This window comes from Achromobacter sp. K91 (genome assembly GCF_003576205.1).
GTDB lineage: Bacteria > Pseudomonadota > Gammaproteobacteria > Burkholderiales > Burkholderiaceae_B > Achromobacter > Achromobacter aegrifaciens.
The window spans coordinates 450,666-491,461 of sequence record NZ_QWFB01000026.1 but is presented as its reverse complement, the minus strand read 5'-3'; the positions used below and the strand labels follow the sequence as shown (position 1 = coordinate 491,461).

General features: G+C 67.3%; 43 protein-coding genes (1 of these 43 only partly in view). 13 read left to right on the top strand and 30 right to left on the bottom strand.

The window, feature by feature from the left end:
* Window positions 1-66 (top strand): IS3 family transposase (locus tag DXK93_RS32610; protein ID WP_370126299.1); only part of this gene is annotated, 66 nt, incomplete at its 5' end.
* Window positions 67-144: 78 nt separating this feature from the next.
* Here the strand turns inward: DXK93_RS32610 and DXK93_RS09505 are convergent.
* The 9 genes from DXK93_RS09505 to ssuE all read right to left on the bottom strand — a co-directional run bounded on the left by DXK93_RS09505 (window position 145) and on the right by ssuE (window position 7,781).
* Window positions 145-1,152, bottom strand: a complete 1,008-nt coding sequence (locus DXK93_RS09505; RefSeq protein ID WP_054455301.1) for a sterol desaturase family protein — start codon at window positions 1,150-1,152, stop codon at window positions 145-147.
* Window positions 1,153-1,154: 2 nt separating this feature from the next.
* Window positions 1,155-1,949, bottom strand: coding sequence for a polysaccharide deacetylase family protein (locus DXK93_RS09500; RefSeq protein WP_166738279.1), 795 nt, complete (start codon window positions 1,947-1,949; stop codon window positions 1,155-1,157).
* Window positions 1,933-2,913 (bottom strand): beta-propeller fold lactonase family protein, encoded by a 981-nt coding sequence (locus tag DXK93_RS09495; RefSeq protein WP_054455303.1) that lies wholly within the window; start codon window positions 2,911-2,913, stop codon window positions 1,933-1,935. The genes DXK93_RS09500 and DXK93_RS09495 overlap by 17 nt, the downstream gene beginning before the upstream one ends.
* 173 nt (window positions 2,914-3,086) lie before the next feature.
* On the bottom strand, window positions 3,087-3,935 hold the full coding sequence (locus DXK93_RS09490) for a DUF2950 family protein (protein ID WP_233564522.1): 849 nt from the start codon (window positions 3,933-3,935) through the stop codon (window positions 3,087-3,089).
* A 23-nt stretch (window positions 3,936-3,958) separates the two neighbouring features.
* On the bottom strand, window positions 3,959-5,371 hold the full coding sequence (locus DXK93_RS09485; protein ID WP_119449916.1) for a DUF3300 domain-containing protein: 1,413 nt from the start codon (window positions 5,369-5,371) through the stop codon (window positions 3,959-3,961).
* A 122-nt stretch (window positions 5,372-5,493) separates the two neighbouring features.
* Window positions 5,494-5,709, bottom strand: a complete 216-nt coding sequence (locus DXK93_RS09480) for a molybdopterin-binding protein (RefSeq protein WP_054455309.1) — start codon at window positions 5,707-5,709, stop codon at window positions 5,494-5,496.
* Window positions 5,710-5,772: 63 nt separating this feature from the next.
* On the bottom strand, window positions 5,773-6,669 hold the full coding sequence (locus DXK93_RS09475) for an ATP-binding cassette domain-containing protein (protein ID WP_119449915.1): 897 nt from the start codon (window positions 6,667-6,669) through the stop codon (window positions 5,773-5,775).
* Window positions 6,666-7,157 (bottom strand): ABC transporter permease subunit, encoded by a 492-nt coding sequence (locus tag DXK93_RS09470; RefSeq protein WP_119449914.1) that lies wholly within the window; start codon window positions 7,155-7,157, stop codon window positions 6,666-6,668. The genes DXK93_RS09475 and DXK93_RS09470 overlap by 4 nt, the downstream gene beginning before the upstream one ends.
* 3 nt (window positions 7,158-7,160) lie before the next feature.
* The gene (gene ssuE, locus DXK93_RS09465; RefSeq protein WP_054455313.1) at window positions 7,161-7,781 is read right to left on the bottom strand and encodes an NADPH-dependent FMN reductase; all 621 of its coding nucleotides are present in this window, start codon (window positions 7,779-7,781) and stop codon (window positions 7,161-7,163) included.
* Between the two features lie 241 nt (window positions 7,782-8,022).
* On the opposite strand from ssuE, the gene DXK93_RS09460 reads away from it, so the two are divergent.
* Window positions 8,023-8,460: a universal stress protein gene (locus DXK93_RS09460; RefSeq protein WP_054455315.1), complete on the top strand. Its 438-nt coding sequence runs from the start codon at window positions 8,023-8,025 to the stop codon at window positions 8,458-8,460.
* A 16-nt stretch (window positions 8,461-8,476) separates the two neighbouring features.
* Here the strand turns inward: DXK93_RS09460 and DXK93_RS09455 are convergent, their stop codons facing one another.
* The 4 genes from DXK93_RS09455 to DXK93_RS09440 form a co-directional block, all read right to left on the bottom strand.
* Window positions 8,477-9,484 (bottom strand): 2Fe-2S iron-sulfur cluster-binding protein, encoded by a 1,008-nt coding sequence (locus DXK93_RS09455; RefSeq protein WP_119449913.1) that lies wholly within the window; start codon window positions 9,482-9,484, stop codon window positions 8,477-8,479.
* Between the two features lie 12 nt (window positions 9,485-9,496).
* On the bottom strand, window positions 9,497-9,976 hold the full coding sequence (locus DXK93_RS09450) for a heme-binding protein (protein WP_119449912.1): 480 nt from the start codon (window positions 9,974-9,976) through the stop codon (window positions 9,497-9,499).
* A 39-nt stretch (window positions 9,977-10,015) separates the two neighbouring features.
* On the bottom strand, window positions 10,016-11,476 hold the full coding sequence (locus DXK93_RS09445; protein ID WP_119449911.1) for an aldehyde dehydrogenase family protein: 1,461 nt from the start codon (window positions 11,474-11,476) through the stop codon (window positions 10,016-10,018).
* 176 nt (window positions 11,477-11,652) lie between these two features.
* Entirely contained in the window at window positions 11,653-13,185 is a 1,533-nt protein-coding gene (locus DXK93_RS09440; protein ID WP_119449910.1) for a hypothetical protein, read from the bottom strand.
* A 229-nt stretch (window positions 13,186-13,414) separates the two neighbouring features.
* Here DXK93_RS09440 and DXK93_RS09435 point away from each other — a divergent pair, with 229 nt between their 5' ends.
* Window positions 13,415-14,158, top strand: a complete 744-nt coding sequence (locus tag DXK93_RS09435; RefSeq protein ID WP_054455320.1) for a sulfite exporter TauE/SafE family protein — start codon at window positions 13,415-13,417, stop codon at window positions 14,156-14,158.
* A gap of 79 nt (window positions 14,159-14,237) precedes the next feature.
* Window positions 14,238-14,957 (top strand): GntR family transcriptional regulator, encoded by a 720-nt coding sequence (locus DXK93_RS09430; protein WP_054455322.1) that lies wholly within the window; start codon window positions 14,238-14,240, stop codon window positions 14,955-14,957.
* An 85-nt stretch (window positions 14,958-15,042) separates the two neighbouring features.
* Here DXK93_RS09430 and DXK93_RS09425 read toward each other — a convergent pair whose 3' ends face one another.
* The 4 genes from DXK93_RS09425 to DXK93_RS09410 all read right to left on the bottom strand — a co-directional run bounded on the left by DXK93_RS09425 (window position 15,043) and on the right by DXK93_RS09410 (window position 16,828).
* Window positions 15,043-15,393 (bottom strand): 2Fe-2S iron-sulfur cluster-binding protein, encoded by a 351-nt coding sequence (locus DXK93_RS09425; protein WP_054455325.1) that lies wholly within the window; start codon window positions 15,391-15,393, stop codon window positions 15,043-15,045.
* Window positions 15,390-15,719, bottom strand: coding sequence for a hypothetical protein (locus DXK93_RS09420; protein WP_054455326.1), 330 nt, complete (start codon window positions 15,717-15,719; stop codon window positions 15,390-15,392). The genes DXK93_RS09425 and DXK93_RS09420 overlap by 4 nt, the downstream gene beginning before the upstream one ends.
* Window positions 15,720-15,724: 5 nt before the next feature.
* Window positions 15,725-16,024, bottom strand: coding sequence for a 2Fe-2S iron-sulfur cluster-binding protein (locus DXK93_RS09415; RefSeq protein ID WP_054455328.1), 300 nt, complete (start codon window positions 16,022-16,024; stop codon window positions 15,725-15,727).
* A 72-nt stretch (window positions 16,025-16,096) separates the two neighbouring features.
* Window positions 16,097-16,828, bottom strand: a complete 732-nt coding sequence (locus tag DXK93_RS09410; RefSeq protein ID WP_054455904.1) for a TenA family transcriptional regulator — start codon at window positions 16,826-16,828, stop codon at window positions 16,097-16,099.
* A gap of 237 nt (window positions 16,829-17,065) precedes the next feature.
* Here DXK93_RS09410 and DXK93_RS09405 point away from each other — a divergent pair, with 237 nt between their 5' ends.
* Window positions 17,066-17,281 carry a hypothetical protein gene (locus DXK93_RS09405; protein ID WP_054455330.1) on the top strand — a complete coding sequence of 72 codons (216 nt, stop codon included), beginning with the start codon at window positions 17,066-17,068 and terminating at the stop codon, window positions 17,279-17,281.
* Between the two features lie 51 nt (window positions 17,282-17,332).
* Here DXK93_RS09405 and DXK93_RS09400 read toward each other — a convergent pair whose 3' ends face one another.
* Window positions 17,333-17,728: a DUF2809 domain-containing protein gene (locus tag DXK93_RS09400; RefSeq protein ID WP_119449909.1), complete on the bottom strand. Its 396-nt coding sequence runs from the start codon at window positions 17,726-17,728 to the stop codon at window positions 17,333-17,335.
* A 124-nt stretch (window positions 17,729-17,852) separates the two neighbouring features.
* On the opposite strand from DXK93_RS09400, the gene DXK93_RS09395 reads away from it, so the two are divergent.
* The 3 genes from DXK93_RS09395 to DXK93_RS09385 all read left to right on the top strand — a co-directional run bounded on the left by DXK93_RS09395 (window position 17,853) and on the right by DXK93_RS09385 (window position 21,281).
* Window positions 17,853-19,088 (top strand): molybdopterin-dependent oxidoreductase, encoded by a 1,236-nt coding sequence (locus tag DXK93_RS09395; RefSeq protein WP_119449908.1) that lies wholly within the window; start codon window positions 17,853-17,855, stop codon window positions 19,086-19,088.
* Window positions 19,089-19,098: 10 nt separating this feature from the next.
* A complete protein-coding gene (locus DXK93_RS09390; protein ID WP_054455334.1) occupies window positions 19,099-19,443 on the top strand; it encodes a hypothetical protein in 345 nt (114 codons plus the stop codon).
* A 146-nt stretch (window positions 19,444-19,589) separates the two neighbouring features.
* The gene (locus tag DXK93_RS09385; RefSeq protein WP_119449907.1) at window positions 19,590-21,281 is read left to right on the top strand and encodes an MFS transporter; all 1,692 of its coding nucleotides are present in this window, start codon (window positions 19,590-19,592) and stop codon (window positions 21,279-21,281) included.
* Between the two features lie 27 nt (window positions 21,282-21,308).
* Here DXK93_RS09385 and DXK93_RS09380 read toward each other — a convergent pair whose 3' ends face one another.
* The 3 genes from DXK93_RS09380 to DXK93_RS09370 are packed head-to-tail and all read right to left on the bottom strand — an operon-like array spanning window position 21,309 to window position 24,266.
* The gene (locus DXK93_RS09380; protein ID WP_119449906.1) at window positions 21,309-22,046 is read right to left on the bottom strand and encodes a phosphoribosyltransferase; all 738 of its coding nucleotides are present in this window, start codon (window positions 22,044-22,046) and stop codon (window positions 21,309-21,311) included.
* A 27-nt stretch (window positions 22,047-22,073) separates the two neighbouring features.
* Window positions 22,074-23,258: a M20 aminoacylase family protein gene (locus DXK93_RS09375; RefSeq protein WP_119449905.1), complete on the bottom strand. Its 1,185-nt coding sequence runs from the start codon at window positions 23,256-23,258 to the stop codon at window positions 22,074-22,076.
* Between the two features lie 27 nt (window positions 23,259-23,285).
* Window positions 23,286-24,266: a tripartite tricarboxylate transporter substrate binding protein gene (locus DXK93_RS09370; RefSeq protein WP_119449904.1), complete on the bottom strand. Its 981-nt coding sequence runs from the start codon at window positions 24,264-24,266 to the stop codon at window positions 23,286-23,288.
* A gap of 129 nt (window positions 24,267-24,395) precedes the next feature.
* On the opposite strand from DXK93_RS09370, the gene DXK93_RS09365 reads away from it, so the two are divergent.
* Window positions 24,396-25,346: a LysR family transcriptional regulator gene (locus tag DXK93_RS09365; RefSeq protein WP_119449903.1), complete on the top strand. Its 951-nt coding sequence runs from the start codon at window positions 24,396-24,398 to the stop codon at window positions 25,344-25,346.
* Between the two features lie 18 nt (window positions 25,347-25,364).
* On the opposite strand, the gene DXK93_RS09360 is transcribed toward DXK93_RS09365, so the two are convergent.
* Window positions 25,365-26,342, bottom strand: a complete 978-nt coding sequence (locus DXK93_RS09360) for a tripartite tricarboxylate transporter substrate-binding protein (RefSeq protein ID WP_119449902.1) — start codon at window positions 26,340-26,342, stop codon at window positions 25,365-25,367.
* A gap of 182 nt (window positions 26,343-26,524) precedes the next feature.
* On the opposite strand from DXK93_RS09360, the gene DXK93_RS09355 reads away from it, so the two are divergent.
* Entirely contained in the window at window positions 26,525-27,934 is a 1,410-nt protein-coding gene (locus DXK93_RS09355; RefSeq protein WP_054455906.1) for an MFS transporter, read from the top strand.
* A 7-nt stretch (window positions 27,935-27,941) separates the two neighbouring features.
* Here the strand turns inward: DXK93_RS09355 and DXK93_RS09350 are convergent, their stop codons facing one another.
* The 7 genes from DXK93_RS09350 to hutC all read right to left on the bottom strand — a co-directional run bounded on the left by DXK93_RS09350 (window position 27,942) and on the right by hutC (window position 36,345).
* On the bottom strand, window positions 27,942-28,694 hold the full coding sequence (locus DXK93_RS09350; RefSeq protein WP_233564521.1) for a carbon-nitrogen hydrolase family protein: 753 nt from the start codon (window positions 28,692-28,694) through the stop codon (window positions 27,942-27,944).
* Between the two features lie 146 nt (window positions 28,695-28,840).
* Complete coding sequence (gene hutI, locus DXK93_RS09345) at window positions 28,841-30,058, bottom strand: imidazolonepropionase (protein WP_119449900.1); 1,218 nt, start codon at window positions 30,056-30,058, stop codon at window positions 28,841-28,843.
* 26 nt (window positions 30,059-30,084) lie between these two features.
* Window positions 30,085-31,614 carry a histidine ammonia-lyase gene (gene hutH, locus DXK93_RS09340; protein WP_119449899.1) on the bottom strand — a complete coding sequence of 510 codons (1,530 nt, stop codon included), beginning with the start codon at window positions 31,612-31,614 and terminating at the stop codon, window positions 30,085-30,087.
* A gap of 27 nt (window positions 31,615-31,641) precedes the next feature.
* The gene (locus tag DXK93_RS09335) at window positions 31,642-33,060 is read right to left on the bottom strand and encodes a cytosine permease (RefSeq protein ID WP_119449898.1); all 1,419 of its coding nucleotides are present in this window, start codon (window positions 33,058-33,060) and stop codon (window positions 31,642-31,644) included.
* 66 nt (window positions 33,061-33,126) lie between these two features.
* Window positions 33,127-34,806 (bottom strand): urocanate hydratase, encoded by a 1,680-nt coding sequence (gene hutU, locus DXK93_RS09330; RefSeq protein ID WP_054455354.1) that lies wholly within the window; start codon window positions 34,804-34,806, stop codon window positions 33,127-33,129.
* Between the two features lie 196 nt (window positions 34,807-35,002).
* Entirely contained in the window at window positions 35,003-35,605 is a 603-nt protein-coding gene (locus tag DXK93_RS09325; RefSeq protein WP_119449897.1) for a HutD family protein, read from the bottom strand.
* Window positions 35,602-36,345 carry a histidine utilization repressor gene (hutC, locus tag DXK93_RS09320; protein ID WP_054455358.1) on the bottom strand — a complete coding sequence of 248 codons (744 nt, stop codon included), beginning with the start codon at window positions 36,343-36,345 and terminating at the stop codon, window positions 35,602-35,604. Before hutC ends, DXK93_RS09325 begins: the two co-directional genes overlap by 4 nt.
* Window positions 36,346-36,554: 209 nt before the next feature.
* Between hutC and DXK93_RS09315 the strand changes: the two genes are divergently transcribed.
* From DXK93_RS09315 to DXK93_RS09305, 3 genes are all read left to right on the top strand, one after another.
* Window positions 36,555-36,845 (top strand): metal-sensing transcriptional repressor, encoded by a 291-nt coding sequence (locus tag DXK93_RS09315; protein ID WP_054455908.1) that lies wholly within the window; start codon window positions 36,555-36,557, stop codon window positions 36,843-36,845.
* Window positions 36,846-36,874: 29 nt separating this feature from the next.
* Window positions 36,875-37,984 carry an S-(hydroxymethyl)glutathione dehydrogenase/class III alcohol dehydrogenase gene (locus DXK93_RS09310; RefSeq protein WP_054455360.1) on the top strand — a complete coding sequence of 370 codons (1,110 nt, stop codon included), beginning with the start codon at window positions 36,875-36,877 and terminating at the stop codon, window positions 37,982-37,984.
* 169 nt (window positions 37,985-38,153) lie between these two features.
* Window positions 38,154-40,073, top strand: a complete 1,920-nt coding sequence (locus DXK93_RS09305) for a bifunctional UDP-sugar hydrolase/5'-nucleotidase (protein ID WP_119449896.1) — start codon at window positions 38,154-38,156, stop codon at window positions 40,071-40,073.
* 21 nt (window positions 40,074-40,094) lie between these two features.
* Here the strand turns inward: DXK93_RS09305 and DXK93_RS09300 are convergent, their stop codons facing one another.
* Window positions 40,095-40,796, bottom strand: partial view of a glycosyltransferase family 4 protein gene (locus DXK93_RS09300; protein ID WP_054455364.1) — the 3' portion only. Its footprint extends 423 nt past the window's final position; only the last 702 of its 1,125 coding nucleotides appear in the window; its start codon lies off the right edge, out of view; the stop codon is at window positions 40,095-40,097.

The following is a 40,796-nucleotide window of genomic DNA, read 5'->3' as shown; positions in this document are numbered from 1 at the left end:
CGCATCAAGCTCAAGCTAAAAGGCCTGAGCCCGGTGCAGTACCGAGCTCAGGCCTTCGGCCTTTAGCTTCTGACCATCCAACTTCTGGGGGTCAGTTCAAGCGGGCTCGTTTTTTCATGCGCGGCCTTTGAGGCCAGGCCGCTTTCAGGCGCGTTCAACCGAGGCCGGCGGCGACGGCGGCGCGGCGGCGGGTTCGCGGTCGCGGCCCACCATGCGTTTCAAGCCCAGCCACTGCTGCGACCAGAAGCCGCGGCCGTAATCGCGCCCGCCCAGTTCCGCCTGCTGGTCATGAATGCCCGTGGGGCCGTAGCCCACGCCGAAGCGGGCGGTGCGGAACAGTACGTCCCAGATGGGAAACAGCGCCGCAAAGTTGTAGCCGCCCACCGGACCCGGCGTGGAGGCGTCGTAGGCGATGGAATGGTGGTGGCGGTGAAAGCGCGGACTGACCAGCAGGCGCTCGCCGATGGCGCCGAAATGCATGCGCAGATTGGCGTGCGAGAAACTCTGCGCCAGCTGAGTGATGGCCACCACCATGACGAACTGCGCCGGCGGCACGCCCACCAGTTGCGACACGAACACCACCAGCACGTCGCGCAGCATATCGTCCAGCAGGTGGTTGCGGTCGTCGCTCCAGATGGTCATCTGGCGCTGGCTGTGATGCACGGCGTGCAAAGCCCAAAGCCAGCCGAAACGGTGCTGGGCACGGTGGTAGATGTAGTCCACCGCGTCGAACAGCAACAGGTAGATGATCAGGCTGACCCAGGCCTTGTCCGTCACGCCGGGCCAGTACTGGTCCAGCTGGAAAGGCGCGAAACCCCAGACGTGCAGCTGACCAAACACGCTGTCCCACAACGGGTCGATGGTGAAGAACAGCAGCAGGCGGAAAGCGCCCAGTCGGTGGATCAGCGTGTACAGCACGTCGATGCCGATCTGGCGACGGTCGGTAACCGCCTCCACGGGGCGCAGGCGCTGCAGGGGACCGAACACCAAAACCAGCACGACAATCTGCAGCAGGCCGACCAGCAGCCACATGGTGGCGTCGTAGCCGTCCTCGATGAAGTTGCTCATGCCCAGGTGGAACAGCGCGGGCTGAATCGCCGTTTCGAAGAGCCATTGCTGGCACTCTCCGAACAATTGACTAAGCGTATCCATGATCAGTGATGATTAGCGATCCAATCGCGATAGGACGGGTGCGTGTCCAAGGTAGCAAAACAATAGCCCTTGCGCTGCAAACCTTCAATCAGCGGCTCCAGCACGGCTGGCGCCCACGGATCCTGGCGCGACCAGATGCCCAGGTGGGCCAGCAGGATGTCGCCGGGCTTGATGGTGCGCAGCGCCTGGTCCAGCAGGCGGGCGTTGGGGTATTTGTCACTGGGCAGTTCATCGCCCAGGAAACCGGCGGGCGCCCAGCCCACGTGCTCGAAGCCGCAGGCCTTGGCCGCCTTCAGCAGCGCAGGCGAGGTCTTGCCGCCCGGCGCGCGGTAGATCGGCAGCATGTTCTTGCCCGTCATCTGATGGAAACGGGTGACGGACCGCTTGATCTCGGCGCAATACTGCTCGGGCGTCCATTCGGCGCGCTTGCCCGCGTCCGGGCCGGCGCTGGGCTTGACGCGGAACTTGCCGCCAGGAAGATCCGCCTGCCAATAGACGTGGTCATAGGTGTGCGAGCCGAAGACATGGCCTTCCGCCGCGCGCGCCTTCCACCAGGGCGCCCACACGTCATCCAGGCTGGAGCCGTCGGTCAGCGTGCGCTCGTTGGCCAGGAAAAAAGTGACCTTGACGTTGTGGCGGGCCAATACGTCCGCGATCAGCGGGGCCACGCCCATGTGGCCGGTATCGAACGTCAGGTAGACAGGCTTGTCGCAGGTCGCTGGCGCTGCCATTCCCATGCTGGGAAAGGCCAGCGCAAGCATCACCGCGGCGTGGACGCGCTTATCTCGTAGGAGCATGGTTCAGCGTCCAGACGCCGTGAGGCGACTTGCCCACCGGCACCTGATTGACCACCTTCTTCTGCTCCAGGTCCACCACGGTGAGCTTGCGGGCCCAGCGCGAGGTGACCAGCAGGGTCTTGCCATCGGCCAGCACGTCCATGCAGTCGGGACCGCCGGGCACCGGGAAGGTGTCGGTGACGGCCAGCGTCTGCAGGTCGATGCGGCTGATGGAGTTGGCGGTGCGGTTGCTGACGAACAGGTGGCGGTGGTCGCCCTGCGCGCGGAAGGCGTGGGCGCCCGCGGCGGTCTTGATGCGCGTCACCAGCTTGGCCGGGCCGTTGCTGACGTCGTAGGCCTCGACGTAGGAGTCGCCGGTCAGCGCCACCAGCAGGGTTTTCTGGTCGGGCGTCAGGAATACGTCCGCAGGCGTCTTGCCCACCGACACCGTCCATTTCGGCGTCTGCGTGGCCAGGTCGATGGCGATGAGCTGATCGCTGTCCTGCAGCGTCACGTAGGCCGTGGTGCTGGCCTTGTCGATCATGATGTGGCTGGGCGTCTTGCCGGCCTGGATGCGCTTGACCAGTTTGAGGTCGAAGCCTTTTTCCAGCGGATGCCAGGAATAGATGTCGATGTGGTCCAGGCGGTTGGCCGCGGTCACGAACCACTTCATGTCCGGCGAGAACTGCAACTGGTAGGGATCGACGATGCCGGTCAGCGTGCGCTGCACTTCACCGGTCTTGGGATCCATCAGCGTGATCGAATCGCTGGTGGCGTTGGCCACCATGAGCGACTTTTCGTCGGGAGTCAGGTACAGGTGATGCGGCTCCTTGCCCGTGGGCACGCGCCGCAATTCCTTGTAGGTGGCCGGATCGACGATGCTGACGTTGGCGTCCAGGGAGTTCAGGACGAAGATCGGGGCCGAGGCCGCCGCGGCGCTAAGCGCCATCCCTACGCCGAAGAGGGCGTAGCGGACAAAATGCATGGGGTTCAATTTCTAGGTCCGGCAAAGGGGTATCGGGCAGGGTCCCGGTGCTCGCCATTTTAGGCACAGCGGGCTGACAAAAGGGCGTCGCGCTACCCGATGCGGACAAACGGACACGCCTGTTGCGACCCAGCAACAGGCGTGTCCCGATTACTCATCGGAAGCCGGAAAAATCATTTGCTGCCAACGGGTTGCGCGTCGGCGTCGGTCCAGGTTCCGGCACTGATATCGCGTTCCCGCAAGGCCGCGGCGCGTGCCGCGGACGCGGGTCCCAGGTCGGCTTCCAACACGCGCCCGTCGGGACCGACGACGAAGGAGTCGATGCCCGTCTGCCCGTAGCGCGCCGGCCAGGCCACGATTCGGTACGAGCCTGCGTCCGCGCCCGGTATCACCTTGTACCGGTAGCCGTAGTAAGCGTCGTCCAGCGGCACCTCCGGCCCCATGCTGAGCGCGTCCAACCCGTAGGCCTGCTGCGGTGCGCCCGGCACCTCGGGCCAGTACAGCCCGTCGCGTTGTCCCGGACGGCTGACCAGGCGGCTCGCGTAGCGTCCCTGGCCCACGCTGTCCTTGTATCGCCCCTGCGCGGCCTGCAGCTCGCGCAGCGTTTCGATGGCGGTCAGTTCGTTGCGGCCGATGGCGCGGCGGCGGATTTCCGCCGTGCCCGCCGCCGGGTCGAAACGCCAGCCCTGCCCGGCGCGCACGATGGGTACGGGCAGCGTCCAGCCCGAATCCCCGACCGCCAGCCAGGAACGGCCGCCATCGGCCACGATCTCGTGCTTGCGCGACCAGGCCGCCAGGAAACGGTAGATGTCGTCCTGCGCCACGCCGCCCGGCACGATCTTGCGATGATTCGGCCCCAACACCTTGGCCAGTTTGTCGAGGTCACTGGTGGCCATGGCGTCGACGAAGGCGTCGGCGGCGGCCTGCGGACTCGGATAAAGGCTTTGCGCCGCGGCGGGAGCCGCGAGGCCCAGCGCCAGCAGCGACGCGGCGCCCAGCGCGCGCAAACGAGCAATGGTCATGAGAGTTCCCTTGTCCATGATGCTTATCTCCGGCCGCCGAAATGTCCGCCGCCGCCACCGCCGCGTCCGCCGCCCCCATGTCCGCCGCCGCGCGGGCCGCCACCGCCGCCGCGGCTCATCTCGCTGCGCGTGTGCTGCTGCCGCATCTGGTCGCCGTTGCCGGCGCCGCTCAGCGCGTTGGCGCTATTGGAAGCGCGGCCGCGGTCGCGTGCGGCCGCTTCGTCGGCGCGCTGGCGCTGGGCCGCGGCCTGGCGGTCCTGCGTGGACACGCTGGAGGCAGGCCGGCTGTGCTGCGCCTGCCCGCCGCCCTGCGCCCGGTCGCGGGCGCCTTGTCCGCCCTGCCCGCCTTGTCCGGCCCGCTGCCCTTGTCCCTGCCCGCGATTGGCCGCGGCGTCTCCCCTGCCCGCCCCCTGGCCGCGCCCCGCGCCCGGTTCGGAATGGCCGGGTATGGACTGCCCGGTACGGCCTTCGAACGACTGCGCCGCGCGCTGGCGCGCGGCATCGCGGGAGTTCGGCGCTGCCGCTGCGCCCGGCGCGCGGCCCCCCTGCGCCCGGTTCTGCACGCCGGCCTGACGCTGGCTGTCGAAGCGCTGGCGGCTGGCCTGGTCGGCATACGGCGTATTGCCGCGGTTGGCCGGGTTGTGCTGCCAGGTCGTTCTATTGTTGTTGATGTTGTTGCGGTCGATGCGCTGGTTGACGTTGATGTTGTTGTAGCGGTTGACGTCGATGTCGACGTCGTTATGCCCCCAGTCGAACCCGCCCCACATGGAGTTGACCGCAGCCACGCCCAGGCCGAAGCCGATGCCGGCCACCAGCGAGGTGGCGAACACCGAGCCCGGAGGCGGCGGATAGTAGTAAGGCGGATAGGAGGGATAGGCCCAGGTGCCGTACACCACCGTCGGGTTGTAGCTGGGCACGTACACCACCTGCGGATCGGCCGGCTCGATCACCACGACGGTCTTGTCGTTGGTGGTGCTGGAGGTGACCTTCTGCTGCGGCGTGCTCTTCAGGTTGCCGGCCTTCTGCGCCTGGACGCGCAGCCGCTGGACCGAATCCATGACGGCGTCGGGCTGCGCCAGGAAGGCGTCGCCCACGGATTTCACCCAGTCAGGCTGGCGGCCCATCATGTCCATGACCGAGGGGAAGGCCACCAGGGATTTGACGCTGGGATCCCAGGACTCGCCCTCGACCGCCTTGACGGCCTGGTCTCCGGATTCCGAGGTGTGGGCGGCCGACCATTTGGCGGCCGCCGCGACATCGTCGGGGTAGGTCGCACCCATGAGGATTTGCGAGAGCAGCGAATCCGGATACAGCGCCACGGGCGCCATCAACTGATCCAGTTGCGCGTTGTCCAGCTTGGTCTGCGCCGTGGCGGGAAGGCAGACCGCCAACCCCAGGCATAACCAGCCGATGAACCATTGTTGCAGTCGACGCATTTTCCGTTCTCCGTGTATCGCCAAGCGTAAAGCCACAAGCCAGGAGGAACTGCCGGATATCGCGCTGACAATATATGCCTAACCCCGGCGCAGGGGAAGCGCCGGCGTGGGTCTGCCTCGGTTCACAGTTTGGCGACGGAAACCTCGGTCGCCTTGACGAAAGCCAGCACCTCGGTGCCGACCTCCAGGCCCAACTCCTTGACCGACCGGGTGGTGATCACCGAGGTCACGATGCCGGCCGGCGTATCCACGTCCACCTCGGACACCACCGGACCCAGGATGATCTCCTTGATCTTGCCGCGGAACTGGTTGCGGGCGTTGATGGATTGAATGCTCATGGTCTTGCTCCTGGGGTAAAGGGCGGCGTCATGCCGCCCATGGGGGAATCGCCGGGCGCGGTCTCAGACCGCCAGCCTCAGGTGCCGGATCTGGATGACGGGCGCCAAGGGACGGCCAGCGTCCGGCGTGTCTTGTTGACGCAAGGCGGCGCGCAGCACGCGGGCCTCCAGGGCGGCGACAGCGGCCGAACCGCGCACGCGGGGACGCGCCAGGCCGACGCGCTCGTCCAGCGCCACGCCGCCTTCGTCCAGCACCAGGATGCGGTCCGCCACCGCCACGGCCTCGGCCGCGTCGTCGGTCGCCAGCACGGCGGTAAAGCCCTGCTGGCGCCAGAGATCCTCCAGCAGCCGCTGCGCCTCGATGCGGCTCAGCGAATCCAGCTCCTGGAAAGGCTCGTCCAGCAACAACAAGCCGGGACGGCGCGCCAGGGCCCGGGCCAGCGCCACGCGCTGGCGCTGCGGTTCGGATAGTTGCGCGGGCCACTCGCCGCCGCGGCCGTCCAGTCCGACCTGCCGCAACGCTTCGGCCGCCGGCCCCGTGTCGGGCAATCCCAGGGCGACGTTGTGCAGCACGGTCTTCCAGGGCAAAAGGCGTGAGTCCGACAGCAAGAGACGCACGCGGGCGTCGGGCTCCCAGACGGGAAAGTTGTCGAACAGCAGCGGCGGACGGCCCGGCTCGCCACCTTGCTCGCCGCTGGGCGCAAGCTTGCCGGCCAGCAGATGCAGCAAGGTGCTCTTGCCGCTGCCGGCGCGCCCGACCACGGCCACGAACTCGCCGGCCGCGATCTCCAGGTCCAGCGGCTGCAAGGCAATGCGGTCGCCGTGGCGCTTGGCGAGCTTGCGCAAGGTCACGCGCAGCGCAGCCTGCGGCTCGGCCTCGGGCGCTTCGTCCGGCTCCGTCGGCTGGCGCACGTCCAGGTGCTGCAATAGCTCGAATTCGTTGGGATTGATGAACATCATCGCGGCCTCCAGCGCAGCAGCCAGCGCTCCAGCGCGCTTACCAGCGCCCCCGAGCCCACGCTGAGAGCCGCGTAGAGCGCAATCGCCAGCAACAGCGTCGTCGCACCCGGCGGACCGCTGCCCAGCCATTGCGGAATTCCCAATCGCGTCGGCGTCGCGAACAGTTCCAATGCGATCAGGGTCAGCCATAGAAGTCCCAGCCCCTGCCTCAGGCCCGTCAGGATGAACGGCAATGCGCCCGGCAGCAGCACATGCCAATAGAGCGCCCAGCCGTTCAAGCCATGAGACCGACCGGTTTCGACCAGCGCCGGATCCGCCGCGCGTATGCCGCGCACCGTCTGGTACAGGAGCGGCGCAAGCAGGCTCAACGCCGGCAGCGCCGGCCTGGCCGTCTCGCTGCCGCCCAGCCAAAGTGCGGCGAGCAGCGCGCCTCCCAGCCAGCGCAGAGCCGGGGCGTCGGGAGCGTTGCGGGCGTGGGCGCGGCGCATCGGTCAGACGCTGAAGGCGCCCGCCAACGCGAGCCGGCCCAGATCGTAGGATGGGCTGGAAACGGCGACGCGCGGCAAGACCAGCTCGGACAGACGCTCCACCGAGTCATCCAGCCGCCGGCTGACCTCCCCGTCTATCTCGCGCGCGCCGAATTCGTCCAGGCGAACCTGCGTATCGGTGGCGTAGACGCCCGCCAGGATGTGGCGCGCGCCCAGCGCTGACAGCACGGGCTTCAAGCCATACTCCAGCGCCAACAGATGCGCCGGGCTGCCCCCCGTGGCGATGGGCAACACCACCTTGCCGGCCAACGCCTTGGGATCCAGCAGGTCCAACACCGCCTTCAACCCGCCGGAAAAGGAAGCCTGGTAGACCGGCGAGGAAATCACCACCGCGTCTGCCGCCGCCACGCGTGCGCGCAGCGCGTTGGCCGCGGGGCCGGCGTAGTTGCCTTCTATCAGGTCTTCGGCGGGGATATCGCGCAAGCCCAGTTCTCCCACGCTCAAGCCCCGCCGCTGCAGGATCCCGGCGGCGTGCCGCAGCAGCACCGAGGAACGGGAGCGCTGCGATGGACTGCCGGCGATGGCAAGGACGCGGGCGTGAGCCTGGTGACGTGGCGATGACATGAAGGGTCGTTTCCGGCGGTGGGTTCAAGAAGTCGAACCGATTCTGTCATCGCCGCGCGGCGCCGAAAAATACTTAGTCGATATGAGGTTATGTTGAAGCGCGGGTTCGGCCGCTTTGGGAAATATGCGAAGACTGCCGCCCGGACGCCTCGTCCGTATGCAGGACTGGCTTGCACCTGGCGGCGAGCCTATACTGGATTGGCTAGTTGCTCCCGATTCCTTTTCCTAAAGGAGAGGCAACATGTATAAGCACCTGCTCGTCGCCGTGGACGGCTCCCTTCTGTCTGAATCGGCTTTCAAGCGCGCTCTTGTTTTCGCCAAGGAAATGGGAGCCACCGTCACGCTCATCCGCGCCATTCCGGAGGACCATCTGCTGGTCTACCAGGCCGAAATGCTGGGCACCACGCAGGCGCACCACACCGACCAGGCGCGCAAGAATGCGCAAACCTACCTGGACAACCTGGAAATGGAAGCGCGCCACGCGCTGGTGCCGTGCAATGCCGTGGTCACGGTCAACGACCATCCGCACGAAGCCATCGTCGAGGCCGCGCAGAACCAGGGCTGCGACCTGATCGTCATGGGTTCGCACGGCCGCCACGGCATGACGGGCTTCCTGCTGGGCAGCGAAACCCAGCGCGTGCTGGCGCGCACCAAGCTGCCGGTGCTGGTGTACCGCTAGGCGCCGGCGCGGCCGCTCAGGCCGCGGCCAGCGCGTGCTGGAAGGTGAAGCTGTCGGAGTACATGTGATCCAGGCTGGCGCCGCGCGCGGCCAGCAGGCTCTTGGCTTCGTGGATCATGTCTGGCGCGCCGCACAGGTAGAAGGCGTGCTCGGACAGATCCTGGTGGTCCTCCAGGACCGCCTGCTGCACATGGCCGCGGCGGCCCTGCCAATCGGCGCCCGCGCGCGACAGCACCGGCACGAAGTTGAATTCGTACAGCCGCCCCGCCCAGCTTTCGATCTCGTCGCGCAGATACAGGTCTGCTTCGGTGCGCATGCCCCAGTAGAGCGTGACGGGCGGGCAGTCCTCGTTGTCCAGCAGCGATTCCATGATGGCCTTGATCGGCGCGATGCCGGTCCCCGTGGCCATCATGATGAGCGGCCGCCAGTCTTCCTCGTGGTAGCTGAATACGCCCAGCGGCGCTTCGATCTCCACGCCGGCGCCGGCTTGCGCCTGGCCCAGCCACTGATCGGTGTAACGGCCGCCGGGAATGCGACGCACATGGAAATCCACCAGGTTGCCGGCGGGCGCCGAAGCCATGGAAAAGCTGCGCGTCTCGCCGTCGGGCAGCACCACGTTCATGTACTGGCCCGGCACGTACTCCAGGCCCGCTTCTGGCAGCGCCAGCGTCAGGTGGATGACGTCATCGCAGAAGCGCTCGATGCGGTGGATGGTGGCGGGCAGGCGGCGCGGTTCGGGAAACGACTGCCGGCTGCTGGCCACGCTGATGCAAAGATCGCCCAGGGGCCGGGCCTGGCAGGCCAGCGCGTAGCCTTCGGCCGCTTCTTCGGGTGTCAGGGCCATGGGGAACTCTTCGTACTCCACGGCGCCGGATTCCAGCTTGATGCGGCAGGTGCCGCAGCCACCGAAGGTGCACTCGTGCGGCAGCTTCACCGCCGAGCGTTCGGCGGCCTGCAGCACGGATTCGCCTTCTTCGACCTGGAACGACTCGTCGGTTTGCAGGATATGCACGCGGTATGCCATGGCCGGCCTCGCTTATTTCTTGATGTCAGCCTCGACCAGCACTTTCATGCCGCGCGGCTCCAGCAGCGTCGCCAGTGCCGCAAGCGCGGCCAGACCAGCCTTGGTGTCCTGTTCGCCGTTGCCGCCGCTCAGGCCCACGCCGCCGATCACTTCGTTGTTGACCACAATGGGAAAGCCGCCGACAAACACGGCGAACTTGCCGTCAAAGCTCCACTGGATGCCGAACGCTTCGTTGCCGGGCAGCGCGGGACCGTTGGGCGGCGTGTTGAACAGATGCGTGGAACGCTTGTGCCCGGCCGCTGTGAATGCCTTGTTCCAGGCAATCTGCGGGCCGGTGATGCGGGCGCCGTCCATGCGTTCCAGCGCGATGGGATAGCCGCCGTCGTCGACGATGCAAATCGTCTCCAGCACGCCGATCTCTTCCGATTTGGCGATGGCCGCGCGCACCATCATGCGCGCTTCTTCAAGTTCCAGACGATAGACCTGCTTCATGGGGATGACCTCCTTTGCTTGCGTGTAGGGACCGCAGCCTCAGCCGGCGCGGTAGACAGTCTTGATCTGCGTGTAGAACTCCAGTCCCACGCGCCCCGATTCGCGGAACGTGGAAGTGCTGGAGTGCTTGAGTCCGCCGAACGGCGCGTTGATCAGGTTGCCGGTGGTGGTCCGATTGATCTTCACGGTGCCGGCCTGGATGTCGCGGGCGAAACGGTGGGCATAGCGCGCATCGGTGGTGGCGATGGCGGCCGACAGGCCGTATTCGGTGTCGTTGGCGCGGGCAATGGCGTCTTCGTAGCCGTCCACTTCAATCAGCGCGATCACCGGGCCGAAAATCTCTTCACGGGCGATGCGCATCTGCTGCGTGACGTCGGTGAACAGCGCGGGCGACACGTAATAGCCGCGCTCGAACCCGGCACCCGTCAGGCGGTCGCCGCCGTACAGGTGCGTGGCCTCCTGCTTGCCGACCGCCACGTAGCCCAGCACGTTGTCCAGCTGCTTGGCGGTGGCCAGCGGCCCCAGGTCGAAGTTGCCGTCCAGGCCGTTGCCTATGGTCAGCGTCTTGATGCGGGCCAGCAGCCTGTCGGTGTAGGCCTGGCGCACGCGCTTGTCCACCAGCACCCGGCTGGTGCCGGTGCAGGCCTGGCCGCTGAGCGAAAAGCCGCCCTTCACAGTCAGGTCCACGGCGCGGTCCAGGTCGGCGTCCGCCAGCACGATCAAGGGATTCTTGCCGCCCAGTTCCATCTGCGTGCGGGTGGTCAGGCCGGCGGTCCGGTGTATCTGCTCGCCCGCGGCGGTGGAGCCTGTAAAGGAAATCGCCCGTACCGCGCGCGCACCGGTGATGGCCTCGCCCACGGCGCCGGCCGGGCCGGTCAGGAAGTTCAGCACCCCGGCCGGCAGGCCTGCCTGCACGAAGGCTTCGGTCAGCCGGTAGCCCGACATGGGTGCGTCGGACGAGGGCTTGAACACCACGGTATTGCCCGTGATGAGCGCCGGGGCAATCTTGCGGGCGGGGATGGATATAGGGAAGTTCCAGGGGGAAATCACCGTCACCACGCCCAGCGGTTCGCGCTGGCTGTAGACCACCATGTCCGGATCGTCGTTGGGATAGGTTTCGCCCGTGAATGACTGCCCTTCCACTGCGTAGAAGCGGATCGTCTGCGCCGAACGCAGCACCTCGTCCCGGGCCAGGTTCAGGCTCTTGCCCTCTTCGCGGGTCAATTCGCGCGCGATGTCGTTGGCGTGATCTTCCAGATACTGGGCCGCGCGGAACAGGATGGCGGCGCGCTTGGAGATCGGCGTATCGCGCCAGCCGGCGAAGGCGGCCTCGGCGGATGCCACCGCCTGGCGGGCGTCTTCGGCGTCCGACACCTGGAAACGACCCACGATGTCGCTGGTGTCGGCCGGGTTGATGTTGGGCGCCGTCTTGCCGGTGCCGCTGGGCACCCAGCTGCCGCCGATGTGGTTCAGGAATGTTTGCTGCGAGAGATCGTCCACGGAAGCTCTTCCTTAGTCTGCGCCCGTCTGGCCGCGAGTGCCTGGGCGGGTTGGCTTATGAACATTGTATACTTTAATCAATATGGATCGATACGTGTAAACCCCTGCTCCGGACAGGTCGCCACCTGGAAAAAAGGGTCCCCGCAGGGACCCCAAAGCAGCGCCACAAACAGGTATCAGCTCCAGATCAGCACGGCGCAGATCGTGGAGACGAACAGCGCCAGCAGCACCGGCACCAGCAAGGCGCGCACCAGCGACAACACGTTCACCCGCGCAAAGCCCGCCACCGCGATCAGCGAGGACCAGGCGATCAGCGTGCCGCCGCCCGTCCAGACCGCGCCCATCTGGCCCACTGCCGCCAGCGTCGCCGGGTCCACGCCCACTACAGGGCCCAGGGCGCCGGACAGGGTGCCGGTCAGGGGCAGGCCGGCGAAGCCCGATCCGTCGATGCCGGTGATCATCCCGACCAGCAGCACGCCGAACGCCACGAGGAAATGGTTTTCGGGGATCAGGTGCTGGCCGGCGGAGATCACCTCGAACAGCAGGCCCGGCGCCTGCGCTTGCGGCACGCCCAAGATCTGCGCGGCGGTTTCATTGGCGCCCACGAAGAAGAAACCCGCGATCGGCAGCACCGAGCCCATGGCCTTGAAGGCGAACACGAAGCCGTCGGTGACGTGTTCCGGACAGACGTCCAGCATCTTGCGCGGGCCTTCCGCGGCCAGGGTCACCAGCATCATCACGACAAAGGCCACGCCGCCCACCAGCGCCGCCGCATCGCCGCCGCGCAGCTCGGGCAGGGACGGGAACAGGCGCGGCAGCACCATGACCGCGATCACCGCGAGAAAGGCCAACGGCGTCACCACGGCAAAGGTCTTGGACCAGCGCACGCGACGGCGCTCTTCGTCGCTCAGGGCCGGGCCGCTGGGCAAGGCAGGGTCCGCGCCCATGGTGCCCCGTGCCAGCTCGGCCTTGTCGAAGGAGCCGGACTGTTCGATGCGCGCCAGGCTGCCGTCCTGCGCGCGGGCCTGCCAGGCGGACAGGAGCCCCGCATCGGCCGGCACGATGTGCTTGCGGATCAGCAGGTAAGCGGCCACCAGCGCGACCCCGCCGGTGATGAGCGATAGCACCAGCGCGCGGTCCGCGACCACGGCGGCGCTGACCGCCGCCCCGGCAGCCTTGGCGCTGATGCTGGGCGCCACGCCGATCACGTAGTCCGAGGACAGCGCCATGCCCTGGCCGGCGATGGCGATGGCCATGGCGCCCGCCAAGGGCGGCAGGCCCGCCGCGATGGCCGCGGGCAGCAGGATGGCGGACACCAGCGGCACCGCCGGCGTCGGCCAGAAGAACAGCGAGATCACATAAGTACAGAGGGCGATGATCAGGAAGGACGAATGCCCGCCCCGCATGACGCGGCGAAACGGCTGCACCATGCGCACGTCCGCCTGCAGGGTTTTCAGCGCATTGAGCAGCGCCGTCATGAAGGTGATCACCAGGAAGATGTTGAACAGCTCCTTGGCCGCCACGAAGCTGGCCGAGAAGATGCCTATCAGGGCGCTGATCGGATTGCCCGTGATGGCCAGCACCACCAGAAAGGTGCCGATGACCGACGGCACCACCACGTTGGCCCGCAGAATCATCGTCAGGATGATGGCGGCCACGCTGATCAGGTACATCCAGTGAGCAGCGTTGAGCACTACGTCCGCTTGCATGTGCTATTCCCCTTGTATGCGTGGCAGTTATGTCGCCACGTTCGGTATACTATATTTCGTTTGTAGTCATACCAATCAAAATATGCAGCGCCTAGGGAAAGCGATAATTCTGAAAAATCCATGAATAGCGCCGAAAAATCAGGGGATTACCCTAGTTTTTGAAGCACTTCATGAAATTCGGAAAAATCCTGGATAGACTATCGTATACATAGTAAAGACTACTCCAGGCATGCCATCCTCCCTGCCGTATCCCGATCTTCTGCAGTACGCCACCATGGCCGCCGTGGTGTTCGGCGCCGCGATCGCGCAGGGCGTGGGCGGCGTGGGCTTCGCGATGTTCGCCGCGCCGGTGGCGGCCATGTTCTTTCCGCAGTTGGCGCCGGGGCCGCTCTTGACGCTGGGCGGCTTCATTTCGCTGCTGACCGCATTGCGCGAGCGGGCCGCCATCGACTGGCCTTCGGTGTCCTACGCGCTGGCGGGACGCGCCGTCGGTACGCTGATCGCGATCTACGCCATGACGCGCTTCGCGCCGCAGGCGCTGGGGGTGCTGTTCGCCGCCCTGATCCTGGTGGCCGTGGCGCTGAGCGCGGCCGGCCTGCACTTTTCCGCCACGCCCGGACGCGTGTCCGGCGCGGGCGTGGCCTCGGGCATCATGGGCACCATGACCTCGGTGGGCGCGCCGCCCATCGCCATCGTGATGCAGCACGCGGCGCCGCCGCGCCTGCGCGCCACGCTCGGCATGGTGCTGTTCCTGGGATCGATCTTCTCGCTGGCCATGCTGGCATGGGCCAAGCGGTATACGGGCTATCACGCCGGACTGGCGCTCAGCCTGGCGCCTTTCCTGCTGGCCGGTTTTGCGGTCTCCAACCGGCTGCGCCACCGTCTGCCGCCGCGCGCAGTGCGCGGCGTGCTGCTGGCGGTATGCGCCTTGGGCGCGCTGGGCGTACTGGCCAAGGCTTTTTGGGGACACTGATGCGGTGCGCCCCCCAAGCCATGCAGCTACACCCGGTAATACAATGGAGACTGTATCCATTAAGCCAAACCTGCTCGCCATGACAACCTCACCCGTCAGCCCGCAAGCCGCAGCAACGCAGCATTCCGCCTCGCTGAAGATCGGCGAGCAGCATCCGCAGTTGTTTGCCGTCATCCGCGACAAGCTGCGCGAGCGCATCCTCAGCGGCGAGTTCACGCCCGGCGACCGCCTGGTCGAGGGCCGCCTGTCCGAGGAAATGGGCGTCTCGCGCATCCCCGTGCGCGAAGCGCTGCGCGCATTGGCCGCCGAAGGCCTGGTGACCATCGAGCCGCGCCGCGGCGCGTCCGTGTCGGTGCTGTCCGACGCCGTCGCCTACGACATGGTGGAGGTGCGCGCCACGCTGGAAGGCCTGAACGCCAAGCTCGCGGCGCAGCGCCGCGATGAGAAAACCGTGGAACGCCTGCAGGCCTTCCTGCGCGAAGGCACGGAAGCGGCGCGCGGCGAACAGCTGGACAAGTTCCTGGCGCTGAATTCCCAGTTCCACGAAATGCTGGCCACCATCGGCGGCAACGTGGTGCTGACCGACCTGATGCGTTCGTTGCGCGACCGTACGGCGCTGCTGTTCGCGCCCAGCAATATGCTGCGCGCCAAGCAGAACTGGGATGAGCATTCCCAGATCCTCAACGCCGTCATCGCCGGCAACGGCGACCTGGCCGCGCTGCTGGCCAGCCAGCACGTGCATAACGCCGCCAAGGCCTATACGGAAGCCCAGCAGCAGCCGCACGCGTCGGTGGCCTGAACGGGCCTACCGCGCCTGAAACTCATCACACCGAGCCGGCCGCGCGGCCAGGAGCCAGCGCCGGTCGGCCAGGGCCTTGCAGCCCTCAGGTCGCCGCTTCCACGGGATCGGACGCCGCGCCGACCACCACGCCCTTGCCGTTCTGGATCACCCACGACACCTTCACATCGCCATTGACGAAGGTCTGGCAGGCCATGCGGTAGCCGGCCTCGAAGTCTTCGGGACGCAGATGCTTGCGCTCCTTCGGCTTGATGGCGTCGGTGTTTTCCAGCCCTTCCTCGATGCGGCACTTGCAGGTGCCGCACAGGCCGCCGCCGCACTTGAAGGGAATGCCGCCCTTTTCCTTGAGCGACACGCGCAGCAGATTGCTGTTCTCGGGCGCCGTGGCGACCTTGCCGCCATTGGAGATGAATGTGATCTGGACCATGTTGTTCAGTGCTCCGCGGCGACCGCGCCGGAGCGCAGCGTCAAGGTCGATTCCATGCTGCCAAAGCGCGTCAGGTGGGCCAGTTCCTTGCGGGCGGCTTCCACCGACGCGAACTTCTCCAGGAATTTGGAGGGCACGCGGTTCACCACGTAGGGCGGCGTTTCCTCGGTGACGATGAGCTTGGTGTCGCCATGCAGGCGGGCGATGCGGTAGACGGCCAGCGCGCGGCCGTAGAACGCGTAATCGTAGGTTTCAAGGATATCCACCGCGCCATCGTCCGCTTCCGTGCGGAATACGCCGGGCTTGGTGGTCAATATGACGTATACCGGGTCCATTGCCGCTATGCCTCCACGTCCTGGACCAGCTCGATGTCACTGGTAAGCCAGAGCTGGCACGCCAGCCGGTAACCCTGGTCGATGCGTTCGCCCAGCTGCTTTTTTTCCTTCCAGTTCACCGGCGGCAGATGCTCGGCCCCGGCCAGCACGCGGCAGGCGCATTTGGCGCACTTGCCCATGCCGCATTCGTAGCGCAGATGCGGATACGGAAACTGCTTGATGCCGGCCCGCACCACCAGGTTGGTGTTGTCCTTCACCACGTCGGTGTAGGTCTGGCCGCCCTTATGAAACACGATGGTAGGCATGGATACTCTGCTCTGGGTTCTGCGGGGCCGCGGCCGTCCGGCACGAAAGCGCCAGACGGCCTTGCGGTGTGCTCAGGCGGCAAGGCCCAGTTCGGGCAGCGTGATTTCCTGCTGCACGTAGTCGGTGTAGAGCGCGGTCGTGTACAGCAGCCGCATCTGCGCGCCGATCTCGCAGATCTTCAGGCAGCGCTGCTGCAGGTCCACCGTGTTGGCGTGCTCCAGCACGATCTGGTAGCCGCGTTCGCCGTGGATTTCGTCGGACACGATGTGCAGGTCGAAGAACTCCACTTCCTCGTCGGTGAAACCGTACTTCTCGCGCAGGGTCGGGGTCTGCTTGCGGTAGATGGACGGCACTTGCGATTCCAGGCCCACCACCAGCCCGGCCACCGCCACGATGGGGTCCTCGCGCATGGCCACGGCGTAGCACCAGCTTTGCAGGGCGCGCGTGGTGGGCGACATGTTGTCGGGGTTGGTGACGCGTTCGCGGGTGGTGCCGCAGGCTTCGGCAAAGCGGATCAGCAGGTCCGTGTGGCGGTCGCCCCCGATTTCCTCTTCATACATATTGGCCAGCAGGAAGTCCTTGGCCTCGGTGTAGGAGTCGGGCGTGCGGGCGTACAGATAGCCCAGGTAGTCGGCGAACGGGCCCACGTAGTGGTAGTGGTTCTCGGCCCAGCGCTGCAGATGCTGGCGGCTGAGCTTGCCTTCTGCCCAGGCGATGGAAAAGGGCGAAGCGTTGGCGCTCTTGCCCTTGATCGCGTTTTCCAACGCGGTACGGAATTCATCTCGGTTCATCAGTTCAGCCATGACTCGCTCCAGGTCCATTGGTGAGGATTCCAGGCTGGTCTAAGCCCGGGCATGTTGAACATTGTATACCGTCTACTATTTTGAACTGCTAGGGCAATCCCGGAGATCGGTCAAACGCTGCCCCATAAACAGGGACAGTCTTTATGGATCAATGACTTGGCGTGCGCACGCGGGGGCTGGCCGGAATGCGCACGCACTGGTACAATGAATACACTTTCAATGCAATACGGAAATACCATGAATACCCGCCATCCCCTGGGAGACGCCCCGATCGGCCAACAATTGCTGACGCATTACGCCCGCCGCGACGCCGTGCGCCACGCCACCCCGCTGTTTCCTTCGTCCTGGGCCGAGCTCTTCGCGCCGTTCCGCAACGCCCGCCTGCAGCCGCTGCGCGCAGCCAAGCCCGCCGCGCACGCGCACGACGACGCGCCGGTCTGCCAGGCAGGCTGATTCCCTGATGGAAGCCCGGCTGATTCGGCCGGGCAGAAAGACGAAAAGCGCCTAGGCGCCGCGCAACGCGGCGCCCCGCCGCCGGTTCCAGGCGGCCAGCGCCAGCACCAGGAAGAACCCCAGCGTATAGGCCAGCATGTCCCACCAGTCGGGCACGCTGCCCAGGATCACGCGCAATACCGGCTGCTCCAGCCGCCAGCCGAAATACCGGGCCAGGTACTGCCCCAGTTCCACCGCGTAGCCGGTGAACAGCGCGGCCAGCGCCAGCGGCAGCACGCCCGCGCCGATGAAGCTGCGATACACCAGATAGGCCCAGCCCACCGCCACCACGTCGCCCACGAAGCCCCGCAACAGGGGATAGGGCGCGCCCAGGGTGGCGATCAGCGCTTCCAGCGCGGTTACGGCCAGCAGCGCGGCAAAGGCGCGCTTGTTGAAGGTCAGGGTCATCGGTGCGAAAAACGCGGAAATTGAAACGGGCAGCGCGGACGTTAACGCATTTGTCAGGCCGCCGCGCGTAGGCTCGTCTGAACGCGCCGGGGCAGGGCGCTGACAAGAACGAGGAGACACCAAGATGAGCACATCCGACCCGAATGGGCGCCGGCGCTTCCTGCGCCAGGCCTGTACGCTGGGCGCCACCGGCACGCTGGCCGGCCATGCGCTGACCAGCCTGGCGGCGCCGGCCACCGTCACGCTGCCGTTCGCCAACGGCGAGCGCGACCTGATCGCCTATCCGCAAAAGCGGCCCCTGATCCGCCAGACCTCGCGCCCGCCGCAGCTGGAAACGCCGTTCGCGGTCTTCAATGAGAACATCATCACGCCCAACGACGCGTTCTTCGTGCGCTACCACCTGGGCAACATCCCCACCGCCATCGACCTGAACACCTACCGCATCAAGGTCAGCGGGCTGGTGGACAAACCCCTGGAGCTGTCGCTGGCCGACCTGAAGCAGCAGTTCGGCAAGCCCGTGGAACTGGTGGCTGTCACCCAGTGCTCGGGCAACAGCCGCGGCTTCTTCGCGCCACGCGTGGGCGGGGGGCAACTGGGCAACGGCGCCATGGGCAATGCCCGCTGGCTGGGCATCCCGCTCAAGCGCGTGCTGGAAAAAGCCGGCATCCGCGCCGGCGCGCGCCAGGTGACATTCGAGGGCATGGACCGCCCGGTGCTGCCCGGCACGCCGGAGTTCATCAAGGCGCTGGACGCCGCCCATGCGCTGGACGGCGAAGTCATGCTGGCCTACGCCATGAACGGCGCTGACCTGCCCATGCTCAACGGCTATCCCGTGCGCCTGGTGGTGCCGGGGTACTACGGCACCTACTGGGTCAAGCACCTGGCCGACATCAAGGTGCTGGACAAGGAGTTCGACGGCTTCTGGATGCAGAAGGCCTACCGCATTCCCGACAATGATTGCGCCTGCACGCCGCCGGGCAAGGCGCCGGAGAAGACGCGCCCCATCGGCCGCTACAACGTGCGCAGCTTCATCACCAGCCTTGCCGAAGGCGCCCGCGTCGCCCGCGGCAAGCCGGTACAGGTGCGCGGCATCGCCTTCGATGGCGGCAAGGGCATACGCGAGGTCCAGTTCTCGTCGGACGACGGCAAGACCTGGCAGGCCGCCAAGCTCGGCCGCGACCTGGGCCGTTATTCCTTCCGCGAATGGCACGCCGATTTCACGCCCAAGACCGCCGGCGACTACACGCTGAAGGTCCGCGCCACCAACACGGCCGGCGAAACCCAGCCGCTGGACCCGCTGTGGAACCCGGCCGGCTACATGCGCAACGTGGTCGAAGCCGTCCGCGTCACCGCCGCCTGAGGAGAGCGCCATGAACCGCCTTATCCGTCGCTGCCTGCCGGCGCTCGCGCTGGCCTGCGCCTGTCTCTCCCCGGCCGCCCAGGCCCTGGAAATCAAGCTGCCCCAGGAAACCGCCACACTGCATTCCGGCACCGGCGCGGGGGCCCAGCATGCGGCCCTGTGCCTGATGTGCCATTCGGTGGACTACGTATCGTCGCAGCCGCCCATGCCCCTGGGCTTCTGGGACGCCGAGGTCAAGAAGATGGTGGGCACCTACGGCGCCCCCATACCCGCCGACCAGGTGCCGTTGATCGTGGAATACCTGAACCAGGCCTATCCGCCGGCCCCTGCGCCGGCCCCGGCCGCCAAGCAATAGGCGGCCTCCCTGCAGCAGCCCCGGGGCGGCGCGCGACCGCCCCGCAGCGCCGCGCGCGCTCCCTTCGATCGCTGGCTTAGGCGTACCATTACCCGACCCAGACCACGTCCGAAAGGAGCGCCCGCCCGGCGCCCCGGAAGAACCCCATGCTGCAACCCGTTTCGGCCAACACCGATCTGCCCGCGGACGCGCCAGCCGCCCCCGCCCCCGTGCTGCAGGTCAGCACGCTATCCCCCTTCGCGTTTCCGGCGTTCCGCATCATCTGGATCGCCAACCTGTTTGCCAACCTGGGCACCTGGGCGCAATCCGTCGCTGCCGCGTGGATCATCACCACCGAGCAAAGCAGCCCGCTGATGGTCGCCATGATCCAGGTGGCCGCCGCCTTCCCGCTGGTGGCGCTGTCCATCCTGACCGGCGTGCTGGCGGACAACTACGACCGCCGCAAGGTCATGCTGACCGGCATGCTGCTGGAGCTGACGGGCGGCGTCTTCATCACCATCCTGGCCTTTGCCGGCCTGCTGCATCCCATCACGCTGATCGCGTCGGTGTTCTGCATCGCCATCGGCAGCGCCATCGTCACGCCAGCCTGGCAGGCCGCCGTAGGCGAACAGGTGCCGCGCGCGCACGTCGGCAGCGCGGTACTGCTGAACAGCGTCAACTTCAACGTGGCGCGCGCGGTAGGCCCGGCCATCGGCGGCCTGCTGCTGGGCGCCATGGGCGCGCCCTGGGTGTTCCTGCTGAACTGCTTTTGCTACGGCGGCCTGATCTGGGCGATCTGGCGCTGGAAACGCGACCTGCCCGTGCGCCGCCTGCCGCCCGAAGGCATCCTGGAAGGCGTGGTCGCCGCGCTGCGCTACACCCAGCATTCAACCGTCACCCGCGTCGTGATGCTGCGCTCGTTCGCCTTTGGCCTGTCGGCCAGCGCGCTATGGGCCTTGCTGCCGCTGCTGGCGCACGAACACGAAGGCGGCAGCGCCCTGCTGTACGGCTACATGCTGGGCGCGCTGGGCCTGGGCGCGATCCTCGGCAGCGCCGTGGTGCGGCGGGTCCAGGCGACCTTGGGCGCGAGCGGCCTGATCAGCGTGGCGGCGGCCCTCCTGGCCGCGTGCCTGCTGGCGCTGGGCCTGGCCGGCACCCTGTGGGTGGCTTTTCCCGCGCTGCTGCTGTCCGGCAGCTGCTGGATCGGCGTGCTGGCCACCTACAACACCACCGTCCAGATGCTGGTGCCGGACTGGGTCAAGGCGCGCGCGCTGGCGCTGTACCAGACGGCCATCTTCGGTGGCCTGGCGGCTGGCTCCTTCATGTGGGGCCATTTCGCCGGCACCATGGGCGTTTCCGGCGCCCTGGCCACCGCCGGCATCATGCTGGGCATCACCGTCGCGCTGATGTACCGCTCGCGGCTGCCCGAACATCTGGACACCACGTCGCTGGCGCGCGCGGACGCCACCGAGCCGGCGATGGCCGCGGTCGGCTTCAACACGCAGCACGGCGCGGTGCTGGTCGCCGTGGAGTACCTGATCGAAAAGGAAAAGCTGTCCGCGCTGATCGGCGCGGCGCATCCGCTGCGCCTGATGCGGTTGCGCAACGGCGCGCAGCAATGGCAGCTGTTCCGCGACCTGGAGCGCGAGGGCGTCTGGCGCGAAGTCTTCCTGGTGGAAAGCTGGATGCAGTACCTGCGCATGATCGACCGCATGACGCTGGAGGACAAGATGGTGCTGGACAAGGTGCGCGCGCTGCACGCCGGCGACAAGCCGCCTGTGGTGTCGCGCAACGTCAGCTATCTGGCCATGAACGAGGCGCAGGGTTTCTCGCTGCGCCGCGATCCGGAGTCCCTGTAGGCGCCGCGCTGGCGGGCCTGCCGGGCTTCAGGCGGCCGTTTCGGGCGCCCAGCCCGCGGCCGTGCGGCGCATGCGCGGCGACTCGAACGCACAGGCCACCGGAATCGGCGCGCCATCCGCGTCCACCAGCCGCTCGCGCCAGCGCTCGCCCTGGCACATGGCCACGACGATGCCCGCCACTTCCGCGCCGCAGCGCGCCAGCAGTTCCAGCGCGGACAGCATCGTCTGCCCCGTGCTGACGGCGTCGTCCACCACCAGCACGCGGCGCCCCGCCAGGCTGCCCGCCAGATTCGGATCCACGTACAGCAGCTTTCCGGCATCCGGCGTGGTCAGCGACTGTACCGGCACGGCCAGGCGTTCGTCGTACCAATACTTGCGCGAATAACCGAAGGGCACGTAGCGCGTGAACCCCAGGCCGCGCGCCACCATGGGCGCGAAAGCGAGGCCCAGCGTCGGTAGGCCCACGACGACCTCGGCCTTGAAGGCGCGCGCGCGCTCGGCCATGAAGCCGGCCAGGGCATCGACCACCTCCAGGCTGGCATGGTTGGCGATCAGCGAGGCCACGCAGCGATCAGGGTCGCCGGGCACGCCGCGCAGCGGCAGCACCAGATAGCGGCCGTCAGGCAGCCGTGCTGGATAGCCGCGGGAATAGGGCGGACCCACCGGCAGCGCCAGCGCATCGGCGCTGACGATCTCCTGCCAGTAGTCGGTGGTGGCGTCGAAGGCCGGCGCGCCGGCGGCAATCGGGTCGTGTGAGGCAGTCATGCGTCGCGGAAAAGTAGCGGCTGCCGGTCAGCGCGCGCCGGCGGCCAGATAGGCTTCCGCCAGCGTCACCCAGTAGCTGGCCGTGACCGGCAGGATGTCGTCGTTGAAATCGTAATCGGGGTTGTGCACCATGCAGCCGCCTTCGCCCTCGCCATTGCCGACGATGAAATAGCTGCCGGGCACCTGCTCCAGCATGAAGGCGAAATCATCGCTGGCCTGCAACGGCTCCAGGTCGGGGATCAGCAGGTGTTCGCCCAGCCAGCCGCGCGCGACCTCGGCCGCGAACTGCGTGGCGGCGCGGTCATTGACCACCGGCGGATAGCGCCAGCGGTAGTCCACGTCGACGCTGGCGCGGTGCACCGCGGCCTGCGCCGTAGCGATCGCCGTGATGCGCTCGCGCAGCAGCGCGCGCGTTTCAGGGCGGCGTGCGCGCACCGTCAGGCGCAGCTCCACCGACTTGGGAATCACGTTGGGCGCGTCACCGCCGTGGATGGCGCCTATGGTCACCACCGCCATGTCGTTGGGATCGATCTCGCGCGAGACGATGGTCTGCAAGGCCAGCACGATGCTGGCCGCCGCCACGATGGGGTCCACCGCCACGTGCGGCATGGCCCCATGGCCGCCCACGCCGCTGACGGTCAGGATCACCGTGTCGGACGAGCTGTACATCACGCCGGAGCGGAAGCCGAAATGGCCGGCCGGATAGCCCGGCTCGTTGTGGAAGCTGTAGACGGCGTCGCAAGGAAAGCGTTCGAACAGGCCGTCGGCAATCATCTTCTGCGCGCCGCCATGGCCTTCCTCGGCGGGCTGGAAGATCAGGTGCACGGTGCCGTCGAAACGGCTGCGTTCGGCCAGCGCGCGGGCCGCGGCCAGCAACGTGGCCGTGTGGCCGTCGTGGCCGCAGGCGTGCATCTTGCCGGGATTCTGGCTGGCGTAGGGCAGGCCGGTGGTCTCATGGATGGGCAGGGCGTCCATATCGGCGCGCAGGCCCAGCCGGCGCGCGCCGCTGCCCCGGCGCAAGGTGCCCACCACCCCGGTCACGCCCAGGCCGCGATGCACTTCGTAGCCCCAGGCCGCCAGCCTTTCGGCCACCAGTTCGGCCGTGGCGACCTCCTGATAGGCCAGTTCGGGATTGGCGTGGATGCGATGGCGCAGCGCCACCATCTCTTCCTGGATGGCCTGGATCTCGGGCAGCACGGGGGGGGTATTCATGGCATGGCTTCCTGCAAAGGGGCAGGCCTATTCCTGCTGGATGTTGGCGCTCTTCACGATGTGCGCGTACAAGGCTTTTTCCTTCTTCAGGAAAGCGGCGAAATCCTGCGGCGTGCCCTGTCCGGGCATGGCGCCGCCTTCGGCCAGGCGCTTTTGCACCTCGTCCATGCGCAGCACCGCATTCAGCTCCAGGTTCAGCCGCTCGACCACGGCGGGGTCGGTGCCAACCGGCACGAACACGCCGGTCCAGGTGTTGAGTTCAAAGCCCTTGAGCGCCGGCGTCTCGCCAAACGCCTGCACCTGCGGCAACGTGTCCACGCGCGCGGCGGACGTCACGCCCAGCGCGTGCAGCTTCTTCTGCTGCACCAGCGGCGTGGCGCTCGTGGTCACCAGCAGGCCCAGGTCCACCTGGCCGCCCATGACGTCGTTGGTGATCTGCGCGCCGCCGCGGTAGGGCACATGCACCAGCTTGACCTTTGCCTGGTCCTGCATCACCTCCATCGCCAGATGCAGCACGGTGCCCACGCCCGACGAAGCGTAGGTCAGCGTGTCGGGTTTCTCGCGCGCCAGCGCGATCAGCTCGTCCATGTTCTGCACCGGCAGGCCCGGACGCGCCAACAACACCACGGGCGCGGTGGTCACCAGCGCCACCGGCGCGAGATCGGCTTCGGCGTCGTACTTCACGGCCGAGTTGATCAGCCGGGCCACGCTGATCGGGCCGTCAAAGCCCATCACCAGCGTGTAGCCGTCCGGCTTGGCATGCACGGCCTTGGCCACGCCCAGCACGCCGCCCGCGCCCGCCACGTTGTCGACGATGACGGACTGCTTGAGGCGGTCCGACAGCTTTTGCGCCACCAGGCGCGCCGTGGTGTCGACGTTGCCGCCCGGACTGAACGGCACGATCAGGGTCAGGGGCCGGGCGTCGGGCCAGGTGTCGGCGCCGGCCGCGGGGGCAAGGCACAGCGCGGCGGCCAGCGCGGACACGGACAGGAACAGGCGTTTGAACATGGAAGGAGCGGGGTCGGAGCGAGGAACGCGCGTGGAACCGGCAGCGCGGAGGAGGGCGACGGCGCCATCCTAACCAGATCCCGGTGATAACTGAAATGCTATATTTTTATAGATTCATCAGGCAAATCTATGACCAAGCGCCCTGCTTCCGATAGCCACGCTGCCCCCGCCCGCCAGCCCACGCTACGCCAGCTGCGCGGTTTCAAGGAAGTGGCCCGCCACGCCAGCTTCAGCCGCGCCGCCGAGGCCCTGGCGCTGAGCCAGCCGGCCCTGTCCGCCGCCATCCGCGAGCTGGAAACGCTGATGGGCGTGGCCCTGTTCGAGCGCAGCACCCACCATGTGCGCCTGACGCCCGCCGGACAAGCGGCGCGCGCGCAGATCGAATGGCTGCTTAACAGCTATACGCAGGGCGCCGAAGACCTGCAGCGCCTGCTGGACACGCAGGCCGCCACGGTGCGCATCGGCTGCATTCCGTCCACCATGCACCTGCTGGCGCCGGTGGTGGCGCAATGGCGCCTGCGCCATCCCGAAATCGTGCTGATCCTCAGCGACCACCTCAACGACGAACTCATGGCCGCGCTGGGCAATGGCGAACTGGATATTGGCCTGGGCCTGGACTTCGGCCTCACGCCCGGCGTGGCCGCGGCTTTCGTGGCCGAGGACGACCTGGTCGCGGTGCTGGCCGATACGCACCGGCTGGCGCGGCGCCAGGCGGTGACCTGGCAGGATTTGAAGGCGGAGCCATTGGCCGTGCTGTCGCGCGGCAGCACCTACGAAATGATCGTGGCCACGCTGCGCCAGCTGGGCTCGGACCTGGCCGCGACCGACACCCTGAATTACACCGACACGCTTTACAGCCTGGTGCGCGCGGGATTGCGCGTGGGCCTGATCTCGCGCCTGTACACGCAGGGGCAGCGGCAGGACGGCCTGGCCATCGTGCCATTGCAGCGTCCGCGGCTCACGCGGCGCATCTGCCTGATGATGCGCGCGCCCGAACAGCAGGCCCGCGCCGCGGTGCGGCTTTGTCACGCCGAACTGGCCCAATTGCTGCGCGAACGCGCGGCCATCCGGACACCCTAGAAAGCCGGACGCGGGCGCTCAGCCGCCCGTCCGCGCACGCCAGGCCACGGCGCGTTCGGCCCAGGCCTGATGGATCGCGTTCATGTTGCGCGCCAGCGTGGCGGCATCGCCGAAATTCACACGCGACCCCTGCAAGTGCAGCTGCATGCGGACTTCCTCCGATTCGAGGGCCCGCGCCACCTGCTGCTGCAGTTGCTCGACGCGGGCCGGCGCCACGCCGCGCGGCGCGAACAAGCCGGCCACACCGCCGCGCTCCAGTCCCGCGAAGCCCTGCTCGGCAAAGGTGGGAACATCGCCCAGATCGGCATGGCGGCCTGGACCCGAAATCGCCAGCAGGCGCAGCCGCCCGGCGCTTGCCGGCTCCCGCAATTCGGCCAGGGATGTCAGGCCCAGCGCCAGATAGCCGGCCTGCAGGTCGGTCACCAATGGCGCGCCGCCGCGATAGCACACTGCCGTGGCCGCCACGCCGAAACGCTCGGCCAGCAGCTCCACGGCCAGCTCCGGCACGCTGCCGGGCGCCGGCACGCCCACCGGCAGCGGCCCCTCGTGTCCGCGCAGATCCTGCAGCTTCAACCAAGGCGAATCCGCCCTGACCGCCAGCGCAATGGCGCTCTGGTCGGTCGTCTGTGCCACCGCCGCGAAATCATCCGGCGACGCAAAGCCGGCCTGCGCCATGATATGCGGCAAGATGGCCAAGGTGTGCTCGTTGGTGAACAGCAGGGTATGCCCATCCGGGCGCGCGGCCAGCAGCTCCTGCGCCGCCAGCAAGCCCCCCGCGCCGGGCCGATTCTCGACCAGCACCACCTCGCCCAGGCCGGCCTCCAACTGCCGCGCCAACAAACGGGCGATCACATCCACCCCGCCCCCCGGCGGAAAGCCGACCAGGATGCGAGTCAGAGGCACGGCCCCAAGACGCCCTGCCGCCGCAGCGCCCAGAACGCCCAGCGCGAGCGCCGGCAAGAGCCGGCGACGGCGCTGGGATACGCCAAATTGCATGGTCGACCACTCCTTGGAAACGCGGCCGGGTGCCGCGCAGGCGGCAGGATAAGGAGAAACGCCCTGCAAGGAAAGCCTGCTCTCCACCCGGTCCGCGGGCCGGATCCCTTAACACGTTCTAGAATCAGTGATCGCAGCTTCCGGCCCTCTGTCCGGACGCGTTGCCCCCCGTGGTCCCGTACATGCTCTCGTTCTCCCGCAATACCGTCTATCCGGCCGGCGTCGGCCTGCCGGCAGCCGAACGCCCGGGCGCGCTCCTGGCCGTCATGCTGGCCCTGTGCATGGCCAGCCTGGACACCGCCATCGCCAACACGGCGCTACCCACCATTGCGCGCGACCTGCAGGCCAGCGATGCCGGGTCCATCTGGATCGTCAGCGGCTATCAGCTGGCCATGGTGGCGGGCCTGCTGCCGGCCGCGGCGCTGGGCGAAATCCTGGGCCACCGGCGAGTCTATATCGTGGGGCTCGCCATCTTCATCCTGTCTTCGCTGGCCAGCGGCCTGGCGCCGTCCTTGCCCACGCTGGTGATCGCGCGCGTGCTGCAAGGCCTGGGCGCGGCCGGCGTCATGAGCGTCAATGGCGCGCTGCTGCGCTTCATCTACCCCTCGCACCTGTTGGGCCGCGGCCTGGGCCTGAACGCCATGGTGGTGGGCATCTCCTTCGCGGCAGGGCCGACCGTGGCTTCGGCCATCCTGCTGCTGGGATCCTGGCACTGGCTGTTTCTGATCAACGTGCCCATCGGCCTGCTGGCGTTCGCGCTGGGCCTGCGCAAGCTGCCCGGGACCGCGCGCGCGCCGCATCGCTTCGACGGCCTGGCCGCAGTGCTGTGCGCCCTGACGCTGGGCCTGTTCGTGCTGGGGTCCAACGAATTGGCGCACGCCGCCCCCTGGCCGCGCGTGGCGCTGGAATGGGGCATCGCCGCAGCCAGCCTGTGGCTGCTGATGCGCCGGCAGGCCGGCCACCCCGCGCCCATCCTGGCGGTGGACCTGTTGCGCCGTCCCTTGTTCGCACTGTCCGCAGCCACAGCCGTGTGCGCGTTCGCGGCGCAGGCGCTGGCCTTCGTGTCGCTGCCGTTCCTGCTGCAAGCCACGCTCGGCTACAGCCAGGTGCAGACCGGCTTTCTAATCACGCCCTGGCCGGTAGTGGTGGCGATCATGGCGCCGATAGCGGGACGGCTGTCGGACCGCTATGCGGCCGGCGCCCTGGGCGGCGTGGGTTTAGCCCTGCTGGCGCTGGGCCTGGCCTCAATGGCACTGATGCCGGCCTCGCCATCAGTCTGGGACCTCTGCTGGCGCATGGCGCTGTGCGGCGCCGGCTTCGGCTTTTTCCAGTCGCCCAACCTGCGCGCCATCATGATGTCGGCGCCCGCCTCGCGCGCCGGCGGCGCCAGCGGCATGATAGGCACGGTGCGGCTGCTGGGCCAGGCCTCGGGCGCGGCCCTGGTGGCCGCCTGCTTCAACATTTCCAGCACGCACGGCGCCATTGCCGCGCTGTGGCTGGGTTGCGTGTGCGCCGCGCTGGCCTGCGTCGCCAGCTTTTCGCGGCTGCGCTTTGACGCGAGCGAGCCGGCGCAGGCCGGCTCGACGCGCTAGCGCCGCGCTATTCCCGCACGTAGCACGGGTACTGTGACTGCTGCGCGCGCGCACGCGCCGGATCCACCTCGATCACCACGATGGATTCGGTATCGCTGGTTTGCGCCAGGGGTTCGCCATCCGGCTGGAACGCGAATGCCGTCCCCCCGAATACCTGCCCCGCCGCCGTGCGCCCCGCTCGGTTCGAGCTGACCACATAACAGCCCGACACCAGCGCCGCCATGGCGCCCGCCGTCAGCCAGCGGCGCGTCGACGCGCTGCTGGCTCGCGGCGCCACGATCAGCTCGGCGCCCGCGCGTCCGTAGGCGCGCGAGCGCTCGTTGAACATCAATTCGGTGCATAGCTGCACGCCCAGGCGTATGCCGCCCACCTCGAATACCTCGAAGCCGTCCATGGCGGCATGGAACCAGGTCGCTTCGAAATAGCCCGGTTCCTCCGGGAAATATTGCTTGTGGTGCAGCCGTGTATAGCGGCCGTCCTGCAAGGCGAACGCCTCGTTGGCCAGCCGTCCACCCGCATGCACCGGCCGCGACGACACGACGGCCGGCACTCCCAGCGCCGCCAGCGCAGCCAGGCCCGCCTCGTGGATGCGCACCGACGCTGCCGCGCGATCCGCGTCGTATTGTGGGTCCGCGGCCACCCAGGGGCCGAACGGCATTTCACTGGTCACCAACAGATCCGGGGCCAGCTCGCCGATGCGTTCGGCGATGCCTTCCCAGGTCGCGCCCTTGGGCTCCAGATCGGCCGGCCCTTCCATCATGCATATCCGCATACCCACATCCAATCTGATCGCGCGCTCCGGGATGAACGCGTCATCCACGGATGGTAGACCGCCTGCGGCGACTGCGGACGCGCGCGGGTCCAAGCCGTCCGTTGCGGGCGCGATCCTGTCCGGATCTGCCCGTTTCAGGCAAGCGTTGCGGCGTCGACCAGCGCGCCATGCCGGACCACCCGCTTGGGCAGATCGCCGCCTATCCAGTAGGCCAGTTCGGCGGGATGCCGCACCTCCCAGGCGACGAAGTCCGCATACTTGCCGGCTTCCAGCGTGCCATGCGTGGCCTGCAGGCCCAGCGCTTTGGCCGCATGCGCCGTCGCCCCCGCCAACGATTCTTCGGGCGTCAGGCGGAACAGCGTGCAGGCCATGCTCAACATCAGCCGCAGCGACAGAGCGGGCGAGGTGCCGGGATTCAGGTCGCTGGAGATGGCGATGGGTACGCCATGGCGGCGCAACAGGTCGATGGGAGGCAGCTTGGTCTCGCGCAGGGCGTAGAACGCCCCAGGCAGCAGCACCGCCACCGTGCCGGCCTGCGCCATTGCCAGCACATCGCTTTCGGTCAGGTATTCCAGATGGTCCGCCGACCAGGCGCCATAACGTGCGGCCAGCGTCGCGCCGTGCAACAAAGACAGTTGCTCCGCATGCAGCTTCACGGGCAGCCCCAGTTCACCCGCGGCCTGGAACACCCGTTCGACCTGCGCCGGCGTGAATGCCAGATGCTCGCAGAAGGCATCCACCGCGTCGATCAGGCCCTCGGCCGCCAGCACCGGCAACATGCGGCGCGCAACTTCATCGACGTAGTCGTCGGCCCGCCCGGCATACTCGGGCGGCAGCGCGTGCGCGGCCAGGCAGGTCGCGCTGACGGTCAGCGGCAAAGTCTGGCCCAGGCGCCGCGCCACCCTGAGCATCTTGCGCTCGTTGGGCAGGTCCAGCCCATAGCCCGATTTCACTTCCAGCGTGGTCACGCCGTCGCGCATCAGATGCAGGGCGCGCCTGCGCGCGCTGGCGTAGAGTTCGTCCTCGCTGGCGGCGCGGGTGGCGCGCACGGTGCTGGCGATGCCGCCGCCTTGCGCGGCAATGGTGGCGTAGTCCACGCCTTGCAGGCGCTGCTCGAACTCCAGGCTGCGATCGCCGCCAAACACCAGATGGGTGTGGCAATCGATCAATCCGGGCGTGACCCATGCGCCGCCCAGGTCATGCTCGCCCGCAACGTCCGCTGGCGGCAGCGTTGCCTCGGGACCGATCCATTCGATACGGTTCTCGCGCGTGACGATGGCGGCCCGTTCGATCACGGAGTATTTGCCTTGCGCCATCGTGGCTGCGTGGCAATTGCGCCAGACCTGTCTCATGCGTAGGCTCCTGTTGCGCGCCGGCGTTAAAGACTGGGCAACAGGCCCGCCGGCACCAGCGCCGTCAGACCCTGGCCCGCGATGAGCAGACTCGCCGCCTCGATGTCGGGTGCGAAGAAGCGGTCCCGCTCATAATGCGCCACTTTCTCGCGCAACAGGCCGCGCGCACGCTCCAGCTTGGGCGCGGTCTTCAGGCCCTGGCGGAAATCCAGGCCCTGGCAGGCGCCCAGCCATTCGATCGCGAGGATGTCGCGCACGTTCTCGGCCATGGGCCAGAGCCGCTTGCCCGCATTCGGCGCCATGGACACGTGGTCCTCCTGGTTGGCCGAAGTCGGCAGGCTGTCCACGCTAGCCGGGTGCGCCAGCGCCTTGTTGTCGCTGGCCAGCGCCGCCGCGGTCACCTGGGCAATCATGAAGCCGGAGTTCACGCCGCCGTTGCTCACCAGGAACGGCGGCAGCTGCGACATGTGCTTGTCCATCATCAGCGAAATACGGCGTTCGGACAGCGCGCCGATCTCGGCCAGCGCCAACGCCAGGTTGTCCGCCGCCATGGCCACGGGCTCGGCATGGAAGTTGCCGCCCGACACCACGTCGCCCTGCTCGGCAAACACCAGCGGATTGTCCGAGACCGCGTTGGACTCGATCTCCAGCACCTGGGCCGCATGGCGTATCTGCGTCAGGCAGGCGCCCATGACCTGCGGCTGGCAGCGCAGCGAATAGGGGTCCTGCACCTTGTCGCAGTTTGCGTGTGAATGCCCGACCTCGCTGTCCTCGGTCAGCAGATTGCGGTACACGGCCGCCACGTCGATCTGGCCAGGCTGACCACGCGCGGCGTGGATGCGGGGATCGAACGGTGCGCGCGATGCCAGCATGGCTTCCACGCTGAGGCTGCCGCAGACCAGCGCGGCAGCCAGCAGATCCTCGGCCTCGAACAGGCCGCGCAGCGCATAGGCCGTCGAAACCTGCGTACCGTTCAAGAGCGCCAGGCCTTCCTTGGCCGCCAGCGTCAGGGGTTCCAGCCCCGCCTGGGCCAGCGCTTCGCGCGCGGGCAGCCAGGCGCCGCGATGGCGCGCCTTGCTCTCGCCCAGCAGCAGCAGGGACATGTGCGCCAGCGGCGCAAGGTCGCCCGACGCGCCCACCGATCCCTTCAGCGGAATATGCGGATAGACCTCGGCGTTCACCAGCGCGATCAACGCGTCGATGACCTTGCGGCGGATGCCCGAATAACCCCGCGCCAGGCTGTTGATCTTCAGCACCATGATCAGCCGCACCATCGCGTCGTCCAGCGCCTCGCCCACTCCGGCCGCGTGCGACAGCACCAGCGAACTCTGCAGGGCTTCCAGGTCCTCGCGCGCGATCCGCGTCGTGGCGAGCAACCCGAATCCGGTGTTGATGCCGTAGGCCGTGCGGCCTTCATCGATGATGCGTTCGACGCAGGCCACGCTGGCCTCGATCGGCCCGGCGGCAGCCGGGTCCAGCGTCACGTGCGCGGGCTGCTGATAGACGCGCCGCAGGTCCGCCAAGGTCATGTGGCCGGGTGTCAGATGCAATTCCATTGTTGTTCTCCTAGGCGAGTGCCGGCGTCAAAGCGTATGGGTGGCGCGGGCGGCGCCGCGAGGTTGCGGTACGGCATCCCGGCGCGCGAACAGGTAATACAGGATGCTGGGCACGACCAGGCCGATGATCCACGAGATATCCACCCCGCCCAGGCGCTCGACCATCGGACCCGTGTAGAGCTTGGTCGAAATGAAGGGCATCTGCACCAGCACCCCGAACAGATATATCAGGATCCCTGGCCAGTTCCAACGGCCATAGCGCCCATTCGGATCCGACAGCGCTTCCACGTCGTATTGCTCGCGGCTCACGAAGTAGTAGTCGACCAGATTAACCGCGCTCCACGGCACGAAAAACGCCAGCAGAAACAGGATGAAGGACTTGAACGCGTTCAGGAAGGAATGCTGCCCGATCAGCGCCACCGCCGTGGCCGCCGCGACGATCACCAGCACCAACAGCGCGCGCTGCCGGCGGGAAATCTCCACATGTCCGCGAAAGCCGCTGGCGATGGTCGCGATGCACATGAAGCTGCCGTAGGAGTTCAGCGTCGAAATCGTGACCTTGCCGAACGCGATGGTGAAGTACAGCAGCGCGGCCATGGCTCCCGTGCCGCCCAGCCCGACGATGTAGGCGACCTCGCGCCCGGCAAACTGGCCGGCCGCCATGGCCGCGGCCAGCACGCCCAGCACCATTGCAATCTGCGCGCCCAGCACCGAACCCAGCCCTACCGCCAGGAAGGTCTTGAACGACGAGGTCCGGCTCGGCAGATAGCGCGAGTAGTCCGCGACGTAAGGCCCATAGGCGATCTGCCACGATGCCGCCAGCGACACCGACAGCAGGAAGGAACTCCACGTGAAGTGGCGGATCTGCAGCAACTGGCCCACGTCGCCCAGCGCGATCACGCGGCTGAACAGGTAGAAGAAGGCAATGATGCCCAGCACCGTCGCGATCCGCCCGATGATGTGGATCATGCGGTAGCCGAACAACGTCACCCCGGCGATCACGGCGGCGAATATCAGGATGCCGGCCGTATCGCTCACGCCGAACAACTGGCCCAGGGCCTGCCCCGACAGCACCGTGCCCGTGGCCGTGAATCCCAGGTACATCAGGCACACCAGCACGATGGGGATCGCCGCGCCATAGACGCCGAACTGCACCCGGCTGGAGATCATTTGGGGCAATCCCAGCTTGGGTCCCTGGGCAGCATGCAGCGCCATCACCGCGCCGCCAAAAACCTGGCCGACGAACAGCCCGATCAGCGACCAGAAAACGTCTCCGCCCAGCACCACCGCCAAGGCTCCGGTGATGATGGCGGTGATCTGCAGATTGGCGCCCATCCACAGCGTGAACTGGCTGTAGAGCTTGCCGTGGCGCTCCGTTTCGGGAATGAAATCGATCGAGCGCCGCTCGATGAGCGGCCCTCTTGCTGCCTGGCTGTCCTGAGTCATTGCGTAGTCTCGGTCATGGCGTATGGACGGGCGCGGTCGCGGCCCGCGGGTATGGGCGGCGCGGTATCAGCGCTTGCCCGCAAGCATGGGCAGATTCAGGCCCTGCTCCTGCGCGCATTCAATGGCGGCTGCGTAGCCCGCGTCGGCATGCCGCATGACGCCCGTGCCCGGATCGTTGGTCAGCACGCGGGCGATGCGCTCGGCCGCCTCGTCCGTGCCGTCGCAGACGATGACCATGCCGGCATGCTGCGAAAAACCCATGCCCACGCCGCCGCCATGGTGCAGCGACACCCAGGTCGCGCCGCTGGCCGTGTTCAGCAGTGCGTTCAGCAGCGGCCAGTCGGATACCGCATCCGAACCGTCGCGCATCGATTCCGTTTCACGGTTGGGGCTGGCGACAGAGCCGGAATCCAGATGGTCGCGGCCGATGACGATGGGCGCCGACAGCTCGCCCGTGCGGACCATTTCATTGAACGCCAGGCCCAGCTTGGCGCGCTGGCCCAGGCCCACCCAGCAGATGCGCGCCGGCAGGCCCTGGAAGCTGATGCGTTCGCGCGCCATGTCCAGCCAGCGGTGCAGGTGTGCGTCGTCCGGGATCAGTTCCTTGACCTTGGCGTCGGTCTTGTAGATGTCTTGCGGATCGCCCGACAGCGCGGCCCAGCGGAACGGGCCCACGCCGCGGCAGAACAATGGCCGGATGTAGGCGGGCACGAAACCCGGAAAATCGAACGCGTCCGCCACGCCTTCTTCCTTGGCCATCTGGCGGATGTTGTTGCCATAATCGAAGGTCGGAACGCCCTGGCGCTGGAAGGCCAGCATGGCCTGCACGTGCACCGCCATGGACTGCTTGGCCGCCTTGATGACCGCGGCCGGTTCGCGCTTGGCGCGCGCGCGATAGTCCTGCCAGGTCCAGCCGGCCGGCAGATAGCCGTTCAGCGGATCGTGCGCGCTGGTCTGGTCCGTCACCATGTCCGGGCGCACGCCGCGGCGCACCAGTTCCGGCAGGATCTCGGCGGCGTTGCCGCACAGGGCGATGGAAACGGCGCGGCCTTCCTGCGTGTACTTGGCGATGCGCGCCAACGCGTCATCCAGGTCGCGCGCCTGTTCGTCCACATAGCGGGTGCGCAGGCGGAAATCGATGCTGGTCTGCTGGCATTCGATGTTCAGCGAGCAGGCGCCAGCCAGCGTGGCCGCCAGCGGTTGCGCGCCGCCCATGCCGCCCAGGCCGGCGGTCAGCACCCAGCGCCCTTTGAGGTTGCCGCCATAGTGCTGGCGGCCCGCCTCGACGAAGGTCTCGTACGTACCCTGCACGATGCCCTGGCTGCCGATGTAGATCCAGCTGCCCGCCGTCATCTGGCCGTACATGGCCAGGCCCTTGGCATCCAGTTCGTTGAAGTGTTCCCAGGTGGCCCAGTGCGGCACCAGGTTGGAGTTGGCAATCAGCACGCGCGGCGCGTTGGCATGGGTCTTGAAAACGCCTACCGGCTTGCCGGATTGCACCAGCAGGGTTTCGTCTTCGTTCAGGTTCTTGAGCGATTCGACGATCTTGTCATAGCAATCCCAGTCCCGGGCGGCGCGGCCGATGCCGCCGTAAACCACCAGTTCCTTCGGGTTCTCGGCCACGTCGGGATCCAGGTTGTTCATCAGCATGCGCAAGGGGGCTTCGGTCAGCCAGCTCTTGGCGTTCAGTTGCTTGCCGCGCGGTGCGCGGATGACCACGTCGCGGTATCGGTTCGAGTTGTCCAAGAGGCTCTCCTTGATCGGTTCGGTTGCGCGCCTGCGTGGCGCTGCGCTTGTCTGGATCATAGGATGCCTATGCTTGTATATACAAGTCAATATGGGTCGATTTTTCTCAGGGATTACCCGAATAAAAAGCCGAGGCGACAGCACCCCGGCTTTCATCGGCAACAACGGAATACGGCCGCTCCAGGCGGCCGCGCAATCAGACGCTACGCGGCAACAGTTCGATCACGCAGGCGTCCAGCGGCGCTTCGGCCTCCAGCCGGTACTCGGCCAGGCAGTCCATGGACTCGGCATGCAGGCAGTCGTAACGCGACGGCAGCACTTGCGGCTTGCCGTCGATGCGCACCGTAAGCGCGCCGCCCGCCGTCAGCACCAGCACATCGCGCGCGGCGCTGTGGAATGTCCATGGCCCTGCGCCCGCCACCCACTGCAGCCGGGCATGCCAGCGCGCCGGCGCGTAGATCAGGTTGAAGTCGCGTATCGGCCCATCCAGCAGACGGCACTGCACTTGGGCCTCGCCTGCGAAGGCATAGGCCTGGCGCGGCGTGAGCGGCGTCTGCAGGCTGCCGTCCACCGTCAGCTGGATGCCCGAGCCCTCCAGTACCGTGATGATGCGCTGATAGCCCGTGAACGCGGAAAAGCCGCCGTCCTGTGCCACATCGGCGATGGACAGGCGCCAGTCGAACCCGGCCGCGCTGCCGCCGGGATTGCAGACGACTTCCTGCGTGGTGCCGCCGCCGTTGCGCCAGGGCATGCGCGGATAGTCGGCGGCGCGATACAGATGGACTTCGGGTTGCTTCATGAGGTGAACTTGCCTTCCAGGCGGTGCCGGGAACCAGGGTGAATCAAACGGGCCAGGGTGACGGCGCGATCGCCCGACCAGGTGCGGCGGCTGATCAACAGACAGGGCTCGTCGCGCTCGATCTGCAACAGCTGGCATTCGCGCGGCTTGGCGAGGATGGCCTCGACCACGTGCTCGCCTTCGCTCAGCGGCGCGACGCGCGTCAGGTATTCGTACGGCGTGCTATGCGTAAAGTCCTGCTTCAGGTAGTCCGGCGCCAGGCCCACATTGACGTAGCGGTCCTCCAGCTGGATCGGCAGGTCGTCTTCGTAGTGCACGATGATCGAGTGGTACACCGGCTGCCCGGCGCGGATATCCAGCGCCAGCGCCTGTTCGGCGCCTGCAGGCTCTTCGGCCAGACGCACCACGCGGCTGTGGTGGCGATGATTGCGCGCCGCGATCTCGTCGGCGATGTTATTGACGGCGAACAGCGCCGAGCGCGCCTTGGGCTGGGCCACGAAGGTGCCCACGCCCTGCATGCGCACCAGCAGTCCCTCGGCCGTCAACTCGCGCAAGGCGCGATTGATGGTCATGCGGCTGAACCCGAGCTCATCGACCAGTTCGCTTTCCGACGGCACTCGGTAGTGTTCCGGCCACGCGCCACTGCGGATCTGCTGCGCGATCATTTGCTTGACCTGCGCATAGAGTGGCGCAGGCGGCGCATTGGCCTGGATGGGCAATTTGGGGGGATTGGAAGCCATGGGAGATCCTGTAATGCGGCGCCAGGCGACGGATGGCGGTCAGCGCCTAGTATAGACAGGTACAGACGGCTCGCGGATCCGCAGACCCCGCGCGGCCCCGGCTTGTCGCCCGCGCCGCGCCTAGGCATGGTCCCCGGCGCGGGAGTACCGTAGTGGACGTGGGCAGCCAGATTTTCTATACTCCCCCCCTGTATTCATCGGAGCCTGCCGTGCCGCACTCCCCGGAAGAGAAAAAACGCGTCGTCACCCGCTTGCGCCGCATCCAGGGCCAGGCGCTGGCGCTGGAGCGGGCCGTGAACGAAGGCACGGAATGCGGCGCGCTGCTGCAGCAGCTGGCCGCCTTGCGCGGCGCCGCCACCGGCCTGATGGCCGAGGTGCTGGAAAGCCATCTGCGCGAAACCTTCCTCCAAACCGCCCAAGGCGGCCGCCAGGACGCCACGATCGAACCCGAAGCCGAGATCGATCTCTTGATGCGCCTGGTCCGTTCCTATCTGAAATAACGCCATCTGACATACGTGGAGCCCTAACTATGAAATCACGCGCAGCAGTCGCATTCGGACCCGGCAAGCCGCTGGAAATCGTTGAAATCGACGTCGCCCCGCCGCAGCACGGCGAAGTGCTGGTGAAGATCACCCACACCGGCGTCTGCCACACCGACGCCTTCACCCTCAGCGGCGACGATCCGGAAGGCCTGTTCCCCGCCGTGCTGGGCCACGAAGGCGCGGGCGTGGTGGTCGAAGTCGGCGAAGGCGTGACTTCGCTGAAGCCCGGCGACCACGTCATCCCGCTCTACACGGCCGAATGCCGCGAATGCAAGTTCTGCCTGTCCGGCAAGACCAACCTGTGCCAGAAAGTGCGCGCCACGCAGGGCAAGGGCGTCATGCCCGACGGCACCTCGCGCTTCAGCTATGAAGGCAAGCCGCTCTACCACTACATGGGCTGCTCGACCTTCAGCGAATACACCGTGGTCAACGAGATCTCGCTGGCCAAGATCAATCCTGCCGCTCCGCATGAAAAGGTCTGCCTGCTGGGTTGCGGCGTCACCACCGGCCTGGGCGCCGTGCACAACACCGCCAAGGTCAAGGAAGGCGACACCGTCGCCGTGTTCGGCCTGGGCGGCATCGGCCTGGCCGTGATCCAGGGCGCGGTGCAGGCCAAGGCCGGCCGCATCATCGCCGTGGACACCAACCCCAACAAGTTCGTGCTGGCCAGCGCCATGGGCGCCACCGACTGCGTCAACCCCAAGGACCACGACAAGCCTATCCAGGACGTGATCGTCGAAATGACCGACGGCGGCGTGGACTTCTCGTTCGAGTGCATCGGCAACGTGCACGTCATGCGCGCCGCGCTGGAATGCTGCCACAAGGGCTGGGGCGAGAGCATCATCATCGGCGTGGCTGGCGCCGGCCAGGAAATCAGCACGCGTCCGTTCCAGCTGGTCACGGGCCGCGTCTGGCGCGGTTCGGCCTTCGGCGGCGTCAAGGGCCGCACACAGCTGCCGGGCATGGTGGAAGACGCCATGAGCGGCAAGATCGACCTGGACCCGTTCGTGACCCACACGCTGCCGCTGGAACGCATCAACGAAGCCTTCGACCTGATGCATGAAGGCAAGTCGATCCGCACGGTGATCCACTACTAAACCCGCGTCTTGCGGCAACGACGGGCCCGGCGCGACATGCGCCGGGCCCGTTGCTTTTGGATGACAGGCTTGCGACATGTCGTCGCGCAACATGACAGCACTGTCATTCATTTCGGCGTCATCTTGACCCGCGACCATTCGCCCTCCGATGACAGAGGGGTACACGCGAATGAACACGTGGAAGAGGAACGCAGGCGCGGCCATGCTGAGCGCACTGGCGCTGCTGGCCGGCTGCGGCGGCGATGACGATGACGACAAGCCCGTCGAACAACCCGAGCAGCCGGCTCCCGGCCGGCCGATGGAACTGACGATCCTGCACATCAACGATCATCATTCCAACCTGGATAGCAAGAAGAAGGACCTCAAGCTCAAGAACGCTGCCGGCGGGCGCGTCGCCGTGAACGCCGATACGGGCGGCTTTCCGCGAGTGACGGGCGCGATCAACGCCCTGGCTGCGCAATCCGCCAACGTGCTCAAGCTGCACGCGGGCGACGCCACCACCGGCACGCTGTACTTCAACCGAGCGGGCGAACCGGGCGAGGCCGACGCGGCCATGATGAACACCGTCTGCTTCGACGCCATGACCCTGGGCAACCATGAGTTCGACAAGGGCGACAGCGGCCTGAAGCGCTTCATCGAACTGCTGCACGCGGGCGCCTGCCAGACGCCCGTGCTGAGCGCCAACGTCACGTTCGCCGCCGGCTCGGCGCTGAATCCCTCGCGCGCCCCCGGCATGGTCAAGCCCGCCGTGGTCCTCAAGCGCGACGGCCAGGATATCGGCCTGGTGGGCCTGACCATCGCCGCCAAGACCCAGCAGTCCTCCAGCCCGGACGCCGGCACCGTGTTCTCGGACGAGACCATCGCCGCGCAGCAGCAGATCGACGCGCTGCGCGCGCAGGGCGTCAATAAGATCGTGGTGATGAGCCACATCGGCTACAGCTATGACAAGCAGGTGATCGCGCAGCTGAGCGGCGTGGACGTGGTGGTGGGCGGCGACTCGCACACGTTGCTGGGTCCCGCCTCCATGGCGGACTATGGCGTGGGCTCGCCCGCGGGCGCCTATCCCACCGTGCTCCAGGACAAGGACGGCAAGCGCGTCTGCCTGGTGCAAGCGTGGGAATACTCGCAGGTGGTCGGCGAGCTGAAGGTGAGCTTCGACGCCAACGGCGACGTCACCGCCTGCGCCGGCACGCCGCATGTGCTGATGGACGGTCCGCTGAAGGTCGCCGGCGCCGCACCCTCGGCAGCCGACGAGGCGGCGATCCAGACCGACATCCAGGCCAGTGGCTTCCTGCGCATGCAGACGCCGGACGCGCAGGCCGCGGGCGTGCTGCAGCCGTTCAAGGCCAAGGTCGACCAGTTCAGCCGCAGCCTCGTCGCTTCGGTGCCGCAGGAACTATGCTCGCGGCGCGTGCCGGGCGGCCCCGGTTCGCGCGACTACAGCCGCTCCAGCGCCGCCTGCAACACGCTGGGTAGCGTCAGCCTGCGCGGCGGCGACATCCAGCAGCTGGTGGCCCAAGCCTACCTGGACGTGGCCAACGCCAGTTATGGCGGCGCCGACATCTCGCTGCAAAGCGGCGGCGGCGTGCGCGTGCCGCTACTGGGCAACGTAACGGCGGCCAACGTGATCGAAGTGGTGCCTTTCGGCAATATGCTCTGGCGCCTGGATGTGACCGGCGCCGAGGTCAAGAGCATGCTGGAAGACGGCATGCAGGCAGTCTACGGCGCGGGCGGCTCCACCGGCCCCTATCCTTATGCCGGTGGCCTGCGCTGGGACGTGAATGCGGCCCAGGCCCAGGGCAGCCGCGTGTCCAACATCGAAGTCCGGGATCAGGCCAGCGGCAACTGGCTGCCGCTGGACGCGGGCCGCAGCTACAAGCTGTTCGTGCTGAGCTTCAACGCCACCGGCGGCGACGGCTACAAGACCCTGGCCAACGTGCCGGCCTCGCGCCGGCAGGACATCGGCGTGCTGGATGCCGACGTGCTGCAGGCCTACATCGACAAGCAGGCCAAGGACCCGGTCAGCGGCCTGCCGGTGCTGAATCTGCTGCCCGTGAGCCTGTACAGCACCAAGACGTACAGCGAGTAGCGGCAGACCCGGGCGCGGCCATCAGGCCGGCTGCGCCCGGCTTTCGCGGTAGACGCGCTCGGTATTGCCGACGAACGTCGTCAACGAGAACTCCCGCAGCGCGGTGCTGCGGGCCTCGGCGCCCATCACGCCCAGGACCTCGCGGTTTTCCAGGATCTTCGACAGCGCTTCGACGATGCTGTCCACCGAGGCCGGCGGCACCACCCAGCCATCGCGGCCATCGGTGACGTTCTCGGGCAGCCCGCCCACGGCGCTGACGATCACGGGCTTGCCTGCGGCCATCATCTCGCGGCAGGCAAAGGAAATCGTCTCCAGCTTGGACGACAGCACAAAGCCCACGTCCAGCGCCGACAGGAAGGGGCTGACGTCCTCCATCAAGCCCGTAAACACCACCTGCTCCGACATGCCCAGTTCGGCCACGCGGCGCATCTGCTCCGCATCGGGCAGCTTGCCCGCAATCAGCACCACCACCTGCCGCCGCTTGTTGTCGGGCAGCATGGACACGGCGGTCACCATGTCCAGCCAGTTCTTGTAGACCGCGGTGCCGGCATTGCTGCCGATGACCAGCCGACCCTGCATGCCGTCGGGCAACAGGCTGCCGCGCGCCTGCGCCGCCTCCCGGCGCGAGGCCGGACTGCACTTTTCCGTATCCACCCCGTTGTGCACCACCCGCAGGTCCTCGTTGCGGAAGACCGACTGCTTCATGCGGCGAAACGTATGAGT

Coding starts and splice junctions, on each gene's coding strand:
- DXK93_RS09505 (WP_054455301.1), bottom strand. CDS start 1,152: ATGGATACGCTTAGTCAATTGTTCGGAGAGTGCCAGCAATGGCTCTTC.
- DXK93_RS09500 (WP_166738279.1), bottom strand. CDS start 1,949: ATGCTCCTACGAGATAAGCGCGTCCACGCCGCGGTGATGCTTGCGCTG.
- DXK93_RS09495 (WP_054455303.1), bottom strand. CDS start 2,913: ATGCATTTTGTCCGCTACGCCCTCTTCGGCGTAGGGATGGCGCTTAGC.
- DXK93_RS09490 (WP_233564522.1), bottom strand. CDS start 3,935: ATGACCATTGCTCGTTTGCGCGCGCTGGGCGCCGCGTCGCTGCTGGCG.
- DXK93_RS09485 (WP_119449916.1), bottom strand. CDS start 5,371: ATGCGTCGACTGCAACAATGGTTCATCGGCTGGTTATGCCTGGGGTTG.
- DXK93_RS09480 (WP_054455309.1), bottom strand. CDS start 5,709: ATGAGCATTCAATCCATCAACGCCCGCAACCAGTTCCGCGGCAAGATC.
- DXK93_RS09475 (WP_119449915.1), bottom strand. CDS start 6,669: ATGATGTTCATCAATCCCAACGAATTCGAGCTATTGCAGCACCTGGAC.
- DXK93_RS09470 (WP_119449914.1), bottom strand. CDS start 7,157: ATGCGCCGCGCCCACGCCCGCAACGCTCCCGACGCCCCGGCTCTGCGC.
- ssuE (WP_054455313.1), bottom strand. CDS start 7,781: ATGTCATCGCCACGTCACCAGGCTCACGCCCGCGTCCTTGCCATCGCC.
- DXK93_RS09460 (WP_054455315.1), top strand. CDS start 8,023: ATGTATAAGCACCTGCTCGTCGCCGTGGACGGCTCCCTTCTGTCTGAA.
- DXK93_RS09455 (WP_119449913.1), bottom strand. CDS start 9,484: ATGGCATACCGCGTGCATATCCTGCAAACCGACGAGTCGTTCCAGGTC.
- DXK93_RS09450 (WP_119449912.1), bottom strand. CDS start 9,976: ATGAAGCAGGTCTATCGTCTGGAACTTGAAGAAGCGCGCATGATGGTG.
- DXK93_RS09440 (WP_119449910.1), bottom strand. CDS start 13,185: ATGCAAGCGGACGTAGTGCTCAACGCTGCTCACTGGATGTACCTGATC.
- DXK93_RS09435 (WP_054455320.1), top strand. CDS start 13,415: ATGCCATCCTCCCTGCCGTATCCCGATCTTCTGCAGTACGCCACCATG.
- DXK93_RS09430 (WP_054455322.1), top strand. CDS start 14,238: ATGACAACCTCACCCGTCAGCCCGCAAGCCGCAGCAACGCAGCATTCC.
- DXK93_RS09420 (WP_054455326.1), bottom strand. CDS start 15,719: ATGGACCCGGTATACGTCATATTGACCACCAAGCCCGGCGTATTCCGC.
- DXK93_RS09415 (WP_054455328.1), bottom strand. CDS start 16,024: ATGCCTACCATCGTGTTTCATAAGGGCGGCCAGACCTACACCGACGTG.
- DXK93_RS09410 (WP_054455904.1), bottom strand. CDS start 16,828: ATGGCTGAACTGATGAACCGAGATGAATTCCGTACCGCGTTGGAAAAC.
- DXK93_RS09405 (WP_054455330.1), top strand. CDS start 17,066: ATGAATACCCGCCATCCCCTGGGAGACGCCCCGATCGGCCAACAATTG.
- DXK93_RS09400 (WP_119449909.1), bottom strand. CDS start 17,728: ATGACCCTGACCTTCAACAAGCGCGCCTTTGCCGCGCTGCTGGCCGTA.
- DXK93_RS09395 (WP_119449908.1), top strand. CDS start 17,853: ATGAGCACATCCGACCCGAATGGGCGCCGGCGCTTCCTGCGCCAGGCC.
- DXK93_RS09390 (WP_054455334.1), top strand. CDS start 19,099: ATGAACCGCCTTATCCGTCGCTGCCTGCCGGCGCTCGCGCTGGCCTGC.
- DXK93_RS09385 (WP_119449907.1), top strand. CDS start 19,590: ATGCTGCAACCCGTTTCGGCCAACACCGATCTGCCCGCGGACGCGCCA.
- DXK93_RS09380 (WP_119449906.1), bottom strand. CDS start 22,046: ATGACTGCCTCACACGACCCGATTGCCGCCGGCGCGCCGGCCTTCGAC.
- DXK93_RS09375 (WP_119449905.1), bottom strand. CDS start 23,258: ATGAATACCCCCCCCGTGCTGCCCGAGATCCAGGCCATCCAGGAAGAG.
- DXK93_RS09370 (WP_119449904.1), bottom strand. CDS start 24,266: ATGTTCAAACGCCTGTTCCTGTCCGTGTCCGCGCTGGCCGCCGCGCTG.
- DXK93_RS09365 (WP_119449903.1), top strand. CDS start 24,396: ATGACCAAGCGCCCTGCTTCCGATAGCCACGCTGCCCCCGCCCGCCAG.
- DXK93_RS09360 (WP_119449902.1), bottom strand. CDS start 26,342: ATGCAATTTGGCGTATCCCAGCGCCGTCGCCGGCTCTTGCCGGCGCTC.
- DXK93_RS09355 (WP_054455906.1), top strand. CDS start 26,525: ATGCTCTCGTTCTCCCGCAATACCGTCTATCCGGCCGGCGTCGGCCTG.
- DXK93_RS09350 (WP_233564521.1), bottom strand. CDS start 28,694: ATGATGGAAGGGCCGGCCGATCTGGAGCCCAAGGGCGCGACCTGGGAA.
- hutI (WP_119449900.1), bottom strand. CDS start 30,058: ATGAGACAGGTCTGGCGCAATTGCCACGCAGCCACGATGGCGCAAGGC.
- hutH (WP_119449899.1), bottom strand. CDS start 31,614: ATGGAATTGCATCTGACACCCGGCCACATGACCTTGGCGGACCTGCGG.
- DXK93_RS09335 (WP_119449898.1), bottom strand. CDS start 33,060: ATGACTCAGGACAGCCAGGCAGCAAGAGGGCCGCTCATCGAGCGGCGC.
- DXK93_RS09325 (WP_119449897.1), bottom strand. CDS start 35,605: ATGAAGCAACCCGAAGTCCATCTGTATCGCGCCGCCGACTATCCGCGC.
- hutC (WP_054455358.1), bottom strand. CDS start 36,345: ATGGCTTCCAATCCCCCCAAATTGCCCATCCAGGCCAATGCGCCGCCT.
- DXK93_RS09310 (WP_054455360.1), top strand. CDS start 36,875: ATGAAATCACGCGCAGCAGTCGCATTCGGACCCGGCAAGCCGCTGGAA.
- DXK93_RS09305 (WP_119449896.1), top strand. CDS start 38,154: ATGAACACGTGGAAGAGGAACGCAGGCGCGGCCATGCTGAGCGCACTG.